We start from the raw sequence: 57,262 nt of genomic DNA on the forward strand, positions 1-57,262 counted from the left end.
CCACGCGGACCGGGCGGCCAGCCACCGCGCCGCCCGGCGCCACCGCCGGGGCCGCGCTCCGGCCCGGTGCCGGTGGACCCGGCCCGCGCCACGCAGAAGATCAGCCGGCCCGACCAGACCACCAAGAAGATCTCGGCGGGCTCGCTGAGTGAGGCTGTCGCCCAGCGCAATCAGCGTTCCGGCACGGCCACCCGGCCCCGCCCGGACCGCGAAGGCGGCCGCCCGGCCTCCGGCCCGACCACCGGCGGCCACCGCGCGGCCGACCGCCCCGCACCACCGTCCGGCCCCCCGCCCCGCAAGAACGGGGGCAGCGGCGGCTCCGGTCCCGGTGGCCGCCGCCCGCAGGCGAAGAAGAAATCGCCGTGGCGGATCGTGCGGCGCGTGCTCTACGTGCTGGTGGCGCTCGCCATCGTGGTGCCGAGCGCGGTCTTCCTGATCGCGTACACCACGGTGTCGGTACCCCAGCCGGGCGATCTCAAAACCAATCAGGTCGCTTCGATCCTCGCCTCCGACGGCACCTCGGAACTGGCGAAGATCGTGCCGGACGACGGCAACCGCACCGATGTCACCATCGACCAGATCCCGCCGCACGTGCGCAACGCGGTGATCGCCGCCGAGGACCGGGACTTCTACACCAACCCCGGTTTCTCCATCTCCGGTTTCGCCCGCGCCGCGCGCGACAACGTGCTGGGCAAGGAGAGCGCCGGCGGTGGTTCGACGATCACCCAGCAGTACGTCAAGAACTCGATGGTCGGTAATCAGCGCTCGCTCAGCCGCAAGATGCGTGAGCTGGTGATCTCGGCCAAGATGGCGCGGCAGTGGAGCAAGGACGACATCCTCGCCGCCTACCTGAACACGATCCCATTCGGCCGCGGCACCTTCGGCATCGACGCGGCGGCGCACGCCTACTTCGACAAGCCGGTGCAGGAGCTGACCGTCGAAGAGGGCGCGATGCTGGCCGCCACCATCCAGCAGCCCTACGGCCTGGACCCGGAAAACAACCCGAAGGGCGCCGAGGCGCGCTGGAACTACGTCCTCGACGGCATGGTCGGCGCGGGGTCCCTCCCGGCCGCCCAGCGCAAGGGCATGGCGTATCCGCAGGTCCAGCCGTCGACCAAGGCCGGTGAGGAATCAGCCGGTTCCGGACCCGAGGGCCTGATCAAGCGGCAGGTGCTGGCCGAGCTGTCCGAGGCCGGTATCAGCGACACCCAGCTCAACACCGAGGGCCTGCAGATCACCACCACGATCGACGCGAAGGCGCAGCAGGCCGCCGTCGGCGCCGCCCAGAAGAACATGCAGGGCGAGCCCGAGAACCTCCGTACCGCGGTGGTGTCGGTCGATCCCAAGACCGGCGCCGTGCGCGCCTACTACGGCGGCGAGAACGGCCAGGGCTACGACTTCGCCAACGCCGGCCTGATGCCCGGTTCGTCGTTCAAGGTGTTCGGCCTGGCGGCGAATCTGGAACTGGGCAAGCCACTCTCTACGATGTACGACAGCTCGCCGCTGACGGTGAACGGCATCAAGATCACCAACGTCGAGGGCGAGCAGTGCGGCACCTGCACCATCGCCGAGGCGCTCAAGCGGTCGCTGAATACCAGCTTCTACCGCATGGAGCTGGACATGGGCCAGAACTCCGGCCCGCAGAAGATCGCCGCCATGGCACACAAGCTGGGCATCCCGGACACCATCCCCGGCGTGGGCAAGTCGCTGGTCGATCCCGACGGCGGCCCGCCCAACAACGGCATCGTGCTCGGTCAGTACCAGGCCCGGCCGCTGGACATGGCTTCGGCGTACGCCACGCTGGCCGCCTCCGGCGTCTATCACAAGCCGCACTTCGTCTCGAAGGTCGTGACCGCCGACGGGCAGGTCCTGCTCGACCGCGGCGAGGTCGCCGGTGAGCAGCGCGTCCCCGCGGCCATCGCCGACAACGTGACCTCCGCGATGCAGCCGATCGCCGGGTGGTCGCGCAAACACGACCTGACCGGCGGGCGCGCCTCGGCCGCCAAGACCGGTACCGCCCAGCTCGGCGACACCGGCGAGAACCGCGACGCCTGGATGGTCGGCTACACGCCGCAACTGTCGACGGCGGTGTGGGTCGGCACCGAGGAGGGCGAGAAGCTGCGCAACGCCAGCGGCTCCATGATCTACGGCTCCGGCCTGCCGGCGGACATCTGGAAGGACACGATGGACGGCGCCCTGAAGGGCACGCCCAACCTGAACTTCCCGAAGCCGGCGCCGATCGCCGGACAGGCGGGCGTGCCGTCGTGGACAGCGGCCTACACCCCGCCCTCGACGACACAGGAGTACGTCCCGCCGGTCGTCGTGACCCCCTCGCAGATGGAGATCCTGCCGGGCATCACCATTCCGGTGCCGGGCCTGGCGCCCAATCAGCGCTCGCAGCAACAACAGCAGCAGCAAGGCCAAGGGCAGCAACAGGATCCCGGTGCGGGTCCGCTGCCGGGTCAGCCGGTCGCGCCGTCCGGGGAACCGGGCGCCCCCGAAGGTAATCAGCAGGGGACAGGAAACGGTACGTCGCCGCGGCAACGGTAGCCTCGGACGGCGTGATCGAGCAGCAGCTGGTGCATCCTCCGGCCACCGGAGACGCGAGCCCCGACAACGTCCGTGGCTACGCGTCTCCGGCGCCGGTGGCACCGGATCCGAGATCGGCCGACCGGCGGGACAAGCCGAGCCGGACCGATTCGCTGACCTCGCAGTTGTCCACCGTCATCGGCGGACCGGTCGGTGACCACGCGCTGATCGGCCGCACCCGGTTCTGGACGCCGCTGCGGGTGCTGCTGGCGATCGCGGTGGTGTTCCTCGCACTGAGCTGGGCGGGCAAGGCGGGCTGCATCCAGCAGACGTCCGACGGCGAGGGCGGCCTCACCCTGGACTGGAACAACGGCCGCCAGTACGTGGCCATGTGCTATTCGGACACCGTGCCGCTCTACGGCGCCGAGCACCTCGACGAGGGCGCGTTCCCGTACAAGAAGCAGTGGACCGAATTCGGTTCCGACGGCAAGCCGCAGGCCCGGTACATGGAATATCCGGTGCTGTCGGGTCTCTACCAGTACGCGGCGATGGAGGTCGCCACCGCGTGGGAGCAGTTGCGGTTGCCCGGGGCGCTGCCCGTGGTGGTGTATTTCAACGTCGCCGTGGTCGGTCTGGCGATGGCGTGGCTCGTCACCGTGTGGGCCTCGGCCCGGCTGTCCGGGCGCCGGGTGTGGGACGCGGCGCTGGTGGCGGCGTCGCCGCTGGTGCTGGTGCACGCGTTCACCAATTTCGACGCGCTCGCAACGGCTTTCGCGGCGACGGGCCTGCTGGCCTGGGCGCGGCGGCGGCCGGTGCTGGCGGGCGTGCTGCTCGGCCTCGGCGGCGCGGCGAAGCTGTATCCGCTGCTGCTGCTCGGCCCGATCCTGGTGCTGTGCCTGCGCTGCGACGGGCGGCATCGGCTGATCGGCCTGCGTGAACGACTGCGGCACCGCGCGGGACCGTGGCACGGCCTGCGGGAGTATCTCGCCGACGCGCAACTGAGCCCGCTGCGGTCCGCCGGGCTGGCCATCGGCGCGGCGTCCACCTCCTGGCTGCTGGTGAATGTGCCCATCCTGCTGCCGTTCCCGGACGGCTGGCGAGAGTTCTTCCGGCTCAACACCGAACGCCATGCCGACCCGGATTCGATCTACAACGTCATCACCTCGTTCACCGGTTGGGCGGGCTTCGACGGACCGCTGAAAGCGACGCAGACGCCGACCGTGCTGAACCTGGTGTCGCTGTTGCTGTTCGCGGCCGCCTGCGCCGCCGTCGCCTACATCGGACTGACCGCGCCGCGCCGACCGCGGGTGGCGCAGTTGATGTTCCTGGTGGTGGCGGCGTTCCTGCTGACCAACAAGGTGTGGAGTCCGCAGTACTCGCTGTGGCTGGTGCCGCTGGCGGTGCTGGCGCTGCCGCATCGCCGAATCCTGTTGGCGTGGATGACGATCGACGCCCTCGTGTGGTTCCCGCGCATGTACTACTACCTGGGCACGGACAAGAAGGGCGTGCCCGAGCAGTGGTTCACCGGCACCGTCGTGCTGCGCGACCTGGCCGTGATCGGCCTGTGCGCGTTGATCGTTCGGCAGATCTATCGCCCGGCGGAGGACCCGGTGCGCGGCGACGGCGTCGACGATCCGGTGGGCGGCGTGCTGGATCGCGCGATCGACCCGCTGCTCCCCTGGTTGCCGTCGATGCTGCGTCCCCGGCCCGCCGCAGTCCCGGCCGCGCGGGGTGGTTCGTGAATTCTCGGGGCAGGTGGACCTGGCCTCGCGCGGGGCTGCTGGAAGGATCACGGTCATGACGACTCTGAGCGACAAGGCCACCACGTTCCTCGCCCTGCACCGGCCCGGCGACCCCGCGGTACTGCCGACGGTCTGGGATGCCTGGTCGGCGGGGCTGGCGCAGGAGGCCGGGTTCGCGGCGCTGACCATCGGCAGCCACCCCCTGGCGGATTCGGTCGGCAAGGCCGATCAGGAGGGCATGGACTTCTCCGGCGACGTCCTGCGCCGGGTCGGCGAAATCACCTCGGCCGTAGACATTCCCGTCTCCGTCGACCTGGAATCCGGTTACGGCCAGGAACCGGCGCGGCTGATCGAGGGGCTGCTCGGCGCGGGTGCGGTCGGCTTCAACCTCGAGGACACCGTGCACGCCGAGGGCGGGCGGCTGCGCGCACCGCAGGAGCACGCGGACCTGGTCGCCGCGCTGCGCCAGGCCGCCGACGCGACCGGCGTGCACGTGGTGATCAATGCCCGCACCGACCTGTTGCTGCGCCAGATCGGCGACGCCGGGGACCGTCTCGACCGCGCCATCGCCCGGCTGCGCCTGGCCGCCGAGGCCGGCGCCGACGTGCTGTACCCGGTCGGCCGCCACGAGCCCGACGACCAGCGCCGCCTCTGCGCCGAACTGCCCTTGCCGGTCAACGCCATCGGCCTCCCGGACCAGGACGACCCGAAGACCTTCGCCGAACTCGGCGTAGCCCGGATCAGTTTCGGCCCGTTCCTCCAGCGCACCCTCAACACCGAGGTGAACCGGCTGCTGGGGCGCTGGCGGTGAGCCCCTCCCCTACGCGGCAGAGGTGACCGTGCCGTCCCAGGACGGGTAATCGGTGTAGCCCTCGGCGGTGCGGCCGTAGAGGACGTGCTCGCGGATCGGGGCCAGCGGCAGCGCGTGGGAGATCCGGTGCACCAGATCGGGATTGGCGATGAAGGCGCGGCCGAACGAGACCAGGTCGGCGTGGCCCGAACGCAGCGTCTGTTCGGCGGCCGCGGCGGAGGTGGGCGCGCGGTTCTCCCCCACATTGGCGATCAGCGTGCCGTGCCAGCGCGGGCGCAGATCGGCGAGCGCCGGATAGTCGTCGCTGTCGGTGAGATGCAGGTAGGCCAGCTCGCGGCGGTCGAGTTCGGTGACCAGCAGGCGGTACAGCGGCGCCGGATCCCGTTCGTTCATACCGAATTGCGGATTTCCGGGCGAGAGCCGGATCGCCGTGCGATGCGAACCCGCTTCCGCCACAACGGCATCGGTGACCTCCAGGGCGAAACGCAGCCGATTGATCGGCGAGCCGCCGTAGTCGTCGTCGCGCAGGTTGGTGTTGTCGGCGAGGAACTGGTGCACCAGATAGCTGTTGGCGGCGTGGATTTCGACACCGTCGAACCCGGCGGCGACGGCGTTGCGTGCGGCCGCCGCGTAATGCTCGACGGCCGTGGCGATCTCGGCCCGCGTCATGGCGCGCGGCACGAGCGATTCGGCCTTTCCGCCGTCGATGAGATGCAGCACGTCCCCGTCCGACACCGCCGACGGACCGGCCGGCAGCGTCCCGTCGATGCGGGCCAGCGGATGTCCCTTGCGCCCACCGTGCATGAGCTGGGCGAAGATTCGGCCGCCGGCGGCGTGCACCGATTCGGTCACCCGGCGCCAGGCCGCCACGTGTTCCGGCGTTTGCAGGCCCGGCACCCAGGCCTCGCTCTGCCCGCTGGAATGCGGCCATATCCCCTCGGTGACGATCAGTCCCGCCGTCGCGCGCTGCGTGTAGTAGTCCACGACGTCCGACGTGGGCGAGCCGTCGGGATGCGAACGCAGCCTGGTCATGGGGGCCATCACCACCCGGTTCGGCAGGGCACGGTATTCGGTCAGCAGCTTCATGCGCGTACCGTAAAACCTGACATTGATGTCAGGTGCAAGGATTGATTCATGCGAATCGGTGAACTGGCGCACCGGACCGGAGTGAGCGTCCGGTCGCTGCGCTACTACGAGAGCCGCGGCCTGCTGGCCGCCACCCGCACCCCCGGCGGCCAGCGCGACTACCCGGAATCGGCGGTGGACCGGGTGGTGCGCATCCAGGAACTGTTCGCCGCGGGCCTGCACAGCGCCACCATCGCCGAAATGCTGCCCTGCATCCACGACGCCGACGGGACGCCCAGCGCGCTCGCCACCCCGTGGCTGACCGAGGCGCTGACCTCCGAGCGCGCCCGCATCGACGCCTGCATCAAGGACATGCATCGCGCCCGGGAGGTCCTCGACGGTGTCATCCGCGCGGCCGAGGGCTGCCCGGCCGACTGAGTCCTGGTGCCGAGTCGCACGGGATCGGCGGCGTCATCGGCTCGCGACAGACTCTGCCGCATACCGGTTTTCGCTTTCGGGCGCGGCGTGCGAGTCCTTCCGACCGGCGCGCCGGGACGCCAGCACCATGCCCAGCACCCCGACCGCGAGACCCGCGATCGTCAAGGGCCGCAACGGTTGTCCGATCAGCAGCCAAGCCATGACGGCGGTGACGGCGGGCGTAGCGAAGAACAGCTTGCCCACCCGGGTGGTGTCCCAGCGGCGCAGCATGGCATTGAGCAGCAGGAACGCGCCCATCGAATTGATCAGCACCATCCAGACCATCGCGCCGGCGAAGCGGCCTGGGTCATTGATGTGAAAGTCGTTGTGCAGCACGGCGATCAGTCCGGCGACGGGCACGCTCGCCAGCACGTGCACGGCCGTGGAGCTGCGTGAGTCGATGGTCGGCGTGAAGCGCTTCTGATACACGGTGCCCAGGCTCAGCCCGAGCAGCCCACCGACACACAGCAGCAGCCCCGCGAGCGAGAACGCGGACTGGTCCGCGACGGCCAAAGCCACTCCCACGCCACCGATCCCGAACCCGAGCCACTGCCGCGCGGTAACCGTCTCCCCCAGCACGCGCCCGGCGAACAACGCGATCACCACCGGGTTCAGCCCCTGCACCAGCGAGATCACCGCCGCCGAGACGTGGTCGGCCATCGCGGTGTAGAACGCGCCGAACTGGATCAACTGCATCAGCAGTCCGGCGACGATCGCGTGCCCCAACTGCCTACCGCGCGGCCACCGCGCGCCGACGAACCGCGCGTACAACGCCAGCGCCACCGCGGCCGCGCCGAATCGGACGAACAGCACCAGGAACGGCGGCGCCGCGCCCACGCCGATGATTCCGGCGATGAACGCGCTGCTCCACATCACGACGAAGGCCGCGGGCGCGGCCGTGTCCATCAGACGATTCTGCACCGGACCTCCCGAGGTAACCATCCAGACCGGTTACTACCGTCGCAGTCGCAGACGTAACCTGTCAAGGTGGTTACTATCGGTGGGGTGTTCACCTTCGTCAGCGGCAACCCGGCCCTGGACTTCGCCGGCACGGTCGCCGCCCGGACCACCGATCACCTGGATCGGCTGGTCACCCCGGCGGATCTGGCCCGCTGGCTGATAACCGCCGACCTGCTCGACGCGGTGCCCGACTGCGACGAGGCTGCCCTGCGGCGGGCCGTGGCGGTGCGCGAGGCCGTCTACCGCCTGGCACTGGCCGCGCTGCGGGGCGAGCCGTCCGACGAGTCCGACCGCGCGCTCGTCAACGACACCGCCCGCGGCGAGCCGCCGCTGATCGCGCTGCTACCGGACCACACCGTGCGCCGCACCGGCACCGTGGATTCGGCTCTCGCGGCGCTGGCCCGCTCGGCCATCGAACTGCTCGGCGGCCCCGACCGCGAGCGAATCAAACAGTGCGGCCGCGACAACTGCACCCGGCTGTACATCGATACCTCGCGCGGCGGCACCCGGCGCTGGTGCGATATGGCCCGCTGCGGCAACCGCGCGAAGAGCGCCGCCTTCCGCGCCCGGCACGGCGGATCGTAGTCAGCGGAATACCGAAACCAGTTCGCCCCGAGGGTAATTGGGCACCGGCACGGGCTCGCGACGGCGACCGCGTGGCTCGGCCCACAGGAAGACGAAGAAGAACACCACGAGCAGCAGGGCCCGTCCCCACACGCCGAACTGCACGACATGCTTCTCGATATCGGCCGGGTCGCCCGACCCCAGGGCATAGAAGTAGCGGAAGACCCCGATCCCGATCGCCGCGTCGGCGAGCAGATACCCGCCCACCGCCGCCCACGGAACCCGCAGTAGCACCAGGAACGGAATCAGCCACAGCGTGTACTGCGGGGAATGCACCTTGTGGAACAACAGGAATCCACACAGCATCGCGGCGCTGACCCCGACCCACGGGAAGGCCGCGCCCGCGCTGTACCGCTTCCAGCCCAGCCACACCGCCAGCAGGAACGACACCAGCACGAGCACCGGCGACGCCGCCGACACCACCTCCTGGAACGACTCCTCGCTGCCCGGCGCCTCGCCGAACAGGGGTCGCAGTCCCCAGTACCAGATCGAGTTGGTGGTGATATCAGCCTGCCGCAACTGCTGGAAGGTGATCGAGGCGCGCCAGCCCTCGTACCCGGCCAGGGCGAAGGGCAGATTGATCGCGACCACCGTGCCCGCCGCGGCGGCGGCCACCGCGAGCGCGCCGCGCACGTCGTAACCGCCGGGCCGGTCCGCATCCTGCTCGTCGCCGCCCTGCCCGGCGCCGCGGGTCAGCACGTAGATCAGCAGCGGCAGCACGAAGATGCCCGGATACAGTTTCAGGCAGAAACCGATGCCCAGCAGCACGGCGGCCGCGATCGCGCGGGCCCGCAACGAGTATCGAGTCAGCGCGGTGACCACATAGACGGCCGCCACCGACGTCCACACGACCGGCAGCTCCCAGTTGTGGAACGCGTAGAGCAGCAGCGGCGGGCCCACCGACCACAGCAGCGCGGCCGGACCGGACAGCCGGCCCAGCATCCACGCCGTCGCCAGCGCGAACGGAGCCAGCAACAGGGCCGAATGCAGCAGGAACACCGCATCGTCGGTGGCGCCCGCCGCGCCGAGCCACATCAGCAATCCACTGAGTACCGGGTATTCCACCGCCCCGCCGGTCAGCGTGCCGTCCGAGGTGATGCCGCCGCTGATGTACGGGAAGACGTGCTCGTTGATGCTGCGGCCAAGCCACAGGAACTGGATGTCGGAGTAGCAGACCTCGGCATCCTTGATCTTGTCGAACATCTCGCTGCGGCCGTCGGCGTCGAACGGGCCGACCGCGCAGCGTGCCTTGTTGAAATAGGCGAACACCAGCATCACGCCGCACAGCAGCGTCGCTGCGACGGCGGCGGCCCGGCCTCCCGGGCGCGCGGTATCCGCTCGGTTCGACATGGGACCACGATATGTGGCGCACCCCGTGCGCGTCCGCATTCCTTTTCGGACGGAGATCGATTTCGTCGGCGAACACCAGCTCATGTAGCCTTGGCGGGTTGCTGACGCGACGACCCTCCTGCCCACGGAACGTCCGTGGGCCGTCCTTAGTCCACAGGAGGTGATGGGTTCCCGTGCGTCAATACGAAGTGATGGTCATTCTCGATCCCAATCTGGATGAGCGCACCGTCGGTCCGAACCTGGACAAGATGCTCAGTGTGATCTCGCAGCAGGGTGGCAAGGTCGACAAGGTCGACATCTGGGGCCGCCGCCGGCTCGCGTACGAGATCGCCAAGCAGAACGAAGGCATCTACGCGGTCGTCGATCTCACCGCCGAGCCCGACACGGTGAGCGAGCTCGATCGCCAGCTGGGGCTGAACGAATCGGTGCTGCGCACCAAGGTGCTGCGCAACAACAAGAAGTAAGCCCCTCTCGGAGAGCGAACCGCACTCGTAGTCGTCGGTGCCTGTCTCTAGGCTCTAGCGCAACACACGAGTGCACGGCGGACTGCACCGAAGAGCAGGAGGAACCATGGCTGGCGACACGGTCATCACCGTCATCGGAAACTTGACGGCCGACCCGGAACTTCGATTCACGCCCGCGGGGGCCGCGGTAGCCAATTTCACCGTGGCATCGACACCCCGCGTGTTCGACCGTAATACCAACGAATGGAAAGACGGCGAGGCGCTTTTCCTGCGCTGCAACATCTGGCGTGAGGCTGCGGAGAATGTCGCCGAGAGCCTGACCCGAGGCTCGCGCGTGATCGTGAGCGGACGGCTCAAACAGCGCTCCTTCGAAACCCGCGAGGGCGAGAAGCGCACGGTCGTCGAGCTCGAGGTCGACGAGATCGGTCCCTCCCTGCGCTACGCGACCGCGAAGGTCAACAAGACCTCGCGCGGTGGTGGTGGCGGTGGCTTCGGTGGCGGCTCCGGCGGTGGTGGGGGCTACAACAGCGGCGCCAACGGTGGCGGTCGCGGCGGGCAGCAGCAAGGCTCCGCCGGCGGCGAGGACCCGTGGGGCAGCGCTCCCGCAGCCGGCTCCTTCGGGGGCGGCGCAATGGACGACGAACCGCCGTTCTAGAACGGCTTTCATCGGGGCCCACGGGCTCCCAGGCATGACGGAGTAGAAAACAATGGCCAAAGCACCGGCGCGCGAAAAGGTGCTGAAGAAGAAGGCGTGTGCCTTCTGCAAGGAAGCGAAGAGCGGCACCGTCCAGATCGATTACAAGGACACGGCAATGCTGCGGAAGTTCGTGAGCGATCGCGGCAAGATCCGTGCCCGCCGCGTCACCGGCAACTGCGTGCAGCACCAGCGTGATGTCGCCGTCGCGGTCAAGAACAGCCGCGAGGTGGCCCTGCTGCCGTACGTGTCCACGGCTCGCTGAGAGGGAGGCACACGACGATGAAGCTGATTCTGACTGCCGATGTGGACAACCTCGGTGCGCCCGGCGACACCGTGGAGGTCAAGGACGGTTACGGCCGCAACTTCCTGCTGCCGCGCGGCCTGGCCATCCCGGCCACTCGCGGTGCGCAGAAGCAGGTCGAGGGCATCCGCCGGGCGCAGGACGCCCGTCGCGTGCGCGACCTCGACCACGCCAACGAGCTGAAGCAGGCCATCGAGAACCTGGAGTCGGTGTCCCTCGCGGTGAAGACCGCCGGCACCGGCAAGCTGTTCGGCTCGGTCACCCCGTCCGACGTCGCGGGGGCCATCAAGGCCGCCGGCGGCCCGGTCGTGGACAAGCGCAGCATCGAGCTGCCGAAGGCGCACATCAAGAGCACCGGCAAGCACGGTGTCGTGGTGCATCTGCACCCGGATGTGGCGGCCAAGTTCGATCTGCTGGTCGACGCCTCCGAGTAATACCGTTTGTGGGAAACCACCTCCGCGCCGATCGGTGCGGAGGTGGTGTTCCGCTGCGCGGGTGTCTGTGTTTGCTATTCGTTAGCTATTCTTGGGGCGCGCAGGCCGGGGTACGGTCGGCAGATATTCCATATCGCTTTAACCCCAGTTCGGGATGGTTTGGGGAAAACTCGGCAAACCGACCATTCGCAATGTGATCCACGCCATATCCCGAGAGAGCTCTGTTAACCCAACACGCCCGGCCGTTCATCTTGGCCGACACGCCGATGCACTGTTAATCCACAAGTGCACAGGCGCTATAAACGGTTCCTACCTGTGTGGTATCGGATATCCGCGCGCACTTTCCCCAGGTAATACACATGGGCTGCACAACAGCGGGTGAACAGTCCCCAGTTTGTCCACAGGTGGATGCACAGGGCGGTTTGGTAGTCCACAGTTCGGTCCCTTAGGTTCTTCCCGGTGTCGTGATCCCACGCCCCGTACACCGCGATTTCGCGAGCCTCGCAGAACGCTCCACCGGTTTGCTGATCGCCGCCCGCGAACTGCGGCAACCCCCGGCAGCGTCGCCGCGCGGCAATCCGAACGTGTCGGTGCCCGGGCGTACAAAGAGGGCTCGATACTCTCGGTGCCGCGAGCGTGATGAGAGAGGACGGTCGAGTCGGGTGGCAGTCGTCGATGATCGCGGGCACTCGGAGTACTCCGACTCGCAAGGGGAGGATTTCGGCCGCCAGCCGCCGCACGACATGGCGGCCGAGCAGTCGGTGCTCGGCGGCATGCTGCTGTCCAAGGACGCCATCGCCGACGTCGTGGAGGTGGTGCGCCCCGGCGACTTCTACCGCCCCGCCCACCAAGCCGTCTACGACGCCATCCTCGACCTGTACGGCCGCGGCGAACCCGCCGACCCCGTCACCGTGGCCGCCTCGCTCGACCGCCGCGGCGAACTCAAGCGCATCGGCGGCCCCCCCTATCTGGTCACCCTGACGCAGACCGTCCCCACCGCCGCCAACGCCTCCTACTACGCCGAGATCGTCGCGGAGAAGGCGATCCTGCGCCGTTTGGTCGAGGCCGGCACCCGCATCGTCCAATATGGCTACGCCGGCTCCGACGGCCAGGACGTCGCCGAGGTGGTCGACCGCGCCCAAGCCGAAATCTACGAAGTCACCGAACGCCGCTCCAGCGAGGATTACATGCCGCTGGAGGAACTCCTCCAGCCCACGATGGACGAGATCGACTCCATCGCCAGCCGCGGCGGCATGTCCCTCGGCGTCCCCACCGGCTTCACCGAACTCGACGAGGTAACCAACGGCCTACACCCCGGCCAGATGATCATCGTCGCCGCCCGGCCCGGTGTCGGGAAGGCCCTGGCCCTCGACACCCCCTTACCCACACCGACCGGCTGGACCACGATGGGCGAAGTCACCGTCGGCGACGAACTCCTCGACGCCCAGGGCCGCCCCACCCGCGTCCTCGCCGCCACCGAGATCATGACCGACCGCCCCTGCTACGAAGTCGAATTCTCCGACGGCACAGTCATAGTCGCCGACGAGCAACACCAGTGGCTGACGGAGACACGTGCGTCGCGCAAGTCAGCACAGCAGGCAGCGAGTGGATACAACAGGCAGCGAAACCAGCAGACCTTCGCCGAAGTGAGAACAACGGCCGAGGTCGCCGCCACATTGCGTTGCGCCACCGCGGATCGCCGGATAAACCACTCCGTCAACAACGCTCAACCGCTCCAGCTACCCGAGCAGGACTTGTTGGTACCGCCCTACACTCTCGGCGCGTGGCTCGGCGACGGAACCTCGGCATCCGCTCACCTGACCACCGCTGACCCCGAGATCATCCTCCGCATCGAAGGCGAGGGCATCGTTGCGGCGCCTGTCGAATCCGCGACGCTCCGATACAGCCTGCGGTTGCCTGCCGACGGGCCGATCTCACCGCGATTCTGTGTGATTTGTGGAGCCGAGTTCACCCCGTTCACAAGCGAAGTCCGAACCTGCGGTCGGTCGTGCGGGGGAAAGGCGCGCTTCGTTTCGCCTTCGGCACCGAAACCGACATGCCATCGTTGTGGCGGGCCGTCGATCGGTTTACGGCTCTGCCAGGCATGCAGAAACTCGATAGGGACAGTCCAGGGCCGGCTTCGAACACTGGGCGTGCTGGGCAACAAGCACATTCCGATGTCCTATCTGCGGTCGTCGGAATCGCAGAGGCGCGCGCTGCTCGCCGGACTCCTGGATACCGACGGAACCGTCACGCACGGAGGCTCGGCACAGTTCAGTGTCACCAGCGCGCGGTTGGCGCACGATATCGAGGAATTGATCGTCAGTCTCGGATACCGCTGCCAGGTGTCGACGAAACAGGTTCGCGGTCGCACGGTCGATTCGTCAACGGCATACACACTTACATTCGCTACGGACGACCGGGTTTTCGGATTGAACCGAAAGCATATTGCGCACAAACAACGCCGGGCGGACAGTAGCACGGCCCGATCGCGCTCCCGGTACATCGTCGATGTTCGCCGAATCGCGGATACACCCGTTCGCTGTGTCGAAGTGGACAACACGGAGCATCTGTACCTCGCCGGGCGTTCGATGATCCCGACGCACAATTCCACGCTGGGAATGGATTTCATGCGGAGTGCTTCGGTGAAGCACGGGTTGGCGAGTGTGATCTTTTCGCTGGAGATGAGTCGGACCGAGATCGTCATGCGGTTGTTGTCGGCGGAGGCTCGGATCAAGCTCGGGGATATGCGGTCCGGGCGGATGAGTGACGACGACTGGACTCGGTTGGCGCGCCGGATGAGTGAGATCAGCGAGGCGCCGCTGTTCGTCGACGATTCGCCGAATATGACGATGATGGAGATTCGCGCGAAGGCGCGGCGGCTCAAACAGCGCCACGATCTACGCCTGGTCGTCGTCGACTACCTCCAGCTGATGACCTCCGGAAAAAAGGTCGAATCCCGCCAGCAGGAAGTCTCCGAATTTTCCCGAAGCCTCAAACTCCTCGCCAAGGAACTAGAGGTCCCCGTCGTAGCGATCTCCCAGCTGAACCGCGGCCCCGAACAACGAACCGACAAGCGCCCCATGGTTTCCGACCTGCGCGAGTCGGGGTGTCTGCCCGCGTCGACGCGGATTCTGCGGGCCGATACCGGTAATGAGGTCACGCTCGGCGAGTTGATCGCCAGTGGCGAACAGCCTTTGGTGTGGTCGCTGGACGAGCGCATGCGAATGGTCGCCCGCCCGATGGTGAAGGTCTTTCCCAGCGGCCGGAAAGAAGTCTTCCGCCTGCGCCTGGCTTCCGGCCGAGTCGTGGAGGCGACGGGCAACCATCCCTTCCTGACCGTCGACGGCTGGATTTCGCTGGACAAGCTGCGAGTCGACGATCGCTTGGCGACGCCCCGCCGGGTGCCCGAACCGGCACACACCGAGCGCATGCCCGAGGCCGAGGTAATTCTGCTGGCCCACATGATCGGCGACGGGTCGTGCGTGAAACGCCAACCGATCCGTTACGCGAGTGTCGATGAGGCGAACCTGTCCGCCGTCGCCGCGGCGGCAACGCATTTCGGCGTCACCGCGGTGCGTGACGACTATCCGGCCGCCAGGGTCACCACGATGCGCCTGCGCGCGCCTTACCGTCTCACACACGGAAAACGCAATCCGATCGCCGCGTGGTTGGATGAGTTGGGCCTGTTCGGGCTGCGCAGCTACGAAAAATATGTGCCCGCACGAGTATTCGCTCTACCGAACGACCAGGTAGCGCTGTTCCTTCGGCACCTGTGGGCGACGGACGGTTCGGTCCGATGGGATGAGAAGGGTCGTCAAGGCCGGATCTACTACGCCTCCACCAGCCGACGTCTCATCGATGACGTCGCGCAGTTGCTGCTTCGGCTCGGTGTGCAAGGTCGAATCAGGCGAGTCACGAAGCCGGGCTACCGGGACTGCTGGCATCTGAGCATCGACGGCGCGGAGAATCAGGCGAACTTCTTACAGGACATCGGTGTACACGGCGTCCGCGGCATACTCGGCGAACAAGTACTGCGGGAACTCGAGTCGATGATCCGCAATACGAACGTCGACACGGTTCCCAAGGAAATCTGGAACAAGGTCCGAGACCTGCTCGCCACGCAGCACATCACGCACCGCGATTTCTCGGCGGCCATGGGATCCCGTTTCTGCGGCTCCGCCATGTGGAAGAAATCCCCCAGCCGTTCCAGACTGGCCCGGGTCGCCGCCGTCCTGGAAGACGCCGAGATCGAGATGTACGCGACGAACGACGTCTTCTGGGATCGGATCGTGGAGATCAGCAGCCTCGGCGAGCAGGACGTATACGACGGAACAGTCCCCGGGACGCACAATTTCGTGGCAGACGGCGTCTCCGTCCACAACAGCCTCGAGCAGGATGCCGACATGGTTATTCTTTTGCATCGGCCCGATGCGTTCGAGCGGGACGATCCTCGGGGTGGTGAGGCGGATTTGATACTCGGTAAGCATCGAAATGGGCCTACCGCGACCATCACCGTGGCGCATCAGCTGCACCTCAGCCGTTTCGTGGATATGGCGCGCGGGTGAGTGGTTCTGTCGTTGGGCCGGGACGGCTCTCTGGTTCCGTCCGCTGACTGGAGCGGAGGGCTGTCAGTTGGTTGCGATCGGTGTGATGACGGGGATATGAAGCTGTGTTTCGATCGGGGTGTAGAGGTCTATGTGTTGTTCGGTGGTGGTTAGCGAGATTAGTAGTGCGTAGCGCACAGCGTTATCTCGTCTGTCGGGGGATTTGCTGTTCTTCCACCAGCCGCCGACGGGGTATACCGCGATCGAGTTGCATTCGGCGAGTTCGCTTGCCAAGCCGTGCCATTCGTCTTGATGCAGCGAACCGAAACAGCGCTGTTGTTCCCCGAGGAGCCATCGGTCGGACTTGGGGCTGGTTCTGGGTGCGCCGTCTTCGTCGGATTGTGCATCTCGATTGATGCGTGCGATGAAATCGCTCCGCTTCTCCAGCGGTCCTTGCAGGTCGAATCGCAAAGAGTGTGACGGGTAGGCGTACCTTCTACGCCAGCCCCGGCGCGACGCTGAAGGTTCTATGAAGTAGGACAGCGTTATTCGTAGGCGGACATCGGCAGCCGCGATTGCTCGGAGTGCATCGGCGGGCCAGGGCAGGGTATGAAGCCGGAACTGGCGCATGGTGTAGTCGTCGCCCTCGAACGGCACGAATTGGTCCTGGGTGACCATGGTGACAGCGCGACGTGTTGAGTTCAGGACCGCGTCTTCGGTCGGGACGCCCCATCCGTAGCGGCGAAGCAGTTGCAGGCGAGCGTTTTTCAGTTGATCGGCCTTCACCTCCTCACTCATTGCGGACGTCCATTCGGCACAGTGAGGGAGCAGCCCTCGCACGGTTTCGGGCCAGTAGTCGGGATAGCGGCACATGGCGAGAGACGCGAGCCGGGAGGCCTGCGCGGTAGCCGCGCTTGTGGCGTTGGCCGAGGTCAGTGCGCTGTCGTGGGCGTGGCCTGTGGTCCGCAGCGACAACAAGGCGTGTCGTGGTTCGAAGGTCTGTGCTCCGTCGGTGAGGACATTGCCGCCTTCCACGCAGATATCGGGTTTGATCGGCCACTTGCGTTGGTTGAACATCACCGACGTGCGGCTGTGCGGCGACAGCTGCCCGGCGCCCGCCATCACCGTCCAGCCGTCGTATTGTGGATGAGCCGGAGTCGCTGTCAGGTCTGTGTACGCGCCGACAGTCAGGGCATTCCACGCTTGCCCCGGGTCTTCGATCGCCGAGGTGTCGCTATTGACGCGGTGGTCGAGGTCGTACCGGTCGACGTTGCCGGCGGCGACGATGATTAGCCGCGCTGCATCGGGGTCCGGTGCGGAAAGCAGCCGGAATTGCTCGCCGACATGGGTCGAGTCGCTACCGACCGCGAGCGCATCGACCGCGGCCGACCACAGGGTCGGTTCGCCTGGGTTGTCGGGTTGTGTACTGAGTGTGAGGCAGAATACCCGTCGTCTGGGGTTGGTGATCTCGGGAAGCGTAACTGCCTGCACGGTGGCACTGCCGAAGTCGATTGGGGCGATAGCTCTTTCGTGCGGTGCCGGAGCCATTCGGACCGATTCGAGGCGATGCTGAAGTCTGATGACGCTGTTTCCGGTCAAATGTGGTTCCAGGTTTCCGAACAGCGCGAGGCCTGCCATGGACGTGCCATGCCCCGACGGGTGCACGTCTGTTCCGGAGGTGCCGAGGATGGTGTGGTGGTCGTCTTCGGACAGTGAGTCACGCAGCAGTACGTGGCTCCGTAGCACCCCGGTATCGAGATGACATACTGCGGGCGCGTCATGAGGTGCGGCAGTCACTCGACTTGCCAGGTCCTGCACGTATTCGATGGTCTCGTCGGCAGAGAGGTCTTCGACGGTGTCGATAAACTCGGGTGAGCGGATTTCGGCGACAGGGATGCGGGTGTAAGTCAACAGTTCGAGTTGTTGCCAGGTGGCTTGTACCCACACCACGACACGGTCGCGGAGAAGGATGGACCGATGGAGGGAACGCAGTCCGTTGGCTTCGACGAACCGGTCCAGGTCTTGCGCATGTTCGGACGTCGCGTCGAGCCAGATCTCCCACCAGGTGGTTCCGTGCTGCGGGGGTGTGCCTGCTGAGGTCCATAGGTCATCGAGTACGGCACGGCGGATCCTGGAGATGTTTGCCACCAGTTCCCGGTTCTTGGGATTTCCTTGAGACGTTTCGGCGTCGAGGTAGTCCTGAAACAGCTTGAGGAATTGCTGGCGGTAGGCGTCAGCGACCCAGACCGTCGCCTGCTCGGGGGTATCAGGCGTCGCCGGGTGCACCGACAGCAGAATCCATCGTGGCCTGCGCTCCCGGTGGGAGGTTCTGCTGGTCAACGATTCGACCTTCAAGGGGTAGTCGGTGCCGGGGCTGCCTTCCAGCACAACGATTGTTCCCAGTGCCCGCAACTCGACATCGCTGAGGTTCAGCAGGTCGCGTTCGGCGTCGAAGGTCGCGAATGCCTGACCCGCCTCGCTCTTCAGTTTGCGACCGTGACGGCGTCGCCCGACAGACTGTACTTTGGCCTTACCTCCGCCGGAGCGTCGGAAGCGTTCGGATGCAGCGTGCCCGGATATGTAGAGGTGGTCCAGGTACTGGGGTTCGTCAGCCAAGGCTGGCCGTTCGCCGCGCGATGAGAGCAGCGATGATGTCTTCGCGTCCAACCTGCAATTCACGACGCATCAGCACAGCCTTCGCTGCTGACTCGGCGGCTTTCACCAGTTCGGCGTGGCTGAGCCCGGCCGTGTAATCGCCGAGCTTGTTCATCGCCGTCCCTGTCGCGAGCGAGCCAAGGCGAGCGCGGATGACTGCGGCAGCCTGTCGTGAATCGGGTAACGAGTAGGTCAGGACCACGTCGAAACGACGGAATAGAGCCTTGTCGAGGATCGCGCGGTGATTGGTCGCAGCGATGACGATCGACTCTGGACTGGCTTCCTCGAGGAATACGAGAAACGAGTTGAGTATGCGACGTGCTTCCCCCACGTCGTTGCCCGATCGGTCGGCACCCAGCGCGTCGAACTCGTCGAACAGATACACCGCCCGATGCTGAGAAACCGCGTCGAAAACGATTCGCAACTTGCCGGCGGTTTCTCCCATGAACTTTGACAGCAGGCTGTCGAGCCTGACGGTGAACATCGGCAGGGACAACTCGGTAGCGAGCACCGACGCTGTCATCGTCTTCCCGGTGCCTGGGGGGCCTTCGAGCAGCAGGCGGTGAGCTGGCGCAAAGCCATGATCGAACAGGTTCTTGCGCTGACGTTGTTCTGCGATGACCTGTTTGATCTGGGTGAGCAGATCGTTCGGTGCGATGAGGTCACGGAGATGAACTTCAGGCCGGGACGTCTCGACCAGTTCGGCTAGCTCACCGCGGGACGGCACCAGTTTGGTCACATTGGCCAAAGGCGTCCGCTCGCGGGAGGCGTCGACAGCCTTCTTGATGTCGCCTGCGAGGACGTGATGGCCTCGCCGAGCTTCCCGGGCAGCTATCTGGAGCGCGACCGAGTAGAAGGCGGCGTCGTCGCCGGAGGCATGGCTACGGACCATGGCAGTGATGTGATCGCCTGAGGCAGCCACGCCGTCACCTCCTGCCTCGACGTTTCGTTTACTCTATTGTCCCTCATTGGAGTCGGGCCTCATCTTACGATGCCACGACAGCCAGAAACACAGCCTTCCGCTCGCAGTGGCCTGTCCGGTTCTTCACGCTGACTCCGGCTGGCGTCCGTGGCCGCGGTTCGGGGTCGCCTCAGGCTTTGTCGAGAGGCTCCAGATGCCGAGGAAATGCCACCGTTTTGAGACTGGAGGCGATGGCGGCCGCGTGAGACTGAACGTCAATCCCAGGTCACAGCATCGGGAGATGCCACGACTTTTGAGACCCTACAGTTAAACCGCAATGGCTACCGTTCGGTGAGGCGGCGCATGCGGGTGTTGAGGTATCGCTGTTCGGGGACGCTGGCGGTGAGTTGGGCGGCGCGCGATAGCTGGCGATGGCCGCGGGGTGGTCGCCGATCATTTCCAGGAGGTGGGCGCGTACCGCGTGGGTGCGGTGGTGGCGGCGCATCGACGGGTTGTCGAGCAGGGGTGCGATCAGGTCCAGGCCTTGCCGGGGGCCGACGGCCATGCCGAGGGCGACGGCTCGGTTGAGGGTCACGATCGGGCCGGGAGCGACGCGGTCGAGCATGGCGTAGAGGATGCTGATCTGCCGCCAGTCGGTGCTCTCCCAGGTGGGGGCCTCCGCGTGCACGGCGGCGATCGCCGCCTGCAACTGGAATCGGCCGACGTGGCCGCGCGGCAGCACGCGCTCCAGGATCGCGACGCCTTCCGCGATCAGGTCCCGGTCCCATCGGCTGCGGTCCTGTTCGCCGAGCGGGATCAGGTTGCCGTCCTCGGTGCGGGTCGCCGCTCGGGAACTGGTGAGCAGCATGAGGGCGAGGGCGCCGGCGACTTCGTCGTGATCCGGTATCGCGCAATGTAATTGGCGGGTGAGGCGGATCGCTTCATCGGTCGCGCTCCAATCCACCAACGCCCCACCGGCCGAACGGGTGTGGCCCTCGGTGAACAGCAGATGGCACACATCGAGCACGGACGCGATGCGCGAGGGCAGTTCGGATCGGCTCGGGAGTTCGAACACCGCACCGGCCGACCGCAGCGTCGACCGGGCCCGGGTGAGACGTTGCGTCATGGTGCGTTCGGGAACGAGGTAGGCGGCGGCGATCTGAGCGGTCCCGAGGCCGCCCACGGCGTGCAGGGTCAGCGCGACCTGCGAGGAACGGCTCAGGCTCGGGTGGCAGCAGAGCACGAACATCCGCAGCACGTCGTCTTCGTCGCCCACCGCCTGGTCCGCCGGCGGCGCGAAGCGCGAGTCGCCGGGCTGTGCGGCGGTCACGGCCTCTTCGCGCCCGGCCCGGGCCCGGTCGGCCCGCAGCCGGTCGATCAATCGGCGCGACGCCACGGTGATCAGCCAGCCGCGCGGATTGGCGGGCACGCCATCGCGAGACCACTGCGCCGTGGCCGCTTCGGCCGCCTCCTGGGCGGCGTCCTCGCAATCGCCGAGGTCGCCGTGCCGGCGCAGCAGGGCGGCGAGGACGTGCGGCGACTCCTGCCGCCACACGTCCTCCACCACGCTCATTGGTCGTCGCCGCCCGGCCACATCGCGGGCCGCAATTCGACGGTTTCACCCGGACCGGCGAATTGCGCGGTGATCTCCTCGGCGCGGGCGTGGTTCTCCACGTCGATCAGGAAGAACCCCGCCAGATGCTCCTTGGCCTCCGAGTACGGACCATCGGTCACCAGCGGTTTCCCGTCGGCCCACCGATACAGCCGCGACGACTCGGGCGCACCGAGGGCCTCGCCCGTCACCAACTCGCCCCTCTCTTGCAGCTCGCCGAGCAACTTCTCGAAATCGGAGTTCACCCGGTCTCGTTCCGCCTGCGACATCGCCTGGTACTCGGGCAGGTAGTCGCCCGTCGGATGTCCCCAGGGTTGCGGATTGGAGTGAATCAGGATCACGTACTTCATCACGGCTCCTTCACGATCGAGGATGCGCCCGGATGACCCATCCTTACCCGAAACGTCGGAGCGCACGTCCCGATGTCGACATCGCCGTCGCGCTCGCCTGGACGAGTCGGGTTCGACGTGGGCCATCAGGTGCTGTGCAGGAACAGTTCCAGTGCGGTCAGTAGTTCGTGGGGTGTGTCCTCGGGGGTGAAGTGGCCGGCGTGCGGGAGTTCGATGACGGGGGCGTCCGGGTAGGCGAGCCGGAAGGCCGGGATGATGTGACGGGGCAGCAGCGCGGTGTCCCGCATGCCCTCCACGAGTATCGCGGGCTTCGCGCGTAGTGCGGCGACGGCCTGTGGATCGGGCGGGGTCGGCGCGGCGGCGGGGTCCGGGGCGACCAGTTGCTGGGGAAAGCGGAGCACGCCTTCGCAGTCGGCGCGGCCGCCGAAATGTTCGGCGTAGGCGCGGATCCAGGTGGGGGTGACGATCTCCGGTCGGGCGATCGTCTGCAGGGCAAGCATGAGGTGGCAGACGGTGGACCCGGCATTGCCCAGAATCTGTTCCAGCGCGCCGGTTTCCTGGGCGGACATGGCCCACCGGAACCACGCGCTCTCGGCGAGGTTGGCGGCCATCAGCTCGTCGTATCCGGGAAGGCCCAGCGGCACAACGGTATTGGTGGCGAACAGGCGCGCTACCCGGTCGGGGTGGCGCAGCGCGAACCCGGCGCCGATGGGACCACCCCAGTCGTGCATGACCAGTGTGATGCCGGTGAGGTCGAGTTCGTCGGCGAGCAGCGCGGTGAGATTGTCGATGTGCTCGTCGGCGAGATAGCCGCGGCCGGCGGGGGTGGCGCTCTTGCCGAAGCCCATGTGGTCGGGCACGACCACGCGGTGGGTGCCCGACAACGGGCCGACGAGATGCCGCCACAGGTATCCCCAGGTCGGTTCGCCGTGCAAGAGCACGATCGGTGCACCGTCGCGGGGGCCGACATCGACATAGTGCTGCCGGAATCCGGCCGATTCGGTGAAGCGAGCGGGGAAAGGCCAGGTGCCGTCGAACGTTTCGGTTGCCGCGATCATTCGTTCCTCCGTGGTCGTTTCGGTCGGAACACACGGTAGGAGCGGGTCACTGACAGGTGCTGTCAGTGAGGGGCGCGGATGTTGAAGGAACTGTCGGTGGTGGCCGCCAGACTGGGGTGGTGCGTGCGAGCAGATTGCTGTCGATCGTGTTGTTGTTGCAGGCGCGCGGCCGAATGACGGCCGGACAGCTGGCACGGGAGTTGGAGGTGTCGGACCGGACGGTCTATCGCGACATGGAGGCGTTGAGCGCCGCGGGCATTCCGCTCTACGGCGAGGCCGGGCAGGACGGCGGCTACCGATTGCTGGACGGCTACCAGACCCGCTTGACCGGGATGACCGCCGCGGAAGCCGAGGCCCTGTTCCTGTCCGGACTGCCCGGTCCGGCGGCCGCGCTGGGGCTGGGCGCGGTACTGACCACCGCCCGACGGAAGCTGCTGGCCGCACTGCCGGAGCCGGTACGCGCCCCGGCGGAGCGCATGACGCAGCGATTCCACCTCGACACCGACCGGTGGTATGCCCGCCCGGAGGGTCTCGCACACCTGAACGACGTGGTGGAGGCGGTGTGGACACAGCGCCGCCTGCACATCGAATACCTGCGCTGGGCCGAGCCCCGATACGTGCGGCGCACCCTCGACCCGTACGGCCTGGTCCTCAAGTCCGGCCACTGGTATCTGATCGGCGCCGCCGGAGGGGACATCCGGACCTACCGGGTGTCGCAGATCGTCACGCTGCGGGTCCTCGACGACACCTTCGAACGCCCCGCCGAGTTCGACCTCGCGCGGCATTGGCAGGACTCGCTGGGTGAGTTCGACGCCCGACGCCGACGGGGAACGGCCACCGTGCGGATGTCGGCACACGTGCTGGACCGCCTCGACCATCTGCTCGATCCGGATCTGGTGCGTGCCGCGCGCGATACCGCCCGCCTCGAACGCGACGGGTGGTCCGTTGTGGAGATCCCGCTGGAGACCCTCGAGCACACCGCGGGACTGTTGCTGCGCCTGGGCGCGGAGGCCGAGGTGCTGCACCCACCCGCCCTGCGGCGGTACCTGGGCGAGGTCGCCGCCGCGTTGGTCCGCACGTATCACCCTGACCCTGAGGAGCCCGTTCATGTCGAGAGTTGATGCGACAGTCGGCGGACGAACTCGGTGGCCATCACCGCTTGGCCGGAGGTGGAGAAGTGAATCCGGTCGGCGCTCAACAGGTTTGCCCGGTCGTTGAAGGGGTGATCCCACATGTCGATGACCACGGCCTCGTATTCGGCGGCGAGGCGACGGGTCATGGCGTTGATGGCGCGGATGCGTTCGGACCAGTCCGGGAAGGCCGGGACGACGTAGGCGCGGCCGAGGGTGAAGGTCGTCACCAGGGCGCCGGTCCCCGCCGCGAGGTCGTACATGCGGCGCATCGCCTTTTCGATCATCTCGAAGTCCGGGTCGCGGCGCAGGATGTCGTTCGGTCCGCTCGGCAGGTGCAGCAGATCGGGGGCGAATTCGAGCATGCGGTCGAATTGGCCCGCCACGGTTCGGGCGGTGGTGACGCCGTTCTCCGCGGTGTTGAGGTATCGCAGGTCCGGGCGCACCCGCCGCAAGATGTTCGCCACCCGGTCGGGCCAGCCCTGGTCGGCGTAGCCGGGCGTGGGGTCGCCGGTACCGGCGGACAGGCTGTCGCCGACCACGCCGAACCGGCGCCACGGGGCGTCGAACAGCAAGGCCGCGGAGGTCAAGGGCGGCAAGCAGAAGGGGTCGGTTTCTTCCGTCGATGTCGACCAGGTCATGATCATTTACCCGAGTTCGTCCGGGGCGTGATGCCGAAGGCCGTTATCGCGCTGACGGCGGCCGCGAGGGCGACGAACCACCAGCCGTGCCGGAAGGCGGTCAGCATCCGGTCGGAGGCGAGCGACCCGACGAGGGCGATCAGAACGGCGACGCCCAGGACATAGCCGAGCTGGCGGGCGGTGTTCACCACCGCACTGCCGGTCGCCGACCGGTCCGGCGGCAGATCGACGGCGGCGGAGGCGATCATGCTCGGCAGCGCGAGACCGATGCCGACACCGGAGATCATCCACCCGGGCAGTACCTCGGCGGCGTACCGCACGGGCATGGCGGCGCTGCTCGATACCAGGAGCACGCCCCCGGCGAACAGCAGATTCCCCACGGCGACAACGGTTCCCACCGGAATTCGCCGGATCAGTCGCTGGCCGACGGCGGCGAAGATCGGCACCATGATCGGCCCCGGGACGATGGCGAGCCCGGTTTCGATGGTGCTGAAGCGGGCCCCGTTCTCCAGCCACATGGCGATGCTGAGGAACCACGCTCCGAACGCGGTGCAGAACGCGAGCACGGTCACGTTGGCCCACAGGAACGTCGGCACCCGGAACAAGTCGGGCGACACCACCGGCTCCGGATGCGACCGCATCCGCAGCACGAACAGGGCCAGGCTCGCCCCGGCGACGACGAGCGCGCCGAGCGTCGCCGCGCTGGTCCACGACCATTCGCCGCTCTGCACCAGACCCAGCGACAACGCGCCGATCGCGACGATCAGCAGCGCTACTCCGAGCAGGTCGGGGACCCGCGCCGACACTTGCGGGCGCAGGTCGGGCACCAAGCGCAGCGCGGCGATTCCGGCCGCCAGACCGACCGGCAGATTGATCAGGAACACCCAGCGCCAGGACAGCTCCACCAGCGCGCCGCCGACCACGGGCCCGAACGCCGCGGCGAAGGAACTCGTTGTGGCCCAGACCTTTACGGCGCCCGGCACGCGCGCCGGCGGCAGCACCGTGAGCAACAGCCCCAGACTGGCGGGGGTGAGCGCGGCGGCGCCGACCGCCTGGAGCACTCGGAACGCCACCAGCGCCCACAGCGTCGGCGCGACCGCGCAGGCCAGGCTGGCCAGCGTGAAAACGGTGAGTCCGACCAGGAATCCGGTTCTGCGTCCCCATCGGTCCGCGAGCCGCCCGGCCGGAATCAGCAGTGCCGCATAGACGATCGCATACCCGTTGAGGACCCAGCTCAGGTCGGCCAGCGAGGAACCGCGGTAGGACTCGCCGATCGCGGTGAACGCCACGTTCACGACGAATACGTCCAGCATCGCCATGAACGCGGCCGAGCACAGGGTCCACACGATCGCGGTCGAATGATCCCGCCCCGGCCGCTGTGCCGTGGGTTGGTCCGTCGCCGCCTCGGCCACTACGTCATCCATCAGGCGTCCCTTCTCGTCCGCGCCGCTCGTCGGCCAGCAAAGCATACGACCGTACGTACTTATAAAGCAACGGGCGATCAGTCGCCGAGAAACCGCAACAGCTCGTCGGTGACGAACCGCGGGTTCTCCTCGACCAGCCAGTGCCCGGCATGCGGGACGTCGACCGCGCGCACGATGGCGGTGATGCGCGGGGCCACGGTGGCCCGGACGGCGTCGAGTTGCCCCTGGGCGGTCATGAGCAGGGTGGGCACCTGGGTGGGTGCCGCCGCCACGGTGTCGCGGACGTCTCGGTCGAGGGCGCGATACAGCTCGAACCCGCCCGCCAGGGCCTGCGGCGCGCTGTATGTGCGCGCGTACTCGTCGATCTCGGCGGGCGTGAACGGGGATCGGTCCGCCGTTCCGCCGAATGCCGTGCCGCCGAAGGAAACCTGTGGATAGAACAGTGCCAGGTAGTCGCGGACGTCGTCGCCCACTACCGCCTCGGGCACGCGGCGCTGCGAGTGAAAGGCGATGTGCCAGCTCATGTTCCGGTATGTGGCCGCATCGACGGCCGGCCCCGGCAGCGGCAGGTCGAAGTAGCCCAGACGCGTTGTGTCCGAAGGGAACCGGCTGGCGTACTGGAATGCCACCGCGGCACCGAAATCGTGCCCGACGACGGCCGCGTCACGAATACCGAGCCGCTCGGCGATCAGCGTGTGCACGTAGCGGGCGAGCGTGGCCTTGTCGTATCCGGTCGGCGAACCGGTGCTGTCGCCGAGGCCGGGCAGATCGACCGCGTAGACGGTGTGGTGTTCGGCGAGCGCGGGCATGATCGGCCACCAGCCGTACCAGGTCTGCGGCCAGCCGTGCAGCAGCACCACCGGGCTGCCGATGCCACCGGTCACGTAGTGCATGCGCACGCCGTCGACGTCGGCGAAATCGTGCCGAAAAGTGTTCTGGAACTGCGGATCAGCCCGGGTGGCGGCGGCGTAGGGCGCGACCCGTTCCGTAGCCGGTGCGCCGCATGCCGCGGCGCCGATCGCCACCAGAATGGCCACCAGCACGGTGACCGGAGTGCGCGCGGATCGTAGGGGGCGTGGTCGCCTGGTCATCGAGGCTCCTTCTGTCGGATGCGCTCGAGTCTCGCCAGACCCACAGCAATTTGGCACGCAATCTTGCGGTTTCGGCAACTCGCCGACCGCCGCGGATGTCAGCGTGAGCGGCGCAGGCCCGCGACGAGGAGCCCGACGAGGCGGCGAGCGTCGTAGCGCGGGTTGTTGCCCGAGCCCGCGCACAGGCCGCCGATGCCGCGCATGAATTCGTACGCGTCCTGTCCGGCCTCGATCTCGCCGGATTCGGCCGCGGCAGTGAGTAATCGGGTGCACACCGGGACGAGCCGATCGAGGAAGTAGGAGTGCAGCGGGTCGAAACACGGGTCGTCGGACTGGAGTACGGCGGCCAACCCCTGCTTCGTGATCACGAATCGCGCATCTGGTGTACCTCGACGCCATGGTTCCCCGGGACGGTGAAACCGCCGTCGACGTGCTGCCCGTCACCCAGGCGATGATCGATCGGGCGCTACGTTCCGGCAGCGGCTGGCGCGTGCCGCCGATGCCCGAGTTGCCGCCGCCCGCAGGGCTTTTCGGTGTCACCGAGCCGGGAGATGTCGCCTGGCTGCGCACCATGCTGTCCGATCAGCCGGTGCGCTGCCTGCAGCAGCCGGTGCGGCTGGACAATCCCGCCGCCGACGCCATCGCGCGCACACACATCCATTGCACCGCAGGCGGTTCGGGCGTGGAGCGCCGTCCCGTGCCCGCGACCCAGCCCAACGGCACCCCGGCGGTGGTGTGGGAACTGCCGACCGGGCACGATTGCATGATCACCATGCCGGCCGAACTCACCCAGCTGCTGCTGAAGCTCGGCTGACCGGCGGCCCTGTGGTGGCAGAGGCAATGTGTGTCAGGTGTTCTCGGAGGAAGGCGAGGATCTCCGCGCGGGCGGGCTTGGCCTGGGGCACCAGGCCGGGGAGGGCGAGAAAGGCGTGCGGGGCGCCAGGGTATTCGGTGCGGCGGGCGGGGGTGCCCGACTCCAGCAGCCGTTCGGCGTAGCGGCGGCCCTGGTCGGCGATCGGGTCGAGGGTGGGGATGACCACGAGGGCGGGCGGCAGGCCGCCTAGGTCGTCGGCATACAGCGGGGACACGGCCCGCGCGTCGGAATCGGCCGGGACGGCCAAGCGGTGGAACAGGCGCATCTTGTCGACCGTCAAAGTCGGGCTGTTCCCGTACTTTTCGAACGAGGGATAGTCGAGCATCGTGTCGGTCAGATCGGTGGCGGGATTGACCAGCACCTGCGCCCGCACGGGCAGGGCGGCGGCCTTGACGCGCACCGCCACCAGCGCGCTGACCAGCCCGCCGGTGCTCTCACCGGCGATCGCGATCCGGGCGGGTCGATGCCGAAGTCCGCGGCGTTTCGCACGAGGTGCCGCAGCACGTCCCAGCCGTCGTCGACGACCGCTGTCAGCGGGACGTCCGGCGCGAGCAGGCGGTGTTCGACCGACACCACGACCGCGGGCAGACGCGCGGCGAAATGGCTGTTCGCCCAATCACATTGGGCCGCCGTGCCGACGAAACCGCCGCCGTGCACATGCAGCACGAGCGGCAGCGCACCCGGCCCGCCGCGCCTGGGCCGGTACACGCGGATGCGGAGTACGCGATCGGGCAGCGTCACGTCCTCCCACCGGATCGTGACACCGCGTGCGGGCAGCCCGGTGACCACCCGGAACAGCCGCGATCCCGCCTTGCGGTTCGCCGCCCCGCGGAAGGTGACCAGTTCCTCGGCCGTCATGTTCAGCCAATCCGGGTCCTTCTGCAGGCGAGACACCCACACGATGCCGCGTGGCATCCGCCCGTCACCGGTCGCGTCGTTCATGAGTCCTCCTCGATCGCCCCGCGCCGACCGGCACACGGGCCGCGCCCACGCGAGTTCCACACATGCCCGCCAGCATGGCCGGACCCGCCGGCCGCCGTCTTGGAGAAATGTTCCCGGCGCGCCGGGTCTACGGGCGCGGGGCGGACCAGGCGACCGGGTCGACCTCGAGCCATGGTGCGTGGGCGATGGCCGTGGGGGTCAGCCCCGCGAAGGCCATGACCTCTCGGTAGAGGTGGGATTGGTCGGTGTAGCCGCCTTCCGCCGCGACGGTGGCGGGGCTGTGGCCGCCGGCGAGGCGGTGGGCCGCGTGGTCGAAGCGGATCAGTTGGGCGGCGCGCTTGGGGGTCATCCCCGCCATCCGGTTCGATCGCGCGGGAACCGCGATATCCAGCACGGCTCCCGCGACGTGTACCGGCTCGACGGGCATGTCGTCATGATACGAGCCGATCAGGCGGCGGGCTCCCACGCGAAACCGTCCGGGTCGACCAGGGAGCCGAGCCCGCCGGCGATGGCGAGACGGTGCGCACCGGCGCCCTCGGCGGAGACGCCCGCGTCCTTGGCGGCGGCGCGACGCCCGTAGAGCGCCAGCTTGACCGCGGACCCCTTGGTGTCGAACTCGACGTACTTGCTGCCGAAGCTCTTCGCCACGGTCAGGCCGCTGTCGAGGTAGAACTGCTTGGTCGCCTTCACCTTCTCGACGCCGAGGAGCAGCACGAACTCGTCGATCTCCCGGGTCGCGGGGCCGGTGTCCTTCTTCGCGGAGGTGGCGATCTTCCAGAGGGTGCCGTCCGGGGCCTGGACGACGGCGCCGTAACCCCAGAAGCTCTTCGTGGCGGGCTTCACCACCGTCGCGCCTGCCGCGGTCGCCGTGCCGACGAAGCTGTCGACGGTGCTCGGCTGCGACACCACGAGCGACAGGACGAAACCCCGGAACCCGGACGTCGGCGCCTCGGAGGCGCGCACGCGCAGTGTGTCGCCGAGGCCGAAGGCGGCGGTATAGAAGGCCGTGGCGGCGGCGGGGTCGGGCGATTCCAGGATGATGGCCTCGATAGCGGCCTGATCAGTGCTGATGTTCATGTCTGCAACGTTAGGCGGCGCATACCCGGCGGCGCTTCTCGATTCCTGATCGGCTGCGCGGGGCGGCGCGTGGCACAGTGCAGACATGTCTCTCGTACCGCAGTTCGAGCTACAGGCGAAGGCCTGCGCCAAGCTCGGGTCGCCGTTGTACGCCCGGTTGCTGAGCGAGATCGCGGCGGATCTCGCGGACGGCGGCGTCTGCGCTCGAGCGCTCTCGGGATACGAGGACATGCCGATGGTCGCGGCCGCACCGCTGCGGTTCCTGGGAGCCGTGCACGGACTTGTGCTGACCGGGCGGGCGCCCGAACTCGCGGCCTACTATCCGAGCGCCACCGCGCCTGCCCTCGACGCCGCGGACGGCGGGGCCTGGCGAGCCTTCCGCGAGGCCGTCGATGCCCATCCGGAGTGGATCCGGGATTGGATGTCGCGGCCGCCGCAGACCAACGAGGTGGGGCGCGCGGTGCCGCTGCTGGCCGGACTGCTGGCCGCCGTCGCCGCGACGCCGCTGCCGGTGCGGCTGCTGGAGTTGGGCAGCAGCGCGGGACTCAATCTGCGGGCCGACCACTTCCGCTGGCACAGTGGCGATTTCGGCTGGGGTCCGATGGATTCGCCGGTGGTACTGGATGGTGCGTGGGACGGCCCGGTGCCCGGGTGGCTGGCCGAGGCGGTGCGCCGCTATCCACGCCTCGAGGTGATCGAGCGACGCGGCTGCGACCCGACGCCACTGAACCCGCTCTCCCCCACCGACGCACTGTCGCTACGGTCCTACGTCTGGCCGGACCAGCCCGAGCGCGCGGCCCGGTTGAACGGCGCACTGCTGGTGGCGCAACGGGTTCCGGCCGAGGTCGAGGCCGTGGGCGCGGCGGAGTTCCTGGGCGGTATCGAACCGATGCCGGGCACGCTCACCGTCGTGTGGCATTCGGTTATGCGGCAATATGTTCCGGCGGACGAGTGGGCGAAGGTCACCGCGGAACTCGACCGGCTGGCCGCCACGTCCGGGCCGGATGCGGCGTTCGCGCACATCGCCTTCGAGCCGGTGGCGCGGAGCGGCAGCGGTTTTCCGCTCACCGTCCGGATCGGCACGGGCCCGGCCCGCGTACTCGCCCGCGCCAAACCGCACGGAATCCCGACCTTCGACGCCGCGTGACCATCGCGCCGGTGACCTGTTGTCGCACAGGGAAATTCAGGCCCGCTCGTGCAACAGCAGCAGCGAGTAGGCGGCCAGGGTTCCGGAGTCGGTGATCTCGCCGGAGCGAATCATTCGTTCGAGGTCGGCGCGGGCGAACCAGGCCGAGCGCATGTCCTGCTCCTCCGGCTCGCGTTCGGGTTCGCCCGCAGTGAGGTCGGTGGCGAGGTAGACGCGGCCGCACTGGCGGAGGGTGGCCGGGGCCGCGTTCAGGGGGCCGAGAAAGGTCAGCCGACCCGCGCGCAGGCCGGTCTCCTCGCGCAGTTCGCGGTGCGCCAGATCGTCCGGGTCCCCGACCGCGCGATCGGGCAGGGTGCCCGCCGGAAATTCCCAGCAGCGTCGTCCCACGGGATATCTGAACTGCTCGACCAGATGAAAGCGCTCGCCGTCGCGCGGCACCACCAGCACGAAATCGGGCCGATCGACGACACCGTAGATGCCGGTGGAGCCGTCGGAACGGCGAATCGTGTCCTCACGCACTTCCATCCAGCGATTGGCGTAAACCGTCTGCGAGCCGAGCGTCTCCATACCCCGGATTGTGCCGCACCCGCCCCTATGCGGTGCTCGAGAATCAGTGCGCCTTGGACAGGTACTTGACCGTCGGTGGCGTGGCGTATCCCATCCGCCGCAGGAACCACCGCGTCATGGCCAGCCCACGCCCCTCCGGCGGCACGCCGCCCATGGCGTCCATGATGCGGTTGATGGCGTGGAACGCGACGCTGATGCGCACCGCCTCCGTGAGCGCCTCGTCGGTGACGCCCGCGATGCGCACCCGCGCCACATCGACCGGGGACACCTCGTCGGGCGCGTCGGCCAGCTTGGCCAGAAAGTCCAGCACCACAACGACTTCGATGCGCTGACCGGACTCCGCGGGCCGCTCCAGCGCCCGGACCACCAGCTCGCGATCCTGGTAGCTCTCGGCGACGACCTGGTGGCAGGCGCGGCAGAACTCGCACTGGTTGCGCGCGGAGGTGAACGTGGCGAACAGTTCCCGTTCGCCGATACTCCACGCCGAGGGGCCGCGCATCAGATCCTGGAGATAATCGCTGTAGGGAGTGCTGAAATAGCGGTGCCGGTACAGCAGCACCTTGATCACGTCGGGCACCTCGGTGCGGCCGAGAACGCGCATGACGCGCAGGGTCCACCGGCCCGGCCGGTCGTGGCCGCGGTCCACCACATCGAGCCTCATGCCGCGCCGCCCATCGCGCGCAGGGCGGCGCGGAGCCGGCGATCGGCGGCCCCGACGGCGGCGACCACGGTGGCCTCGAACACCTCGTCCTCGGACCGGTGCTCGGTCAGCGCCGCGACCTGCTTGTCGGTGACGCGGTAGGCGTGCCGGGCCACGGTGTCCACGAAACGCTCGAGATCGGCCGGGACCGTCGCCGACTCGTCCCCGGCGGCCGCCCGGAATATCGATCTGCGGGTCACGGCGGGCAGGGCAGCGGGAGCCGCTCGCAGGTGCTCGACGAAGCTGTCCCAGTGCTCTGCGCGTGAAGCCATGCGCCCATGATGCAACACGGACAAACACCGCGAACCGCGTTCCGGCGGAACATCTTTCGGTGAACGGTCACAATGGTCCGATAACACCGTAATAGCGCAGGCCGCGAGCGGTCCGGCGGTTCGAGCGACCCGGCCGGTCGATGACGGCTATGAGACACCGCCCGGCCGGATTCGTAGACTTCCGGCGGTGACGGAACCGGAAGATGTGCGGCGGACCCGCCGCGGCTACGACGAGGTGGCCGAGCTGTACCACTCGATGTTCGAGCACGCGCTCGCCGCCAGCCCGTTCGACCGGGCGATGCTGGGCGTATTCGCGGAGCGGGTGGGTACCGGCGCCGTCGCCGATCTCGGCTGCGGACCGGGCCGGATCACCACACACCTGGCCGCGCTCGGGCTCGACGTGTTCGGTATCGATCTGTCCCCGGAGATGATCCGCCTGGCCCGCGCCGCCCGCCCGGACCTGCGCTACGTGGTCGGTTCGATGGAGAACCTGGCGGTGCCCGACGCCGCGCTGGCCGGAATCGTGTCGTGGTACAGCGTCATTCACACGCCGCCGGTCCGGGTGCCGATCATCGTCGCCGAGTTCCGCCGCGTGCTGGCTCCCGGCGGGCAGGTGGCGCTGGCGTTCCAGACCACCGAGGGGGACGACGTGCGGACCCACGACCACAAGGTCGCGCCGAGCTACCTGTGGCCGCCGGACCGGATCGAGGAACTGCTGGGCGAGGGCGGGTTCCGGACCGTGGCCCGGCTGGTGCGGGAGCCGGACGACGAAGCGCATCCGCCGGCGTACCTGCTGGCGGAGAAGTCGTCGGCGAGTTGATCGCCACGGCCCGCGGCCGCCGTGATATCCAGGGCAGATGCAGCCCACACGTGCCTCCTACGACGTCGTCGTCGCCGGTGGCGGCCACAACGGGCTGGTCGCGGCGGCCTACCTGGCCCGCGCCGGACGTTCGGTGCTGGTGCTCGAACAGCAGGACCACATCGGCGGCGCGGCCGTGTCCGAGCGGGTGTTCGACGGCGTGGACGCGCGGCTGTCGCGGTACTCGTATCTGGTGAGCCTGCTCCCGCGGCAGCTGATCCGGGAGCTGGGCCTGCGGTTCGAGACGCGCCGGCGGCGGATCTCGTCGTATACGCCGGTGGGCGATACGGGGCTGCTGATCGATACCGCCGACGAGTACCGCACGCGGTCGAGCTTTCTGCGAATCACCGGTTCCGAAGCGGACTTCCGGGCTTGGCAGGAGTTCTACGGCCGGACCGGACGGCTCGCGCAACGGGTGTTCCCGACGTTGACCCGCCCGCTGCCGACCCGCGCGGAACTGCAACGACTGGTCGACGACGCCGCCACCTGGGAGGCGATCTTCGAGCGTCCCCTGGGCGAGACGATCGAGGCCGCGTTCGCCGACGACACGGTGCGCGGCGTCGTCCTCACCGACGCGCTGATCGGCACCTTCACCCACGCCCACGACCCCACGCTGCGCCAGAACCGCTGCTTCCTGTACCACGTGATCGGCGGCGGGACCGGCGACTGGGACGTGCCGATCGGCGGGATGGGCGCACTGACCGACGCGCTGGCCGCGTCCGCTCGGGCCGCGGGCGCCGAACTGTGCACGGGCCGCGCGGTCACGGCCGTCGAAACCGACGGTGACACAGCGGAAGTCCGCTTCGACGGCGGCGCGGTCGGGGCGCGGCACGTCTTGGTGAACGCCGCGCCGCGGGAGCTGGCGCGCCTGCTCGGCGAACCCGTGCCGGAGCGGCCGGAGGGATCTCAACTCAAGATCAACATGCTGCTCCGGCGGCTGCCGCGGCTGCGGGATTCGGTCGACCCCGCCGAGGCATTCGCCGGAACCTTTCACATCGCCGAGGGATACGGGCAATTGGATCGGGCCTACCTCGAGGCCGAGAGCGGCCGGTTGCCCTCCGCGCCGCCCGCCGAGATCTACTGCCACACCCTCACCGACCCCTCGATCCTCGCCCCCGAGTTGGCGGCACAGGGCGCGCACACCCTGACGCTGTTCGGTGTGCACACTCCCGCAAGCCTTTTCCTCGACGACCCGGACGAGACCAAGCGGCGACTGGTGACCGCCACCCTGGCACAGCTGGATTCCGTACTGGCCGAACCGATCCGGGACTGCCTCGCGGTGGACGCGCAGGGCCGCCCCTGCCTCGAAGCGAAGAGCCCGCTGGACCTGGAACGCGAGATCGGCCTGCCCGGCGGCCACATCTTCCACCGCGACCTGGACTTCCCGTTCCGCGCCGACGACGCCACGGACCCAGCGGCGCGCTGGGGTGTGGCCACGGGTCACCGCAACGTGCTCCTGTGCGGCGCGGGCGCCGTGCGCGGCGGCGGAGTCAGCGGGATCGGCGGGCACAATGCCGCCATGGCGGTATTGGAAAGCTAGCGCGGTGCCGGGTCAGCGGGGGCCGTCGGCGTGGGTGGCGGCAGCGCAGCAGTCGACGAAGCTGTGTACCAAGGGGTTCGAGTCGGCGACCGCGGGCCATGCGACGCCGACGACCATCGGGCCGATGCCCGTCACCGGCCGGTACTCCACGCCCGGCCGGGGGTAGTAGCGCGCCGAGGAGGCCGGGGTGAAGCTGATTCCGAAGCCGTTGCCGATCGCGGTGAGCCACTCGTCGGTGTTGTGCGCGAGCGCACCGACGACCACGGTCTCCGGCGGCCGCGAGTCGGCGCCGATCCAGAAATCGCGCCAGGCACCGCTTTCCGGTGGCGCCGCGACGAACGGCTCCTCCCACAGGTGCTCGAACGCGATCTCCGGGCGGTCGGCCAGGCGGTGGCCGGTGGGCAGCGCGATCCAGCGCGGTTCGGTGAACAGCTCCCGCAGCCGGTAGGAATCCTGGTCGGGGAACGGCAGCCACACCAGTGCGACATCCACGTCGCCGGTCGCCAGTCCCGCGCTCGGCTCGATCCAGCCGAACTGCCGCATATCCACCTGCCAGTCCGGATTGCGCCGCCGGAATTCGGCGACGATCCCGGCGGTGTGCTCGTTCGCCGCGCTGGCGATGAACCCGACCCGCAGCACCCGGGCGGCCCGCGCGGCGCCACCTTTGGCCGCCCGCAGTATCGCGTCCCAGTCGGCCAGCAGCCCCGGAATCCGTTCGGCCAGCACGCGTCCCGCCTCGGTCAGCGTCATCCCGGTGTGCGAGCGCTCGAACAGTTCGACGCCGAGCCTGGTTTCCAACTGCCTGATCTGCTTGGTCAACGCCGGTTGCGACACGTAGAGCCGCCGCGCCGCACGAGTCAGATGACCCTCCTCGGCCACAACGGCGAAGTACCGCAGCAGACGGGTGTCGATGTCCATGGCATCGATCGTGGTCTATCTCACCGGACGACGGGTAGTCCCGCGCCGGGTTCGGAGAGCCACAGCAGCCAGTGGGGGACGATCAGGGCGGCGAACTCCTCGTAACCGGCGGCGCTGGGGTGGTAGCCGTCGCCGGCGGAGACCTCGCGCATCCAGGTTCCGCTGTTGCGCAACGCCTGATGCACGCGGACGTACGAAACGCCTTCGCCGTCACAGGCTTCCGACAACGCGGCATCCAATTGCCCGGTGCGGTCGTTGTGTTCGTCGTCGTCCACCGGCGGCGGCGCGACGACCAGCGTCGGCCAGCCGTGCGCGCGGGCGCCGCGCAGCATGCCGGTCAGGTGGGCCACCGATTGCTCCGTCGGCAGCGGTGACCGGCCGTCGAGCAGCAGGGTGTCGTTGACTCCGAAGGAGAACACGACCCGGCCGTCGACGCCCGCCGGTAATCGGCGCGCGCATTCCGCCTCCCAGCGCTCCGCGATATCCGCGGAACTCTCCCGCCGCACACCGAGGTTGTAGTAGGTCAGCGGCTGACCGGCGCCGGCCGCACGCGCCGCGAGACGGCCCGCCCAACCCAGGCACTGGCGGTCCCCGAGGCCGGCCACCAGCGAGTCACCCACGAAGCAGATACGGACATCTCGAACCACCGTGTGATGGTTTCACGCCGCGCACCGGTTGTCGGGACAAAGGCCGGAATCCACGCACGACGCGCACGCAATAAGATCGCGGTGGTTTGTCCGGGAGGGAGTACGTATGGCAACGGAGGCGCCGCTACCGCGGTGGTTCATCGATCTACTGGCGCATCGCCGCTGGATCCGCCGGACCCGTCCGTTCCCGCACGTCTATGTCCGTGATGTCTTCACCGAGGTGTTCTACCGGCGGCTGGCCGAGGAATTCGAGCGGGTGCACCGGGAGCCGGGCCGGTTCACGCCGGTCGCCGACGACTACAACGCGACCGGGCTGAGCCTGGCCGCCGTGCGCAACGGCCCCCTGGAGGTCTTCCTGTCCCGGGCGTGGCACGACGTGATCGAGCGGGTCGCGGGCGTGCGGGCCAGCGGCGACGTGGAGGGTTCGCTGCACCACCACGCACCGGACGGCCCGCCCGGCCGGCCGCATCACGATCTGGCGCCCGCCTGGTTTCCGGGCACGCCGCCCGGACCGACCGCGGTCGGCCTGCCCGACAGCTCGATCGATCTGCGCACCGGCGCCCGGCCGCCGGGGACGCCGGCCCGGGAGCTGGTGCGCGCGGTCGCGGTGCTGTTCTATCTGAACAATCCGCAGTGGCGGCCCGGCGACGGCGGCGAGACCGGACTGTTCGCCGATATCGGCGCGGCGGATCCGCGAGCCACCCTCGCCGTGCCCCCGCTCGACAATTCGATGGTGGTGTTCGAGTGCACGCCGCGGTCCTGGCACACCTTCCTGGGCGCCAACACCGCCGCCCGCAACAGCGTGGTGATGTGGCTGCACCGGCCCAGGGACGAGGCGGCGCGCCGCTGGGGAGGAGACCGCATTGCCGAGTGGTGACAACCGCCGGGTGTGCCTGCTGACCGGAGCCGGCGGGGTGCTGGGCGACGCCTTCTGCCGCGCCTTCCACACCCGTTACGACGTCGTCGCGGTCTGCCGCACCCGGACACCGGCGGCGCCGTCGCAGGAGGAGTGGTTCATCGACCCGCTGGAGCCGTCGAAACCGCTGCCGGACAACGACTCCCGCGTCTTCGTGGTGCGCGCCGACCTGACCCGCGACGGCGAGGTGGAGCGGGTGGTGGACCTGGCGCTGGCGAAGTTCGGCGCGGTGGACCTGCTGGTCAACAACGCCGGGCACGCCCGGATGCAGCCCCGCGGCATCGTCGACGGCGACGCCGCGCTGGACCAGTTCGATCCGCACTTCGCGCTGAATGTCGGTGTGCCGCTGCGGTTGTCGGCTAGGCTGGCGCAGCGCTGCTGGCTGCACAGTGACGCGGACAACCGCGCGCGCAACCGCAACATAGTCAACGTGTCGAGCATCTCGGGTTCCCGCGTGTACCCGGGCGGGCAGGCCGTGTACGCGGCGTCGAAGGCGGCGCTGGATCAGCTGACCCGGCACCTCGCCGCCGAGTTCGCCGAGTTCGGGGTGCGGGCGAACGCGATCGCGCCCAACTCCTTCCCGGCGCTGGTGCCGACCGAGCAGGTGGCCGCGGCCGTCGCCGAACTCGACGCGGGCGACATGACCGGCGGGGTCTACAGCGTGGGCGTGCCGGACGCGGCGACCGGACAGCACGCCCGCACGGTGGCCGAGCGACCGGGGTGAACGGGGAAGGCGACGACGACCGGCGCGCTGCCCCGGACGCACCCGGCCGACGGCGTGTTGGCACCGGGCGCCCGGCAACGCTCCTGCATACTCACACCCGAGCCGACCCCGGGACCGCCGCTCCCTCGATCCGAAAGTTCCGATACGACATGCGAGTCGACGGGCGGGAGATCCCCGTCTCCGGCAGCCTGCTGCAACCGCGGATCCGGCGCACCAGCGATATTCTGCGCGTGGTGCTGTCGGCGCTGCTGGTGGCGCTCGTCATCGCCGGCTCGCTGATCACCCGGCCGCGCTGGGAGGCGCTGGAGCGCTCGCTGTCCGACATCGTCGGCTTCCTGACGCCCGAGCAGTCGAACCTGGTCTACCTGCTGTACGGCGTGGCGATCGTCGCGCTGCCGTTCGCGATCCTGGTGCGGCTGATCTTCCGGTGGCAGTGGACGCTGCTGTTCGGCTATCTCGCCGCCGGGCTGATCACGGTGGTGCTGCTGTCGATCACCGGCACCGGGATCTCGGCGCCGCAGTGGCATCTGGTCGTGCCCGAACAGCTGGACACGTTCCTGTCGCAGTTCCTCGACGACCCGCGCTGGATCGCCATGCTCACCGCCATGCTGACGGTGGCGAGCCCGTGGCTGCCGGTGTCGTGGCGGCGCTCGTGGTGGGCGCTGCTGCTGGGTTTCGTACCGCTGCATCTGTTCGTCAGTCTGGTCGTGCCGTCGCGGGCGATGTTCGGCCTCGCGGTCGGCTGGTGCGTCGGCGCGGTGATCGTGCTGCTGGTGGGCACGCCCGCGCTGGAGGTGCCGTTGGACTCGGCGGTGCGGGTGCTGGCCAAGCGCGGTTACACCGTCACCGGCTTCACCGTGCTGCGTCCGGCCGGGCCGGGGCCGCTGCAACTGTCGGCCGAGACCGGACCGCAGCATCGGCTCGTCGTGGAGATCTACGGCCAGAACCAGCGCAGCTGGGGCATGCTGCGGCAGCTGCGCCGCTGGCTGACCTTCCGGGCGGGCGAGCGGACACCGGCCTTCGCCTCGCTGCGGCGCGCGGTCGAGCACCGGGCGCTGATGGGCATCGCGATCGGTGATCTGGGCCTGGCGAGCAACAAGCCGCTCACCGTCGCCGCCCTGGAACGCGGCTGGACGCTGTACGCGCACACGGTGCCGCGCGGAACCACGCTGTCGGCCACCGACAGCGAGGCCGTGCTCACCAATGTCTGGTACGCGCTGCAGAACATGCACCGCGCCCAGATCTCGCACGGCGACCTGCGCGCCGAGGAGATCCGGGTGGTCGAGGGCCGGGTGCTGTTCGGCGGGTTCATGTCCGCCGAATTCGGTTCCTACGAGCCGCGCTTCTCCTCCGACGTGGCGCAACTGCTGCTCTCGACCAGCGCCCTGTTCGGCACCGAACTCGCGGTGCGCACCGCGATTCACGTGCTCGGCGCGGACGCCGTGCTCAATGCCTCACGGCGGCTGACGAAGTCGGCGCTGCCCGCGCACGTGCGCAAGTCGGTGCCCGATCCCGGACGCCTCATGAAGCAGACCCGCGAACAGGTGCAGCAGCAGACCGGCGAGGACCGCATCGAGGCCGCGCGGATCACGCGGTTCTCGCGGGGGCAGTTCATCCAGCTGGTGTTGCTGATCGCCCTGGTCTACGTCGCCTACCCCTTCATCAGCCAGGTGCCCACGTTCGTCACCGAACTGCGCACGGCGAACTGGTGGTGGGCGCTGCTCGGGCTGACGGTCTCGGTAGGCACCTATATCGGGGCCGCCATGGCGCTGTGGGGTTGCACGTCGGAGTCGGTGAACTTTCCGAAACTGCTGCTCGCGCAGGTGGCCAACACCTTCGCCGCCACCACGACACCCGCCGGCGTCGGTGGTCTCGCGCTGAACGTGCGGTTCCTGCAACGGAACGGGCTGGGCGCGGTGCGCGCCACCGCGGCCGTGGCGTTGCAGCAGTCGGTACAGGTGATCACGCACGTCGTGCTGCTGCTGTTCTTCAGTGTGGCAGCGGGGGTTTCGGCGAATCTGGGGCACTACGTCCCCAGCGCCACCACGCTGTACCTGGTGGCGGGCGCGCTGCTGGGGCTGGTGGGTATCGCCATGTTCGTGCCGACGGTGCGGCGCTGGCTGCGCACCGAGGTCCGGCCGCAGCTCGCGGAGGTCGTCACCGAGTTGCGCGCCCTCGCGCACAGCCCGACCCGCCTGGCGATGATCGTCGGCGGGTGCGCCGCCATCACGCTCGGCGCGGCCGGGGCGCTGTGGGCCAGCATCGAGGCGTTCGATGGCAGCGCCACTTTCGTCACCGTGACCGTGGTGACCATGATCGGCGGGACGCTGGCGTCCGCGGCGCCGACGCCCGGCGGGGTCGGCGCCGTGGAGGCCGCGCTGATCGGTTTCCTCGGCGCGTTCGGAATCGACCTGTCGATCGCGGTGCCCGCGGTGCTGCTCTACCGGGTGCTGACCTGCTGGCTGCCGCTGTTCTGCGGATGGCCGATCATGCGCTGGCTCACCGCGAATCAGCTGATCTAGCGGCGGCGGTCGGCGGGGACGCCGAGTTCGTCCAGCGCTTGCTCCGCGGAGAGGCAGCCGGCGGTGGTGAGCCCCAGGTTCGCCAGTGCCGCCTCGTGGGCCTCCGGTGTGGCGGCGGTGACGCAGTCCGCGATCGGATGCACCGTGAAACCGAGGTCGGTGCCGTGCCGGGCGGTCTGCTCGACGGTGAGATTCGTTGCGACACCGGTGACCAGCAGCGTGTCCAGGCCGCGGGCGGCCAGCCAGTCCGGCAGCGCGCTGCCGGCCAGGCCGGACAGCTTCTGGTTGTCGAACACCGCGCCGCGCTCGGCCTGGTCGGCCATCGCCGGAATGACCTGCGCCCCCGGCGCTTCCGGCCGGAACGCGGTCTGCGCCGCGGCCACCGACCGCATGAACCCGGTATTGCGCACCAGCCCGCCCTCACCGACGGGAATGGTGAACCTGGTGAACACGACCGGTAGTCCGGCCTGTTGCGCGGCGGTGTGAAACACGGTCGCGTGGTGCACGACTCCGCTGGTGGCGACGGGTTCGGCCAGCATCGGCCCGAAGAATCCTTCGGACTCGATGACATTGACCTGCCAGTGCAGGGCGAGTACCGCGGTGCGGGCGCTGTCGAGGGGCATGAATCCCATACTGCCCCAACTACATCGCCCGCGGCGGCGGAGCCGTCAGGACGAATACTCTTTGCGCAGTTGCACCTTGACGACCTTGCCGCTGGCATTGCGCGGCAGCTCCGGGACGAGCACCAGGTCCTTGGGGTGCTTGTAGCGGGCCAGGTTCTCGTTGAGGAACGGTGTCAGCTCGTCGAGAGTGAGCGTGTCGTCCGGGTTCGCCAGGGCGACAACGGCGACCGGCACCTCGCCCCACTTCTCGTGCGCGCGGCCGACGACGGCGGCCTCGTGAATCTTCGGGTGCGCGAACAGGACGTTCTCCACCTCGGCGCAGTAGATGTTCTCACCGCCGGAGATGATCATGTCCTTCTTGCGGTCCACCACGTAGACGAAGCCCTCGTCGTCGGTGCGGACCAGGTCGCCCGAGTGGAACCAGCCGCCGGCGAACGCCTCCGCGGTGGCCTCGGGCTTGTTCCAGTAGCCCTGCATGAGAGTCGGTCCGCGATAGACGATCTCGCCGATATCGCCGGGTGCGACGTCGTTCATCTCGTCGTCGACGATGCGGGCCTGGATGGTCGGGATGGGGCGGCCCACCGAACCCAGCTTGCGCAGCGCGTCGCGGCCCTCCAGCACGCACGTGATCGGTGACATCTCGGTCTGGCCGAACACCGCGACGTTCTGGGCGTCGGGGAAGCACTCGGCCATCGCCCGCAGCACCGTGTCCGACGCGGGCGCCGCACCCCAGCTGAGCATCTTCAGCGCCGTCTTGCGCTGCTTGACCGTGGGCTCCTCGCAGATCAGCTGCCACTGCGCGGGTACGCAGAACGCGGTGGTGGCCTGCTCGGCCTCGACGGCGTCGAGGAACTGGGTCGGGTCGAACGCGCCCAGCGGATGCAGCACGGTCTTGCTGCCGAGCTGGAAAGCCGGTGCGAGACTGCCCAATCCGGCGATGTGGAACAGCGGCGAGGTGCAGAAGCCGACCGACTCCGGGGTGAGATCCATGGCCCGGATACAGGTCAGCGCCTGCGCGGTCAGGTTGGCGTGCGACAGGATCGCGCCCTTCGGGCTGCCGGTGGTGCCCGAGGTGTACATGATCAGGCAGGGCGTGTCCTCCGGAATGTCCAGCGGCGCATGGGGTTCGCCCTGCTCCGCCAGCGCGTCGTCGTAGCCGAGCACACCCTCGGCGCTCTGCCCGCCGATCACGACACAGGTCTCGAGCGCCGGGGACTGCGCCATCACACCGGTGGCCAGTGGCTGCAGCACGGCATCGGTGACGACCGCCTTCGCCCCCGAGTCGGCGACGATGTAGGCCACCTCGGGCGGGGTCAGCCGGAAGTTGACCGGCACGGCGATCGCGCCGAGCGCGTTGATCCCGAACACCGCCTCCAGGTATTCGGGGTAGTTGAGCGCGAGGATCAGGACGCGATCGCCGAACCCGACCCCTCGGCGGGCCAGCGCATCGGCGAACTTCAGCGAACGCTCGTGCAGCTGCTTCCAGGTGGTGTCCTGCCCCCGGAACCGGATCGCGACGCCGTCCGGGCGCATCAACGCGTGCGTGGCCAGCTGGTTGTTCCAGTGGTTGCGCCGCGACCGGATCGGCTCGTCGAGCGATTGGGCACCGGTGGTCATGCTGTAGTCCTCTCAGGCCGTCGGCTGAACATTTGCGAGAATACCAACTAACTTTTCACCGTGACAAGGGTTACAGAGAGGAATCGGCAGCGTGTTTCTCACCTGATCATACTCCAGTTCAGAGGGCAAATATCTGGAGATGCGGACGACCTATGCGGCTGGCAGAGCATCGACGCCTGTCAGGCGATTAGCAAACTGCGACTTACATCGAGGTTGAACTCGGCATCGTACCCGTGCCACCATCGAGCCCAACCGCGAGCGCGTGTGCCCGCGGGCGGACAGCAGGGAGGACAACCGATGTTGCGGACCAGGTTCACCGAGGAATTCGGCATCGAGCATCCGATCGTGCAGGGCGGCATGATGTGGGTCGGCCGGGCCGAACTGGTGGCGGCCGTCGCGAACGCCGGTGGCCTCGGCTTCATCACCGCGCTCACCCAGCCCACCCCCGACGATCTGCGCAACGAGATCGCACGCGCCCGCGAACTCACCGACAAGCCGTTCGGCGTGAACGTGACGATCCTGCCGTCGATCAACCCGCCGCCGTACGAGGAGTACGTCCGGGCGATCGTCGAATCGGGGGTGAAGATCGTCGAGACCGCGGGCAGCAATCCCGAGCCCTTCCTGCCGTACTACAAGGAGGCCGGGGTCAAGGTGCTGCACAAGTGCACCAGCGTCCGGCACGCGCTCAAGGCGCAGAAGATCGGCGTGGACGGCGTGTCCATCGACGGCTTCGAATGCGCCGGACATCCGGGTGAGGACGATGTGCCGGGCCTGATCCTGATCCCCGCCGCCGCCAAGGCCCTGGAGATCCCGATCATCGCCTCGGGCGGCATCGCCGATGCCCGCGGGCTGGTGGCGGCGCTGGCGCTGGGTGCCGACGGGGTCAACATGGGCACCCGGTTCCTGTGCACGCAGGAGTCGGCGGTGCACCAGAAGGTGAAGGAGCGGATCGTCGCCCACAGCGAGCGCGACACCCAGCTCATCTTCCGCACCATGCACAACACCGCCCGCGTGGCCGACAACGAGATCAGCCGCAAGGTCGTCGAGATCGAAGCGGCCGGCGGCACATTCGAAGACGTTCGCGACCTGGTCGCCGGCGCCCGCGGCCGACGGGTATTCGAGGAGGGCGATCTCGACGCCGGGATCTGGTCCGCGGGGCAGGTACAGGGGCTCATCGACGACATCCCCACCTGCGCGGAGTTGATCTCCCGCATGGTCGCGGAGGCGGAGGGGCTGATCAACGATCGGCTCGCGTCTTTCGTGGGGTGAGCGGACCACGCCCCTACGCGCGGGCGAGTACCGCGTTGTAGTCGTGGCTGGCGATGACCTCGATGCCGGCGGGTAGCGCGTGCAGGCGCTGGACGGTTTCGAAGGTCTTGTCGCGGTCGGCGTCGAAAAGCCTGCCCGACATGGGCGCCTTCTCTCGAATCAGCTCGATCTGCACGGTGTTCCAGATGGCGTCGCCGACCAGCAGGACGCGGGTGCCGTCGTCGACCGCGAGCAGTACGCCGATGCTGCCGGGGGTGTGGCCGGGCAGGTCGACCAGGATCACCGCGCCGTCGCCGAACAGGTCGTGGCTGCGGGTGAAGGTGAGCACGGGCGGACCGTCGAGTTCGATATTGCCGATCCGGCGGTCCCGCAGGGGCGCGCGGACCACGCCGTAGGGCGCGGTGTCACCGTTCATCGCCCATTCGTATTCCATTGCGGGAACGCGCAATTCGAGCGACTCCGGCATGTCGAGCAGGCCGGAGATGTGGTCCCAGTGCAGGTGCGTCGCCAGCGCGAAATCGATGTCGTCGCCGGAAAGGTCGCGACCCGCCAGCGCGTCGGCGAGGCCGAGCACCGGTTTCTCGGGCGAGACCAACAGGCCGACCGGGAACGGCATACCGGGCAGTACGCGCTTGTGCACGGCCGCGCAGATCGCCGGGTCCACCAGGAACCGGGCCCGCGGGTGCTCGATCAGGAAGGCGCCCATCGCCATCGGCAGCGAGCGCAGCGTGCGTAGCCCCTCCGCGACGACGGCGGCGGGCGCCGAGGTGCGGGCCTGCACCAGTGCGGTCAGCGCGACCTTCGCGCGGGCCGGCGGCAGCTCGGCCGCCGTCAGACTCGCGAGGAACACGGGGTCCGGGCGGCGCGGCCGCAACAGGCGACGCGGGGTCGCGAACAACGCGGAACAGCAGTCGGCCAAGGCGTGTGCGGTGGCGGGTCGCCCGGCGGCGAGGTCCGGCTGGATGGTCGGTTGGTCCACAGCGCCACGTTATTCGATCGGCGCGACGCCCCGGAAGCCTCTTCTCCGCAGGGCAAGTTCTCGGCATAATCGCCGGGGGACACCTGACGGCCGGTGATCTCCACCGGATGCGGGAGGGAGCACCCAGATGGGTCACAGCAAGACGATCGAGCCTTACGCGACGCCATGACGGAGCCCCCGCCCAGCCCGTCCACCGCACCCGCCGCAGCGGGCCGGAACGCGCCAGCACCCACCGCCCCTCCCCCACCCACCTCCGCAAGGCCCCGGCAACAACCCCGCACACGCCACGTACCGCGGTGCCGCACTGCCACATTCGCCGAGCAACGGCCGGACGGTGACCGGCGGGAAGTGCGGCGTCAGGCTTTGCCGTGCAGCGGTCTTCAGCGCTGGATCGGTGCGCTGTCATGGCGGCGGCCGCTGCGAGGCGGCTGCCCGGTGGTGTCGGATGAGGTATGCGGGGCGAATTGCGGTGCGCTGGGCCGGACGGTTGCCGGGGTGGGGCGATGAGTGGGGTGTTGTTTCTGTTCTCCGGGCCGGGTGGGGAGCACGGTCGGATGGGGCGGGCGCTGGCGGCGCGGTATCCGGTGTTCGCGCGGACGGTGGATGCCGCGACGGAAGCCGTGGTGCGGGCCGGTGGGCGGCGCGTGTGGACGCCGCGGCACGGGTTCGCTAAGAGTTTGGAGACGGCCGATGCGGTGCAACCGGCGCTGTACGTCTATCAGCTCGCGCTCGCGGAGCTGGTGCGGGCGTGGGGAATTCGTGCCGACGCGGTGGTGGGGCACGGGGCGGGGGAGGTCGCGGCCGCGGTGGTCAGCGGTGCGCTGACACCGGCCGACGGCGCGCGTGTCGTCACCACCCGCGGGCACACCCTGGCGCGGCTGGCGGACCCGGGGGCGGCGGCCGTGGTGGAGGCGGCGGCCGAGGATGTGCGGCGGCTGGTGGAGCCGATGCGGTCGGCGATCTCGATCGCGACGGTGAACGGCCCTCGTTCGGTGGTGGTGACCGGAGTGCCGCGCTACGTCGAGACGCTGGTGCGCCGCGCCCGGCGGCGCGGACTGTCCGCCCGGCTCAGCACCGTCGACCCGCTGACACATGTCCGCACCGACCAGGATGCGCTGCCGGAGTTCGCCTCTCGGCTCGACGGGGTGCTGGCGCGCACACCCCGCGTGCCCTTCTACTCGACCGTGCGCCGCGGGCGCGTCAGCACCGACGCCGACCTCACCGCCGAGTACTGGGCCGAGAACGCCTCGGGCGCGGTGGAATTGGACGCGGCGTTGGCAGCGGCCGCCGCGAACGGCCTGTCGACAGTGGTGGAGATAGCTCCCGACCCGACACTCACCTCCGCCGTCCGCGACAACCCGGCCTTCGCCGACTCGACATACCCCCTCGTGGTCGGCGACAACGAGGCCGAGTCCTTCCTGGAGGCAGTGGCCCGGCTGTACGCGGGCGGTCGGCTGACCGCACCCGCGCGCATCACGACCGACATTCCTCCGGCCGATTCCCAGACCACCGAGCCACGCATTCGGAGTGCCGACACCCGAGCCGACGATGGCCGAACCGACATTCGTTCGGCCGACTCGCGCGCCACCGACTCACGGGACGACGATGCACGCACGGCGGGAGCGTCGTCCGCCTCGGGCTCGGAGGGTATCCGGCCGGTCGACGCTCGCTCCACCCTCACGGGACCAGCGGCGGGCGAGAGTGCCGAAATGCCAAGACATTCGGCCGATAAGACGGAGGCTCTGCGCGGGGTGGCCGTGTACGACCCCACGGTGGCGACAGCTACGGAGTGGGCGGCATCGATTCTCAACGAGGAGTGCTGGGTGCCGGTCGAGCGGTCGGGTCGGGGCGTCCCGGCGGATCCGCCGTTCTATCAGGGACTCGTGGTGGGCGAGTCCGCGGCGGCGGCGGGACTCGAGGAGCACTTGAGTCGCCGCATTCCGGCGCTGCGGATCACGCGTGATCCGGTGGACGCCGGGCCGATCGTCGCGTCGATGCTGGCCGATCACGCGGTGCCGACGGCGGTGGCGCTGGTGTGGTCGACGCCGGAACTGCCGGGGCCGGTGACCACGGGCGTCGCCGGGGCGCTCGATGTACTGCAACGACTGCAGGACAGCGCGGCGGTCGCGACCTTGACGGTGGTGCTGACCGATCGAGCATCGCTGACACAGCACGCGATCGCCGGTCTGGTCCGGTCCCTGCAATTGGAGTCGCGGATACCGACCCGGCTGATCTGGACCTCCGACGACGACCCCGCGCCGGTGGCGGATCTCGTGCTGGAACCCGCTGGGCCGCAGGAGGTCAGGGTCTTCGAGCATACGGTCACCGCGCGGCGTTTCCGGACCGCGCCCGGTGCTCCCGCGCCGATCGGCGTGCGGCCCGAGGGCACCTATGTGGTGACCGGTGGTCTCGGCGCGCTCGGTTCGGTGGCCGCGCGCTGGCTGCTCGACGCCGGCGCCCGCGACCTGGTGGTGCTGACCCGCACGCCGCGCCCGCTGCCGCAGCTCCTCGAAGGTCTGGACGACCGGATCGTCGTGGTCCGCTGCGACGTGACCGATCGCGCCGATCTGGCCAACGCGCTGTTCGACATCCGGGCGTGCGGATCCACCATCCGGGGCGCGGTGCACGCGGCCGGTGTCCGGCGCGACGCCGAATTCGCCACTGTGACACCGGCTCTGCTGGCGGAGCTGTTCGAACCCAGAGCCGGTGCGGCCCGCCATCTGATCGATCTCACGGCGGCCGATCCGATCGATTTCGTACTGCTGTCCTCCTCGGCCACCGGTGCGCTCGGCGCGCCGGGGCAGGCCGCCGACGCCGCCGCGCACGCCGCCCTGGACGCGCTGGCGCGCAACCGCGTCGACGACCGGGTGCGCAGCATCGGCTGGGGCCATTGGATTTCCGGCCCGGTCACTCCCACGACCGACGCGCGCTGGCGCCGGGCCGGTGTGACGCCGTTCGACGTGGCGCGCGGCACCGCCGTGTTGTCCGTCGCACTCGCCCATCGCACGCCGACCCTGCTGGCGCTGGACTACACCCCGACCGGCGATACCTCACCGATGGCAACCAGACTGCGTGACGCGATCCCCCAACGCCCGGCCCACGTCCGACCCCGCAGCGTGGCGGACGACCTCACCACCCTGCCCGGCCGCCCGCCGGTCGCCTCGCTGAGCGCGGCCCTCGCGGAGAACATTCGCCCTGCGCGCCATCGCGATTCGCCTTGACCGGGGCCGACCGTAAGGAATGCCGTGAGTATCGCGGAATTATCGGCAAGGCGACATGCGCACAGCGAACCCGATCAGTCCGGATCGCGGCCGAGTAGGCGGTCCGTTTCACGCCGTTCGCGTTTGGTGGGGCGGCCGGAGCCGCGATCGCGGCGGGGCATGGTGGCGAGGACTTCCGGCGCGGGCGGCGGTGGGGACTTGTCGATCAGGCATTGGGCGGCGATGGCCGCACCCACGCGCTTGGCGATGACGCGTTCCACGACGACGATGCGTTCTACGCCGTGCACTCGCACGCGGACTTCGTCGCCGGGCTTGATCTGGTGAGCGGGTTTGACCGCGACGCCGTTGACGCGGACATGCCCTGCTCGGCAGGCCGTCGCGGCCGCCGATCGAGTTTTGAACAAGCGCACCGCCCACACCCAGGAATCGATCCGGGCGGTGCCGAGTGTCTGATCCGTCTCTCCGCGCATACGTTCAGAAGGTTACGCGCGGGGCGGAGCCAGGCAATAGGTCAGGCGACGCGACGCGCGGTGACGATCGTGTCGGGGTTCAGGTGCGAGTACTCGACGGGCTCGCCGGCCTGCGGCGCGTGCAGGATCTGACCGTCACCGGCGTACATGGCCACGTGGCCGCCGCCGTTCTGGATGATCAGGTCGCCCGGCTGCAGGTCCTGGAAGGCGACCGGCTTGCCGACGTGCGACTGCTCGAAGCTGGTGCGCGGCAGGTCGATTCCGGCCTGCTTGTAGGCCCACTTCACCAGGCCGGAGCAGTCGAAGCCGTTCGGGCCGTTGCCGCCCCAGACGTACTGGGCGCCGATCTTGCTGCGCGCGGCATCGAGGGCGATGTCGCCGTTGCTGTTCGGCTTCTGCTGGTCGAACAGGCCGCCGAAGCCGGGCGCGGCCGGGCCGGGAGCCATGGCCTGCGGCGCCGCCATGGACTGCTGGAAGCCCTTGATCTCGTCGGCGTGGTCGGCGAGTGCCTGGTTGGCCTGAGCGACCTGCTGGTCGTACTCGGGGCCGAGCGGCACGTCGAAGTTGCCGAACCCGGGGACGTTGATGGTCGCTGCCTGCGCCGAAATGGCCGGCATAGCACCAGTGGAAGCGGCGACGGCGCCGAAAACCAGCGCACCCTTCACGGAATTCGGGAGCCGAGATTCCCGCTGCAAGCTGTGTTTACCCACCGAGCTGAGTCTCCTGTTTCTTCCTGCCCACCCACCGACCGGGTTAGCTGACGGGTTCGGGCCGGGAAGTTCGGCCCTACCCTTCGACCGTGTGGCCGAAAGGGATTCACCCCACAAACCTGGGTCCCCGGCTCGGTGATCGGGCTGCCCACCCGGCCACCGATTAGGCGGTAACTCGATGGGCCGCCTCGCCTGCGAAGCGACTGACTCCATCGGGTCACGAAGAGATTACGACGAGCGCGCCGTGTTGTCCACCCCACAGCGCAGCGTGTTCGGCAGCGTCCGCGAACCCCCAGGACAGCTTCCGATTTCGCGTATTCGGGCCGGTGATAACGACTCCGCATCACTGCTGGCAAGGGTGTTATCGAACCGAGAAGCGCCGGCGTTACCGTCCCGGACGCGCTCAGTTGTCCGAACCGCCACGCGTCTGCAATGTCCGTTCCAGCGCGCTGATCCGTTCGCGCGCCTCGGCCAGTTCGACCTCCAGCCGTCCCAGCGCCATCACCAGCGGGCCGACGGCGAGATCGGCGACCAGTTGGGGATCGTCGAAGCCCTGCGCGATCGCCGACAGGATGTTGCGGCGGATGTGAGTGGCCACCGGAGCGTTCTCGGGCACGTTCCAGGATTCGACGACCTCGACGACGGTGGGGACGGGTTCCTCCGACATGACTCTCCCTGCGCTGGGACCGGTTTCATGACATTCTCCAGCGTAGGTAGCCGTTCTCGGTGCGCGCATGCCGGACGATAGCTATCTCTAGGGCTTTCCGTAGATGCCACGAGAATGTGGTCGCGACAGGCTACGGTGTACGGGCATGGACCCCGTGCGGAATCCGTATGCCCCCGGCGCCGGTCAGCGACCGCCCGAACTCGCCGGACGCGCCAAGCAACTCGACACCTTCGACATCGTGCTCGAGCGCGTCTCGCGCGGACGTCCCGAGCGCAGCGTGATGCTCACCGGACTACGCGGCGTCGGAAAGACGGTCCTGCTCAACCAGCTTCGTTCCATCGCCCGCTCGCGCGGTTGGGGCACCGGCAAATTGGAGGCCCGGCCCGACCAGGAACTGCGCCGGCCGCTGGCCTCCGCGCTGCACATGGCGGTGCGGCAGGTCGCCGTGGCGCACCGCAATCCGGAGATGGTGGACGATTTCCTGGGCATCCTGAAGGCCTTCGCCCTGCGGGCCACGGCCGACAAGGGCATGCGTGAGCGGTGGCAACCCGGCATCGACGTCCCGGCCGTCACCGGGCGCGCGGATTCCGGCGATATCGAGATCGATCTGGTGGAGCTGCTGATGGAGGCCGGTCAGCTGGCACAGGACAGCGGCGTCGGCATCGCGATCTTCATCGACGAGATGCAGGACCTGGGCCCGGCCGACATCTCCGCGATCTGCGGCGCGTGCCACGAGCTGAGCCAGGAGGCGGCGCCGCTGATCGTGGTGGGCGCGGGCCTGCCGCATCTGCCCGCGGTGCTCTCGGCGTCGAAGAGTTACTCCGAGCGACTGTTCGGCTACCACAAGATCGACCGGTTGGACCGTGAGGCCGCCGACCTGGCCCTGATCGCGCCCGCCGAGCGGGAACAGGTGAAGTTCACCGAGTCGGCACTGGATGTGCTGTACCACAAGGCCGATGGCTACCCGTATTTCGTGCAGGCCTACGGCAAGGCGACCTGGGATGTGGCGGCGCAGAGCCCGATCGGCGCCGAGGACGTCGAATTGGCCGCGCCCGCCGCCGAGGAGGAATTGGCGGTCGGCTTCTTCGGCTCCCGGTACGAGCGGGCCACCCCCGCCGAGCGAGAGTACATGCGCGCCATGGCCGATCTGTCCGGCGACGACGGTCCGGTGGCGACCGCGGCGGTCGCCAAAGAGCTGGGCCGCAAGCCCGCCTCGCTGTCACCGGCCCGCGACGGGCTGATCAAGAAGGGATTGATCTACTCCGCCGAGCGCGGCACCATCGGCTTCACGGTTCCGCACTTCGGACGCTACCTGCGCAGCGTCAGTACCTAGACCGGAATCACGGCAGGTGGACGCAGCGCCCGTCGAAGCTGCCGTCGGATTCCCGGAATACGGGCCAGCGCAATGCCTTCGAGCGCGTTTCCGGCCCGTAGATGCCGTCGACCGCCGCGCCGGATTCGGTCTGCCGATGCTGCACGGCATTGCGGGTCGCGTTGTCGTAGGCGCTGCTCACGGTCAGCGGGATGTGCTGGCACAGCGTGAGCGCCTGCTGCAGGGCGGCCACCGAGTCGCCCTGGTCGCCGACGCCGAGCAGGCACCTGCCATCGTCGTGATCGGCTGCGCCGCTGGGCAATTGCGCGTACGCGCCGCCGCCGACCGGGACGCGGGCGCGCCAGAAGCAGTGCTTGCTCGTCACCGGTGCGGCACTGCTGTGCGGCGCGCCGGACGACCCGGCGGGCTTATCCGGTTGTGCGACAAGGGCTCCCACGACACCGGCGACGGCCGCCGCGGTGACCGCACCGGCGATCGCCGTCCAGCGCGACCATCGCCGGGAACGGCTCGGAGCCGTCGTGCCGCCCGGCGCCGCACCACCGCGCAGGACCGTGGTCACCGCCGCCGCGAATTCGGTGCAACTCTGGAATCGCGCATCGGGGTCGTCCGCCATGGCCCGCGCGATCACGGCGTCCAATCCGGGCGGCACCTCGGCCTGGGCGCGGGTCGGGGCGTGCGTGGCGTCGTCGGGCCGGGTGGACCTGGCCTCCGGGCGCGGCGACCGCCCCGCCGGGTGCCCGCCGGTGAGCAGTGCGAGCAGGGTGGCGCCCAGGGAGTAGATGTCGGCGCGCCGATCCGCGGAGCGGCCCGCGAGCACCTCCGGCGCCGCGTACGCGGGAGTGCAGTCCAGCCAACCGGTTTCGGTCACGGTGGCGTCCGCGTCGACGGTGCGGGCCAGCCCGAAATCGACGACCAGGATCCGGTCGCCGTCGTCACCGTCGGCCACCAATAGGTTCGACGGCTTCACGTCGCGGTGCAGCAGGTTCTGATCGTGGGCGTGCTGCAGTCCGCGCGCGGCCGCGCAGACGATGCCCGCGGCGCGTTCGGGGGCCAGCCCGGCGGGCTCGCGGCGGATGAGCTCACCGGCGTCGGTACCGGGCACGTACTGCATCGCTATCCACAGCGCGTCGTCCTCGGCGCCGCGGTTGTACACCGACACCACGTTCGGGTGATCGAGCCGGCACGCCATCTCCGCCTCGCGGCGAAACAGGCTGCGGTAGCGGGGATTAGCGCCCAGTCGCTCGTCCAGCACCTTCAACGCCACCCGCCGCGGCAGTTCGGGATCGTCGGCGAGGTACACCGCGCCCATACCGCCCGCACCGAGGGTCCGCACGATCGTGTAGCCCGCGAATATCTGCCCTGGCCGCAACAACATCCCGCCCTCCGCTGGGAACCGGTCGTCTCACCCGAACACACTGCCAGCACTTCACACCCGGCCGTCCCCTGTCAAGCGGCGGCACGGCGGGTGATGTCGGTTGCCAGGGCTATCTACAGCTATCTAGCAAAGTGCACAGATTGGCATAGAAAGACATGTCCACGTTCTAGGACGGAAACGTTCCTAGTTGATTTCTACCGTTGTTGCCATGAACAGCACGGAGATTCAGCCCTTCCACATCGACATCCCGCAGTCGGACGTCGATGACCTGCGTCGGCGGCTGGCCGAGACCCGCTGGCCCGCACAGCTTCCCGGCTCCGGCCGCAGTCGGGGCGTACCTGTCGCCGAGGTACGCGAGCTGGCCCGGCACTGGGGCGCCGCGTTCGACTGGCGCGCACAGGAGCGGCGGCTCAACGAGTTTCCGCAATACCGCACCGAAATCGACGGTACGGCAGTGCATTTCCTGCACGTGCGCGCCGCGGATCCGGAGGCGCTGCCCCTGGTGCTGAACCACGGGTGGCCGAATTCCATCGCGGAATTCACCGAGCTGATCGGGAGACTGACCGATCCCCACGGCGACGCCGCGGCGCAGGCCTTCCACGTGGTGGTGCCGTCGGTCCCGGGATTCGGCTTCTCCGACGCGCCACACGACACGGGCTGGACCGTCGAGCGCGTCGCCTCGATGTGGGCGCGGCTCATGGCCCGGCTCGGCTACGACCGCTACCTGGTGCAGGGCGGCGACCTGGGCAGCTATGTGGCCACGGCGCTGGCGGAGGCGGCGCCGGAACATGTCGCGGGGCTGTATATCACCGGCGGCCTGGGCTTTCCGACCGAGGCCGACGTGCCGGAGCTGACCGACGCGGAGCGCGCGGCGTACGACGCCATGATGTCGGCGGACTGGGTGAACGGCGTCGACCACCACGCGCTGTTGCGGTCGGCGCCGCAGACCTTCGACTTCGGCTGGAGCGATTCGCCGGCGGCGGCGCTGGCCTGGATGCGGCAGAAGTTCCACGATTTCAGCGCCGCCGGCGCGCTCGCCGACGCGATAGACCGCGACGCCTTCCTGACGAATCTGAGCGTCTACTGGTTCACGCGCTCGTTCGGCACCTCGGCATGGCCGTATTACGAGAGCACCGGCTTCGCCTGGCCGCGGGGTTCGGCAGCGGTGCCGACCGGCGTGTACAGCGGCCCGCCCGGCATCCGGCGGCTCGCCGAACGCACCGCGAAGGTCGTGCACTGGCCGGAGGACAACCCGTCGGGCCATCACTTCATCGCCATGGACCGACCCGACGCGTACGCCGCCGACCTGCGGAGATTCGTCGCGGCCAGCGGGTAACCGGCCGTCTCGAGGTAAATCTTCCTATATCTAGTCAGATCATTAGATATAGGAAGATTGCCCTACGGCGCCGCTCCCGCGCGGGTCGACGGCAGGAACGGAGTCAACAGGTTCTGCTCGGTGGACGGGCCGAACTGCCATTCGGCGATCCACGGGCCGGTGCCCTCGCTCGGGTCGGACACACCCTCCTCGAGCCATTGGTACCGGCCGTCGAGCACCCCGCGGGCCACCGCGGTGTCGGCCTCGTCGGTGTTGTCCCACAACTCGTCGAACAGGCGCTCGATGCGCAGGCGCGACTGCTTGCAGAAGGTGTCGGCCAGTTCCTCGGCCGCCGCGGCCTCGGCTCCGTCCGCCACGCGCAGCGCCCGCGCCCGGACGCAGGCCGCCGACATCGCGAACAGTTCGGCGCCGATGTCGACGATGCGCCCCAGGAAACCTTGCCGGTACTCGAGTTTCGCCTGCCAGCGGCCCATGGCGTACATCAGCGACCGGGCCTGCTTGCGCGACATCCGCTCGACGAACCGGACATGCTTGGCCAGCGGCCCGAACTCGGCGTAGGTCGCCGGCACCGACCCCGCGCCGACGGCCAGCTGCGGGAACCACTTGGCGTAGAAGCCGCCCGCGCCGACGGCCGCCTTCGCTTTGGCTTTGAATTCCGCGTTGCGATCGACCAGGGCGCCGGCGGCGGCCATGTGCGCGTCGGCCATCTCGCGGGCGATCAGCAGCCGCATGATCTCGCTGGACCCCTCGAAGATTCGGTTGATCCGCAGGTCGCGGACCAATTGCTCGGCGGCGACCGCCCGCTCGCCGCGCGCCCGCAGCGACGCCGCCGTCTCGTAACCGCGCCCGCCGCGGATCTGCACCAGCTCGTCGGCGATCCGGCAGCTCATCTCCGAGGCCCACAGCTTGGCCAGCGCGGCCTCGATGCGGATGTCGTTGCGGTCCTCGTCGCACATGGTGCCGGACAGGTCCAGCGCCGCCTCGAGCGCGAAGGTCGTCGCGGCGATGTAGGACAGCTTCGCGCCGACCGCGGCGTGCTCGCCGACCGGGCGGCCCCACTGCACCCGGGCGGCCGACCATTCCCGGGCGATCTTCAGCGACCACTTGGCCGCGGCCGTGCACAGCGCCGGAATCGCGAGGCGGCCCGCGTTGAGCGTGGTGAGCGCGATCTTGAGACCGTCACCCTCGCGACCGATCAAGTTGGCCTTGGGCACTCGCACGTCGTGCATGCGGGTGACACCGTTCTCGATACCGCGCAGGCCCATGAACGCGTTGCGCCGTTCGACGGTGATGCCGGGGGAGTCGGCCTCGACCACGAACGCGGAGATGCCGCCGCGGCGTCCTTCACCGCGCGGCACCCGGGCCATCACGACGAGCAGTTCCGCGACCACGCCGTTGGTGGTCCACAGCTTGACGCCGTTGAGCAGGTAGGCCTCGCCGTCCTCGGTCGGCGTCGCGGTGCATGCCATGCGGGCCGGATCCGAACCCACATCGGGCTCGGTGAGCAGGAAGGCGCTCACCGCGCCGCGCGCGCAGCGCGGCAGGAATTCGCGCTTCTGCTCCGGCGTGCCCGCCAACTTCAACGGCTCCGGCACGCCGATCGACTGATGCGCCGACAGCAGCACGCCCAGGCTCGGGTGCGCCGACCCGACGACCATCAACGCCTTGTTGTACCCGACCTGCGACAGGCCCTGCCCGCCGTACTCCTCGGGAATCTTGAGCCCGAAACAGCCGAGTTCGGCCAGGCCGCGGACGTATTCGGCGGGGATCTTCGCCGTCTCCTCGATCACGTCGCCGTCGATCGTGTCGACGTAGGCGCGCAGCCGGTCCAGATAGGCCGCGGTCTTGGCGCTGTCCTGCGCCGACGGCTGCGGGTACGGGTGGATCAGGTCGAGCCGGAACCGGCCGAGGAACATCTCCTTCGCGAAAGACGGCTTCGCCCAGGTGGTTTCGCGGGATTCTTCGACGAGAGCGCGGGCCTGTTCTTCGGTGGCGTCTACTTTCGCGGTGGCCGTCATGCTGTCCTCCATCGGACGTGATCAGAATCACATTCGAGTGTAGGAGGGTTTGTTACCCGCCGGTAGAGGTGCGAACGGCACCGTTTCGGCATCGTGTACATAACGGCAGGTTCGCGCGGTTAACGCGCTGGAAATCCCTATCGACAACCGGGCAGGAACGGATTTCCCCGGGAGACATGATGTCCACGATCGCACTACGCGCCGCCGACTTCGACGGTCACCATGTCACCGTCTGCGCGGACGACGGCACACCGCTCGCCGCGCGCGTGTTCGGCTCCGACACCGCACCGCTGACCGTCGTCTTCGTGCACGGCCACTGCCTGCGCACCGAATCCTGGTCGTTCCTGCGGGAGCAGTTGCGGCGGCAGTGGGGCGAGGGCACCCGCATGGTGTTCTACGACCATCGCGGGCACGGCGAGTCGGGCTCGGCCGATCCGGACACCTACACCATCGATCAGCTCGGCCACGACCTCGACGCCGTACTGCGCACCGTCGCCCCGTCCGGTCCCGTGGTGCTGGTCGGGCATTCGATGGGCGCGATGGTGGTGCTGGCCTACGCCCGGCTGTTCCCGGCGGCGGTGGGCTCCCGCATCGTCGGCATCGGACTGCTGGCCGCGGCGGCCGGCGGCCTGACCACCGTGGGCCTGGCGCGCTTCCTGAACCGGCACGCGGTCAGCTCGCTGCGGGCCGCCGTACGCCGCGCGCCGCGGCTGATGCAGACGTCGAAGCGGTTGTCCCGCAGGGTCTTCGAGCCGATGGTGCGCGAGGCCGGGTTCGGAACGCGCAAGGTGAACCCGCACATGGCCGCGATCGCGACCGCGATGCTCAACGACACGCCGCTGCTGACCATGACCAGCTTCCTCGACTCGCTGATCCGCTTCGACGAGAACGCGACCCTGCGGCTGCTGTCCGATCTGCCGACGCTGGTGCTGGCCGGGTCGGCCGACATCATGATCCCCTTCGCGCACTCGGTGGTGCTGGCCTCCCAGCTCAGCGGCGCCGAACTGGTCCGCCTGGACGGCGCCGGGCACAGCGTGATCCTCGAACGCGCCGAGGAGGTGGCGGCCGCGGTGGCG

The 57,262-nt window shown here is 68.8% G+C and carries 50 protein-coding genes, 1 pseudogene and 1 riboswitch (1 of these 52 cut by a window edge); of the genes and pseudogenes, 23 read left to right on the top strand and 28 right to left on the bottom strand.

Annotated elements, in window-relative coordinates; translation table 11 throughout:
* Positions 1-369 precede the first annotated feature (369 nt).
* Genes QH470_RS11120 through QH470_RS11130 form a run of 3 tightly spaced genes read left to right on the top strand, consistent with a single transcriptional unit; the run spans position 370 to position 5,082 of the window.
* Complete coding sequence (locus QH470_RS11120) at positions 370-2,550, top strand: transglycosylase domain-containing protein (protein WP_425302650.1); 2,181 nt, start codon at positions 370-372, stop codon at positions 2,548-2,550.
* Between the two features lie 29 nt (positions 2,551-2,579).
* The gene (locus QH470_RS11125; RefSeq protein ID WP_280272297.1) at positions 2,580-4,271 is read left to right on the top strand and encodes a glycosyltransferase family 87 protein; all 1,692 of its coding nucleotides are present in this window, start codon (positions 2,580-2,582) and stop codon (positions 4,269-4,271) included.
* A gap of 55 nt (positions 4,272-4,326) precedes the next feature.
* Positions 4,327-5,082 carry an isocitrate lyase/PEP mutase family protein gene (locus tag QH470_RS11130; protein WP_280272226.1) on the top strand — a complete coding sequence of 252 codons (756 nt, stop codon included), beginning with the start codon at positions 4,327-4,329 and terminating at the stop codon, positions 5,080-5,082.
* A 9-nt stretch (positions 5,083-5,091) separates the two neighbouring features.
* On the opposite strand, the gene QH470_RS11135 is transcribed toward QH470_RS11130, so the two are convergent.
* Positions 5,092-6,168, bottom strand: coding sequence for an alkene reductase (locus QH470_RS11135; protein ID WP_280272227.1), 1,077 nt, complete (start codon positions 6,166-6,168; stop codon positions 5,092-5,094).
* A gap of 48 nt (positions 6,169-6,216) precedes the next feature.
* Here QH470_RS11135 and QH470_RS11140 point away from each other — a divergent pair, with 48 nt between their 5' ends.
* Entirely contained in the window at positions 6,217-6,585 is a 369-nt protein-coding gene (locus tag QH470_RS11140; protein WP_280272228.1) for a MerR family transcriptional regulator, read from the top strand.
* Positions 6,586-6,618: 33 nt separating this feature from the next.
* On the opposite strand, the gene QH470_RS11145 is transcribed toward QH470_RS11140, so the two are convergent.
* The gene (locus QH470_RS11145; protein WP_280272229.1) at positions 6,619-7,545 is read right to left on the bottom strand and encodes a DMT family transporter; all 927 of its coding nucleotides are present in this window, start codon (positions 7,543-7,545) and stop codon (positions 6,619-6,621) included.
* A gap of 66 nt (positions 7,546-7,611) precedes the next feature.
* Here QH470_RS11145 and QH470_RS11150 point away from each other — a divergent pair, with 66 nt between their 5' ends.
* Complete coding sequence (locus QH470_RS11150; protein ID WP_280272230.1) at positions 7,612-8,169, top strand: CGNR zinc finger domain-containing protein; 558 nt, start codon at positions 7,612-7,614, stop codon at positions 8,167-8,169.
* Here the strand turns inward: QH470_RS11150 and QH470_RS11155 are convergent, their stop codons facing one another.
* A complete protein-coding gene (locus QH470_RS11155) occupies positions 8,170-9,483 on the bottom strand; it encodes a glycosyltransferase 87 family protein (protein ID WP_280272298.1) in 1,314 nt (437 codons plus the stop codon). It lies immediately after the preceding gene.
* A 248-nt stretch (positions 9,484-9,731) separates the two neighbouring features.
* On the opposite strand from QH470_RS11155, the gene rpsF reads away from it, so the two are divergent.
* From rpsF to QH470_RS11180, 5 genes are all read left to right on the top strand, one after another.
* Positions 9,732-10,022, top strand: a complete 291-nt coding sequence (gene rpsF / locus QH470_RS11160; RefSeq protein ID WP_280272231.1) for a 30S ribosomal protein S6 — start codon at positions 9,732-9,734, stop codon at positions 10,020-10,022.
* Between the two features lie 106 nt (positions 10,023-10,128).
* Positions 10,129-10,677 carry a single-stranded DNA-binding protein gene (locus tag QH470_RS11165; protein WP_280272232.1) on the top strand — a complete coding sequence of 183 codons (549 nt, stop codon included), beginning with the start codon at positions 10,129-10,131 and terminating at the stop codon, positions 10,675-10,677.
* Between the two features lie 52 nt (positions 10,678-10,729).
* Positions 10,730-10,981 carry a 30S ribosomal protein S18 gene (rpsR, locus tag QH470_RS11170; RefSeq protein WP_187685871.1) on the top strand — a complete coding sequence of 84 codons (252 nt, stop codon included), beginning with the start codon at positions 10,730-10,732 and terminating at the stop codon, positions 10,979-10,981.
* 17 nt (positions 10,982-10,998) lie between these two features.
* Entirely contained in the window at positions 10,999-11,454 is a 456-nt protein-coding gene (rplI, locus tag QH470_RS11175) for a 50S ribosomal protein L9 (RefSeq protein WP_280272233.1), read from the top strand.
* Positions 11,455-12,116: 662 nt separating this feature from the next.
* Complete coding sequence (locus tag QH470_RS11180) at positions 12,117-16,022, top strand: replicative DNA helicase (RefSeq protein WP_280272299.1); 3,906 nt, start codon at positions 12,117-12,119, stop codon at positions 16,020-16,022.
* Between the two features lie 63 nt (positions 16,023-16,085).
* On the opposite strand, the gene QH470_RS11185 is transcribed toward QH470_RS11180, so the two are convergent.
* The 5 genes from QH470_RS11185 to QH470_RS11205 all read right to left on the bottom strand — a co-directional run bounded on the left by QH470_RS11185 (position 16,086) and on the right by QH470_RS11205 (position 22,577).
* Entirely contained in the window at positions 16,086-18,668 is a 2,583-nt protein-coding gene (locus QH470_RS11185; protein ID WP_280272234.1) for a S8 family peptidase, read from the bottom strand.
* Positions 18,610-19,578 carry an AAA family ATPase gene (locus tag QH470_RS11190; RefSeq protein WP_280272235.1) on the bottom strand — a complete coding sequence of 323 codons (969 nt, stop codon included), beginning with the start codon at positions 19,576-19,578 and terminating at the stop codon, positions 18,610-18,612. The genes QH470_RS11185 and QH470_RS11190 overlap by 59 nt, the downstream gene beginning before the upstream one ends.
* A 265-nt stretch (positions 19,579-19,843) precedes the next feature.
* A complete protein-coding gene (locus QH470_RS11195; protein WP_280272237.1) occupies positions 19,844-21,130 on the bottom strand; it encodes an RNA polymerase sigma factor in 1,287 nt (428 codons plus the stop codon).
* Positions 21,127-21,519 (bottom strand): YciI family protein, encoded by a 393-nt coding sequence (locus QH470_RS11200; RefSeq protein ID WP_280272238.1) that lies wholly within the window; start codon positions 21,517-21,519, stop codon positions 21,127-21,129. Before QH470_RS11200 ends, QH470_RS11195 begins: the two co-directional genes overlap by 4 nt.
* A gap of 125 nt (positions 21,520-21,644) precedes the next feature.
* The gene (locus QH470_RS11205; protein ID WP_280272239.1) at positions 21,645-22,577 is read right to left on the bottom strand and encodes an alpha/beta fold hydrolase; all 933 of its coding nucleotides are present in this window, start codon (positions 22,575-22,577) and stop codon (positions 21,645-21,647) included.
* Between the two features lie 119 nt (positions 22,578-22,696).
* On the opposite strand from QH470_RS11205, the gene QH470_RS11210 reads away from it, so the two are divergent.
* Positions 22,697-23,698, top strand: coding sequence for a helix-turn-helix transcriptional regulator (locus tag QH470_RS11210; RefSeq protein WP_280272240.1), 1,002 nt, complete (start codon positions 22,697-22,699; stop codon positions 23,696-23,698).
* On the opposite strand, the gene QH470_RS11215 is transcribed toward QH470_RS11210, so the two are convergent.
* From QH470_RS11215 to QH470_RS11230, 4 genes are all read right to left on the bottom strand, one after another.
* Positions 23,683-24,348 (bottom strand): SGNH/GDSL hydrolase family protein, encoded by a 666-nt coding sequence (locus QH470_RS11215; protein WP_280272241.1) that lies wholly within the window; start codon positions 24,346-24,348, stop codon positions 23,683-23,685. The two genes, QH470_RS11210 and QH470_RS11215, sit on opposite strands and share 16 nt — an antisense overlap.
* A 2-nt stretch (positions 24,349-24,350) precedes the next feature.
* Positions 24,351-25,772 (bottom strand): MFS transporter, encoded by a 1,422-nt coding sequence (locus tag QH470_RS11220; RefSeq protein WP_280272242.1) that lies wholly within the window; start codon positions 25,770-25,772, stop codon positions 24,351-24,353.
* Between the two features lie 77 nt (positions 25,773-25,849).
* On the bottom strand, positions 25,850-26,863 hold the full coding sequence (locus QH470_RS11225; protein ID WP_280272243.1) for an alpha/beta fold hydrolase: 1,014 nt from the start codon (positions 26,861-26,863) through the stop codon (positions 25,850-25,852).
* A gap of 98 nt (positions 26,864-26,961) precedes the next feature.
* Entirely contained in the window at positions 26,962-27,231 is a 270-nt protein-coding gene (locus QH470_RS11230; protein WP_280272244.1) for a hypothetical protein, read from the bottom strand.
* Between the two features lie 29 nt (positions 27,232-27,260).
* Here QH470_RS11230 and QH470_RS11235 point away from each other — a divergent pair, with 29 nt between their 5' ends.
* Positions 27,261-27,677: a hypothetical protein gene (locus tag QH470_RS11235; protein WP_280272245.1), complete on the top strand. Its 417-nt coding sequence runs from the start codon at positions 27,261-27,263 to the stop codon at positions 27,675-27,677.
* Here the strand turns inward: QH470_RS11235 and QH470_RS38215 are convergent.
* The 3 genes and pseudogenes from QH470_RS38215 to QH470_RS11255 all read right to left on the bottom strand — a co-directional run bounded on the left by QH470_RS38215 (position 27,649) and on the right by QH470_RS11255 (position 29,756).
* Positions 27,649-28,679 (bottom strand): annotated as a pseudogene (locus tag QH470_RS38215) (alpha/beta hydrolase). The gene QH470_RS11235 and the pseudogene QH470_RS38215 sit on opposite strands and share 29 nt — an antisense overlap.
* A gap of 127 nt (positions 28,680-28,806) precedes the next feature.
* Positions 28,807-29,106: a helix-turn-helix domain-containing protein gene (locus QH470_RS11250; RefSeq protein WP_280272247.1), complete on the bottom strand. Its 300-nt coding sequence runs from the start codon at positions 29,104-29,106 to the stop codon at positions 28,807-28,809.
* A gap of 20 nt (positions 29,107-29,126) precedes the next feature.
* Complete coding sequence (locus QH470_RS11255; RefSeq protein ID WP_280272248.1) at positions 29,127-29,756, bottom strand: VOC family protein; 630 nt, start codon at positions 29,754-29,756, stop codon at positions 29,127-29,129.
* 85 nt (positions 29,757-29,841) lie between these two features.
* On the opposite strand from QH470_RS11255, the gene QH470_RS11260 reads away from it, so the two are divergent.
* Positions 29,842-30,903 (top strand): DUF2332 domain-containing protein, encoded by a 1,062-nt coding sequence (locus tag QH470_RS11260; RefSeq protein WP_280272249.1) that lies wholly within the window; start codon positions 29,842-29,844, stop codon positions 30,901-30,903.
* Positions 30,904-30,939: 36 nt separating this feature from the next.
* On the opposite strand, the gene QH470_RS11265 is transcribed toward QH470_RS11260, so the two are convergent.
* From QH470_RS11265 to QH470_RS11275, 3 genes are read right to left on the bottom strand one after another with little or no spacing between them, the layout of a single operon-like run.
* The gene (locus QH470_RS11265) at positions 30,940-31,479 is read right to left on the bottom strand and encodes an NUDIX domain-containing protein (protein ID WP_425302652.1); all 540 of its coding nucleotides are present in this window, start codon (positions 31,477-31,479) and stop codon (positions 30,940-30,942) included.
* Between the two features lie 34 nt (positions 31,480-31,513).
* Complete coding sequence (locus QH470_RS11270; RefSeq protein WP_280272251.1) at positions 31,514-32,131, bottom strand: carboxymuconolactone decarboxylase family protein; 618 nt, start codon at positions 32,129-32,131, stop codon at positions 31,514-31,516.
* Positions 32,128-32,442 carry a hypothetical protein gene (locus QH470_RS11275; RefSeq protein ID WP_280272252.1) on the bottom strand — a complete coding sequence of 105 codons (315 nt, stop codon included), beginning with the start codon at positions 32,440-32,442 and terminating at the stop codon, positions 32,128-32,130. The genes QH470_RS11270 and QH470_RS11275 overlap by 4 nt, the downstream gene beginning before the upstream one ends.
* A gap of 187 nt (positions 32,443-32,629) precedes the next feature.
* On the opposite strand from QH470_RS11275, the gene QH470_RS11280 reads away from it, so the two are divergent.
* Together QH470_RS11280 and QH470_RS11285 are read left to right on the top strand one after the other, a co-directional pair.
* A complete protein-coding gene (locus QH470_RS11280; protein ID WP_280272253.1) occupies positions 32,630-33,262 on the top strand; it encodes a class I SAM-dependent methyltransferase in 633 nt (210 codons plus the stop codon).
* A gap of 37 nt (positions 33,263-33,299) precedes the next feature.
* Positions 33,300-34,841, top strand: a complete 1,542-nt coding sequence (locus QH470_RS11285; RefSeq protein WP_280272254.1) for a phytoene desaturase family protein — start codon at positions 33,300-33,302, stop codon at positions 34,839-34,841.
* A gap of 12 nt (positions 34,842-34,853) precedes the next feature.
* Here QH470_RS11285 and QH470_RS11290 read toward each other — a convergent pair whose 3' ends face one another.
* Positions 34,854-35,759, bottom strand: a complete 906-nt coding sequence (locus QH470_RS11290; RefSeq protein WP_280272255.1) for a LysR family transcriptional regulator — start codon at positions 35,757-35,759, stop codon at positions 34,854-34,856.
* Between the two features lie 20 nt (positions 35,760-35,779).
* On the bottom strand, positions 35,780-36,406 hold the full coding sequence (locus QH470_RS11295) for a DUF459 domain-containing protein (protein WP_280272256.1): 627 nt from the start codon (positions 36,404-36,406) through the stop codon (positions 35,780-35,782).
* A 106-nt stretch (positions 36,407-36,512) separates the two neighbouring features.
* On the opposite strand from QH470_RS11295, the gene QH470_RS11300 reads away from it, so the two are divergent.
* The 3 genes from QH470_RS11300 to QH470_RS11310 all read left to right on the top strand — a co-directional run bounded on the left by QH470_RS11300 (position 36,513) and on the right by QH470_RS11310 (position 40,568).
* On the top strand, positions 36,513-37,283 hold the full coding sequence (locus QH470_RS11300) for a 2OG-Fe(II) oxygenase (protein ID WP_280272257.1): 771 nt from the start codon (positions 36,513-36,515) through the stop codon (positions 37,281-37,283).
* Entirely contained in the window at positions 37,270-38,046 is a 777-nt protein-coding gene (locus tag QH470_RS11305) for an SDR family NAD(P)-dependent oxidoreductase (RefSeq protein WP_280272258.1), read from the top strand. The genes QH470_RS11300 and QH470_RS11305 overlap by 14 nt, the downstream gene beginning before the upstream one ends.
* Before the next feature lie 149 nt (positions 38,047-38,195).
* Positions 38,196-40,568: a lysylphosphatidylglycerol synthase transmembrane domain-containing protein gene (locus tag QH470_RS11310; protein ID WP_280272259.1), complete on the top strand. Its 2,373-nt coding sequence runs from the start codon at positions 38,196-38,198 to the stop codon at positions 40,566-40,568.
* On the opposite strand, the gene QH470_RS11315 is transcribed toward QH470_RS11310, so the two are convergent.
* Both QH470_RS11315 and fadD5 read right to left on the bottom strand, forming a co-directional pair.
* On the bottom strand, positions 40,565-41,191 hold the full coding sequence (locus tag QH470_RS11315) for a cysteine hydrolase family protein (RefSeq protein ID WP_280272260.1): 627 nt from the start codon (positions 41,189-41,191) through the stop codon (positions 40,565-40,567). The genes QH470_RS11310 and QH470_RS11315 overlap by 4 nt on opposite strands.
* A 45-nt stretch (positions 41,192-41,236) precedes the next feature.
* Positions 41,237-42,808 carry a fatty-acid--CoA ligase FadD5 gene (gene fadD5, locus QH470_RS11320; RefSeq protein WP_280272261.1) on the bottom strand — a complete coding sequence of 524 codons (1,572 nt, stop codon included), beginning with the start codon at positions 42,806-42,808 and terminating at the stop codon, positions 41,237-41,239.
* A gap of 297 nt (positions 42,809-43,105) precedes the next feature.
* Here fadD5 and QH470_RS11325 point away from each other — a divergent pair, with 297 nt between their 5' ends.
* Complete coding sequence (locus tag QH470_RS11325) at positions 43,106-44,077, top strand: NAD(P)H-dependent flavin oxidoreductase (protein WP_280272262.1); 972 nt, start codon at positions 43,106-43,108, stop codon at positions 44,075-44,077.
* 13 nt (positions 44,078-44,090) lie between these two features.
* On the opposite strand, the gene QH470_RS11330 is transcribed toward QH470_RS11325, so the two are convergent.
* Positions 44,091-45,056: an MBL fold metallo-hydrolase gene (locus QH470_RS11330; protein ID WP_280272263.1), complete on the bottom strand. Its 966-nt coding sequence runs from the start codon at positions 45,054-45,056 to the stop codon at positions 44,091-44,093.
* A gap of 503 nt (positions 45,057-45,559) precedes the next feature.
* On the opposite strand from QH470_RS11330, the gene QH470_RS11335 reads away from it, so the two are divergent.
* Positions 45,560-48,277 (top strand): SDR family NAD(P)-dependent oxidoreductase, encoded by a 2,718-nt coding sequence (locus QH470_RS11335; RefSeq protein ID WP_280272264.1) that lies wholly within the window; start codon positions 45,560-45,562, stop codon positions 48,275-48,277.
* A 74-nt stretch (positions 48,278-48,351) separates the two neighbouring features.
* On the opposite strand, the gene QH470_RS11340 is transcribed toward QH470_RS11335, so the two are convergent.
* The 3 genes from QH470_RS11340 to QH470_RS11350 form a co-directional block, all read right to left on the bottom strand.
* Positions 48,352-48,747, bottom strand: coding sequence for an RNA-binding S4 domain-containing protein (locus QH470_RS11340; RefSeq protein WP_280272265.1), 396 nt, complete (start codon positions 48,745-48,747; stop codon positions 48,352-48,354).
* Positions 48,748-48,788: 41 nt separating this feature from the next.
* The gene (locus QH470_RS11345; protein WP_280272266.1) at positions 48,789-49,364 is read right to left on the bottom strand and encodes a C40 family peptidase; all 576 of its coding nucleotides are present in this window, start codon (positions 49,362-49,364) and stop codon (positions 48,789-48,791) included.
* A 110-nt stretch (positions 49,365-49,474) separates the two neighbouring features.
* Positions 49,475-49,637: riboswitch (cyclic di-AMP (ydaO/yuaA leader) on the bottom strand.
* 223 nt (positions 49,638-49,860) lie between these two features.
* Positions 49,861-50,124 carry a hypothetical protein gene (locus QH470_RS11350; RefSeq protein WP_280272267.1) on the bottom strand — a complete coding sequence of 88 codons (264 nt, stop codon included), beginning with the start codon at positions 50,122-50,124 and terminating at the stop codon, positions 49,861-49,863.
* A 145-nt stretch (positions 50,125-50,269) separates the two neighbouring features.
* Between QH470_RS11350 and QH470_RS11355 the strand changes: the two genes are divergently transcribed.
* The gene (locus QH470_RS11355; RefSeq protein WP_280272268.1) at positions 50,270-51,457 is read left to right on the top strand and encodes an AAA family ATPase; all 1,188 of its coding nucleotides are present in this window, start codon (positions 50,270-50,272) and stop codon (positions 51,455-51,457) included.
* Between the two features lie 7 nt (positions 51,458-51,464).
* On the opposite strand, the gene QH470_RS11360 is transcribed toward QH470_RS11355, so the two are convergent.
* Positions 51,465-52,832 (bottom strand): protein kinase domain-containing protein, encoded by a 1,368-nt coding sequence (locus tag QH470_RS11360; RefSeq protein ID WP_280272269.1) that lies wholly within the window; start codon positions 52,830-52,832, stop codon positions 51,465-51,467.
* Positions 52,833-53,040: 208 nt separating this feature from the next.
* Between QH470_RS11360 and QH470_RS11365 the strand changes: the two genes are divergently transcribed.
* Complete coding sequence (locus tag QH470_RS11365) at positions 53,041-54,168, top strand: epoxide hydrolase family protein (RefSeq protein ID WP_280272270.1); 1,128 nt, start codon at positions 53,041-53,043, stop codon at positions 54,166-54,168.
* A 62-nt stretch (positions 54,169-54,230) separates the two neighbouring features.
* On the opposite strand, the gene QH470_RS11370 is transcribed toward QH470_RS11365, so the two are convergent.
* Positions 54,231-56,186: an acyl-CoA dehydrogenase family protein gene (locus tag QH470_RS11370; protein WP_280272271.1), complete on the bottom strand. Its 1,956-nt coding sequence runs from the start codon at positions 56,184-56,186 to the stop codon at positions 54,231-54,233.
* 176 nt (positions 56,187-56,362) lie between these two features.
* Here QH470_RS11370 and QH470_RS11375 point away from each other — a divergent pair, with 176 nt between their 5' ends.
* On the top strand, positions 56,363-57,262 hold the 5' portion of the coding sequence (locus QH470_RS11375; RefSeq protein ID WP_280272272.1) for an alpha/beta fold hydrolase. 60 nt of this gene lie beyond the right edge of the window; only the first 900 of its 960 coding nucleotides appear in the window; the start codon lies at positions 56,363-56,365; the stop codon falls past the right edge of the window.

The sequence above is a fragment of the Nocardia wallacei genome, from assembly GCF_029868745.1.
GTDB lineage: Bacteria > Actinomycetota > Actinomycetes > Mycobacteriales > Mycobacteriaceae > Nocardia > Nocardia wallacei_B.

What these genes read in the sequence shown, in the direction of transcription:
- QH470_RS11130 (WP_280272226.1), top strand. Translation starts at nt 4,327, where the DNA reads ATGACGACTCTGAGCGACAAGGCCACCACGTTCCTCGCCCTGCACCGG.
- QH470_RS11135 (WP_280272227.1), bottom strand. Translation starts at nt 6,168, where the DNA reads ATGAAGCTGCTGACCGAATACCGTGCCCTGCCGAACCGGGTGGTGATG.
- QH470_RS11140 (WP_280272228.1), top strand. Translation starts at nt 6,217, where the DNA reads ATGCGAATCGGTGAACTGGCGCACCGGACCGGAGTGAGCGTCCGGTCG.
- QH470_RS11155 (WP_280272298.1), bottom strand. Translation starts at nt 9,483, where the DNA reads ATGCTGGTGTTCGCCTATTTCAACAAGGCACGCTGCGCGGTCGGCCCG.
- QH470_RS11165 (WP_280272232.1), top strand. Translation starts at nt 10,129, where the DNA reads ATGGCTGGCGACACGGTCATCACCGTCATCGGAAACTTGACGGCCGAC.
- rpsR (WP_187685871.1), top strand. Translation starts at nt 10,730, where the DNA reads ATGGCCAAAGCACCGGCGCGCGAAAAGGTGCTGAAGAAGAAGGCGTGT.
- rplI (WP_280272233.1), top strand. Translation starts at nt 10,999, where the DNA reads ATGAAGCTGATTCTGACTGCCGATGTGGACAACCTCGGTGCGCCCGGC.
- QH470_RS11195 (WP_280272237.1), bottom strand. Translation starts at nt 21,130, where the DNA reads ATGAGCGTGGTGGAGGACGTGTGGCGGCAGGAGTCGCCGCACGTCCTC.
- QH470_RS11200 (WP_280272238.1), bottom strand. Translation starts at nt 21,519, where the DNA reads ATGAAGTACGTGATCCTGATTCACTCCAATCCGCAACCCTGGGGACAT.
- QH470_RS11205 (WP_280272239.1), bottom strand. Translation starts at nt 22,577, where the DNA reads ATGATCGCGGCAACCGAAACGTTCGACGGCACCTGGCCTTTCCCCGCT.
- QH470_RS11215 (WP_280272241.1), bottom strand. Translation starts at nt 24,348, where the DNA reads ATGACCTGGTCGACATCGACGGAAGAAACCGACCCCTTCTGCTTGCCG.
- QH470_RS11220 (WP_280272242.1), bottom strand. Translation starts at nt 25,772, where the DNA reads ATGGATGACGTAGTGGCCGAGGCGGCGACGGACCAACCCACGGCACAG.
- QH470_RS11225 (WP_280272243.1), bottom strand. Translation starts at nt 26,863, where the DNA reads ATGACCAGGCGACCACGCCCCCTACGATCCGCGCGCACTCCGGTCACC.
- QH470_RS11235 (WP_280272245.1), top strand. Translation starts at nt 27,261, where the DNA reads ATGGTTCCCCGGGACGGTGAAACCGCCGTCGACGTGCTGCCCGTCACC.
- QH470_RS11250 (WP_280272247.1), bottom strand. Translation starts at nt 29,106, where the DNA reads ATGCCCGTCGAGCCGGTACACGTCGCGGGAGCCGTGCTGGATATCGCG.
- QH470_RS11255 (WP_280272248.1), bottom strand. Translation starts at nt 29,756, where the DNA reads ATGAACATCAGCACTGATCAGGCCGCTATCGAGGCCATCATCCTGGAA.
- QH470_RS11260 (WP_280272249.1), top strand. Translation starts at nt 29,842, where the DNA reads ATGTCTCTCGTACCGCAGTTCGAGCTACAGGCGAAGGCCTGCGCCAAG.
- QH470_RS11270 (WP_280272251.1), bottom strand. Translation starts at nt 32,131, where the DNA reads ATGAGGCTCGATGTGGTGGACCGCGGCCACGACCGGCCGGGCCGGTGG.
- QH470_RS11275 (WP_280272252.1), bottom strand. Translation starts at nt 32,442, where the DNA reads ATGGCTTCACGCGCAGAGCACTGGGACAGCTTCGTCGAGCACCTGCGA.
- QH470_RS11285 (WP_280272254.1), top strand. Translation starts at nt 33,300, where the DNA reads ATGCAGCCCACACGTGCCTCCTACGACGTCGTCGTCGCCGGTGGCGGC.
- QH470_RS11290 (WP_280272255.1), bottom strand. Translation starts at nt 35,759, where the DNA reads ATGGACATCGACACCCGTCTGCTGCGGTACTTCGCCGTTGTGGCCGAG.
- QH470_RS11300 (WP_280272257.1), top strand. Translation starts at nt 36,513, where the DNA reads ATGGCAACGGAGGCGCCGCTACCGCGGTGGTTCATCGATCTACTGGCG.
- QH470_RS11310 (WP_280272259.1), top strand. Translation starts at nt 38,196, where the DNA reads ATGCGAGTCGACGGGCGGGAGATCCCCGTCTCCGGCAGCCTGCTGCAA.
- QH470_RS11315 (WP_280272260.1), bottom strand. Translation starts at nt 41,191, where the DNA reads ATGCCCCTCGACAGCGCCCGCACCGCGGTACTCGCCCTGCACTGGCAG.
- fadD5 (WP_280272261.1), bottom strand. Translation starts at nt 42,808, where the DNA reads ATGACCACCGGTGCCCAATCGCTCGACGAGCCGATCCGGTCGCGGCGC.
- QH470_RS11325 (WP_280272262.1), top strand. Translation starts at nt 43,106, where the DNA reads ATGTTGCGGACCAGGTTCACCGAGGAATTCGGCATCGAGCATCCGATC.
- QH470_RS11335 (WP_280272264.1), top strand. Translation starts at nt 45,560, where the DNA reads ATGAGTGGGGTGTTGTTTCTGTTCTCCGGGCCGGGTGGGGAGCACGGT.
- QH470_RS11340 (WP_280272265.1), bottom strand. Translation starts at nt 48,747, where the DNA reads ATGCGCGGAGAGACGGATCAGACACTCGGCACCGCCCGGATCGATTCC.
- QH470_RS11345 (WP_280272266.1), bottom strand. Translation starts at nt 49,364, where the DNA reads ATGCCGGCCATTTCGGCGCAGGCAGCGACCATCAACGTCCCCGGGTTC.
- QH470_RS11350 (WP_280272267.1), bottom strand. Translation starts at nt 50,124, where the DNA reads ATGTCGGAGGAACCCGTCCCCACCGTCGTCGAGGTCGTCGAATCCTGG.
- QH470_RS11355 (WP_280272268.1), top strand. Translation starts at nt 50,270, where the DNA reads ATGGACCCCGTGCGGAATCCGTATGCCCCCGGCGCCGGTCAGCGACCG.
- QH470_RS11360 (WP_280272269.1), bottom strand. Translation starts at nt 52,832, where the DNA reads ATGTTGTTGCGGCCAGGGCAGATATTCGCGGGCTACACGATCGTGCGG.
- QH470_RS11365 (WP_280272270.1), top strand. Translation starts at nt 53,041, where the DNA reads ATGAACAGCACGGAGATTCAGCCCTTCCACATCGACATCCCGCAGTCG.
- QH470_RS11370 (WP_280272271.1), bottom strand. Translation starts at nt 56,186, where the DNA reads ATGACGGCCACCGCGAAAGTAGACGCCACCGAAGAACAGGCCCGCGCT.